This window comes from Acinetobacter junii (genome assembly GCF_018336855.1).
Lineage (GTDB): Bacteria > Pseudomonadota > Gammaproteobacteria > Pseudomonadales > Moraxellaceae > Acinetobacter > Acinetobacter junii.
In genome coordinates this window covers 1,211,100-1,268,770 of sequence record NZ_CP059558.1, presented here as the reverse complement: position 1 = coordinate 1,268,770, position 57,671 = coordinate 1,211,100, and the positions used below count along the sequence as shown (strand labels likewise).

The window sequence follows — 57,671 nt, the reverse complement described above, 5'->3', positions numbered from 1 at the left end:
TTGACAGCTATGCTTCAGTCGACATCCGATTTTTATATATTGTTTGTACCTTTACTCTTGCTTGGGATAGGTATTGGATTAAGTGTTTTATGGTGGAAATTTCGGTATCTCGTTTCAATTTTTTGGTTAGCGCTTTCTCTTGTATGTAATGGAAGTGCCTTACTTATTCAAAGCCTGATTCCAATCGAAAATCTGGTATATCATCATTATTATTTAGCTGTGCTTTATCTAACCACCTATATTGCACTCACCCAGGCCATATTAAGTTTTTTTAACTATCAAGTTTCTATAAGATTTTGCCTAGTTGTTCTGCTAGGCGTAGAAATGAGCTGTCTTTATTTTTCATTTATATATGATTCCATTTATGCGCGAATGCTTAGTGTGGCCCTTGGCACATCACTGATTCTATTACATAAATTTCCATTTATATTGCGTTTATCTCACCATGGCTGGTATGCACGTAGTTTACACATTGTTTTTTCTTTTACCCTGTTAATCTTTGTTTTTCGTAGTATTGGACTCGCTACATTTATCTATAAAGCAGAATATAACCCTATGAATTTTGGGTCTATTTCGCACTGGTTTATATCTCAATTGGCGATTTTAAGTTTTACATTGTTATTTGTCGCTTTGTTATTGATTTTGAATTTTCGTAAAATTCTAGATGCTCAACAGCCTAATCTTCAACACATTAGGACTCAGCAACACATTCAGTTTTCGCATGATTTGCACGATATTGTTGGTAGTACGCTGGTTCGCTCGATAAGTCAATTAACTCACCATACGCACAGTATGAACAATCAACAATTCTTATTGTTATTTGAGCAGTTAAAAACAGATTTATCTAAAGTCACGACCCATGAATCTATAGATACACCTTTTGAGGCTGTGTTATCACCTACACAGTGGTCATTACCTATTCGAGAACGTTTTGAGGTGATTTTTTTGGAGTTGGGGATTTCGTCCATTTGGCAGCTTTCAGAGAACTGGCTTATTCAACCTTCCAATGAAGAGTTGTTGACATTGCAACGTGTCATCGAAGAACTATTTACCAACATCATTAAGCATAGCCGAGCAAAAAAAGTCCGTATTCATCTATATCATTCTAGTATTTATCAATTTATTTTAGATATTGAGGATGACGGCATTGGTTTTGATCCCGAATTTGTGTTTAAGCACAGTCATGGTATAGGTTTACGCAGTATTAAACATCGTTTACAAATCATTAATACTGAAATGCATATCTTTTCAAAAAAAGGAAAAACTGTATTTCAAATTTTAAAGCGAAAATCCCTGTAAATACCTGAATTCAAGGATGTATAACTTTTGATAAATCGATATGATCATAGCAGGACCACCACGATAAGGTCAGTATCATGACAGATCAAATGTTAACTCTACCTGTTCCTGTGCTCATTATTGAAGATGAACCGATTATTCAGGAACGTCTGAAAAACCTGCTGATCTCTATTGGCTATCAATCTCAAAATCTATTTTTTGCAGATACCTTACATCAAGCGTTGACATTGATTAAAAAAGAAAAATTTGAATTTGCTTTAGTCGATTTAGGTTTACCTGATGGAAACGGAACAAAATTTATTGATAAATTTCGACAGCAACATGCTACTGCTCCTATCTTGGTCATTTCTGCATGGAGCACACGAGAAGCCATTCTTAAAGCTATTCAAGCTGGTGCAACAGGCTATTTACTTAAAGAGCGTGATGATTTTGAAGTCAGTTTGTCGATAAAACAATTGCTCAAAGGTGCTACTCCGATTGACCCTTTTATGGCACAACTCATTTTATCAACGGTAATCAAAAAGCCCCAACCTCTAGGCAATTCGACTGAAACACTTACTCAGCGTGAGCTAGAAATTTTGGAATATGTCGTACAGGGCATGAACAATCAGGATATTGCAACAGCATTAGGTCTTTCACGGCATACCATCGAATCACATTTACGCAATATCTATGGCAAACTTGCGGTTAATAGTCGTTCCAAAGCCATCAAAATTGCGCATTCACTCGGTTTATTTTAACGGATGATGCTATGGATAATTATCCTAATCATCAATTTATTCTCTTGATTCCAATTTTCTTAATCGGCTTGAGTTTAATTACTACTTTTTTTTGGACCAAGCAACGTCAATGTTTATCGGTTCTTTGGCTTGGTTTTGCCCTGTTTTCAGCAGGAAGTGTGCTACTTACACAAAGTTTAATTATTCCAACTCATTTTCATCAGTGGTCTATGTTGCTCGGCTTTATGTATGTGTTTACATTTATTGCATTAGTACAATCGATTAGCCTGCGATTGAAGCGACAAATCTCATGGACACTTTGCCTATTCACGCTTGTATTGATGGAAGTAGGTCTATTTTATTATTCCTTTATGGAAAATAATCTCGATAGACGTGTGGTTTTAGTTGGACTTGCTACGGCATTAGTTTTCTCTCATCAATTACCGACAATCTTAAAATTAAAACCACAGCATCCAATTGATCAATGGTTAAGACTTACATTTATTATGGTCTGTACACTGATGATCACTAAAGCAATTTTAAACTTAAAATTTTTATTCAATGCCAATTTTGATCATTATTTTACCCATAACTCTAGTTGGTTTATTTTACAATTTTTTGTGCTCATGTTTTCTATAATTTTTTCAGCACTCATTATCGCCAGTAACGTAAAAGATGTTTTTAAAGTACAACAGTTGGAAATAGAAAATACCAAACTACAAGAACGTTTGCATTTGTCGCAAGACATGCACAACACATTAGGGCATTCCTTAGCCCAGTCGATGAATATAATTTCAAATAGTAAAAAAAACCTAAACAATCAACAAATTTTGTCTATGTTAAAAATATTTCGTGATGATCTACGTCAGGTGATTGACAGTAGTTCTAGCTTAGGAGCGACTCCACCTTCAACACCAATATTATGGGGTGCGCCTCTACGTCATCGATTCAGCCAAATATTAGACGAACTGGGCATTCATTCTGAATGGATCTTTGCAGCAGAATGGTTAACTCCTCCCACACAATTAGAATGCCTAACACTTCAACGAGTAGCAGAAGAAGCTCTGAATAATATTATAAAACATAGCCATGCAACACATGTGATTGTTAAATTGTATTTTTCAGCATCACAACACTTAATTCTAGAAATTGAAGATAACGGCATTGGATTTGATATTGATATCCTTAAAGTAACAAATATTAGTGTGGGTTTAAATAATATGCGGTTACGCACAGAAAAAATTCAAGCACAGATGAATATCAATTCCCAATCAGGTAAGACGCTCATCAGCGTTATTAAGTCAATTTAAGAAGAAGATGAACACATCACTCATGACCACAGATCACAATACCGCGACTCCTCATATTCGTTTGAATATGATCGTTAAAAACGAAGCAAATGCTATTTTAAGATGTTTAGAATCAGTCAAACCCTACATAGATTCTTGGGTTATTGTCGATACAGGCTCTACTGATGGCACACAAACAATTATTCAGAACTATATGCAAGCCATACCCGGTCAGTTATTTGAACGTCCATGGAAAAATTTTGGACATAATCGTACCGAAGCGTTACAACTGGCTCTCACCGACACCTTACCTCATGCAGATTATCTTCTTTTTATTGATGCAGATGAAACATTAATGATTGATCATGGTGTCAGTTTGGGAAATTTGAACGAGTTAGCTTATTACTTTACCTTTTTACACGGGAGCTTAAGTTATCAACGTAATGCTTTGGTTTCTACCAAATTGAACTGGTACTGGAAAGGAGTCCTACACGAGTATTTAGATTCACCTACCCCACACCAATGGCATCAGATTTCAGGAATTTATGTGATTTCACGGCATGATGAAGGAGCACGAGGCAAAGACCCTAAGACTTATCTAAAAGATATTGAACTTTTAAAACAAGGTTTAAATGATGAACCTGACAATTTGCGCTATCAATTTTATTTAGCCCAAAGCTACCGTGATGCTGAACTATTTGAGTTAGCCTATCAAACCTACCACCAACGTGCCCAATCAGGTGGATGGGAAGAAGAACGCTGGGTTGCTCAATTATGGGCAGCACGAATGGCGCAACGCTTAAATTTTCCAGCTGAACAGGTGTTCACCGCTTATTTGCAAACATGGATTGTACGGCAACGACGAGCAGAGCCATTATATGAATTGGCACGCTATTATCGACTGAATAAAATGTATGATTTAGCGTGTTATTTCGCGATGCAAGCGATTGCGATTCCGCAACCTGATGATATTTTATTTGTTGAAGCGGATGTATATCAATGGCGGGCATTAGACGAACTCAGTGTTTCTGCCACCTATTGTCCTGTCTATAAAGAAGCGGGAGATAAAGCCATGTTAAAACTGATTGAACAACAAAAATTTCCAGATTCGCATAAAGATAGAATTATCGAAAATTCAAGACTTTATTTTAAATCATGATTACTATATGTTTGCTTCGTAGGGACACAGCAAACCTACTGTGCTAACACAGTCTATTTTATGTAACTGTAATGAATGTGTCTCCTTGGAATCACCATGATAATCAACACAATGAGGGAAATATGCAAGACCATCTATTGCTTAAACATACAATAAACAAAGTTTCTAGGTCTTTCATACTTAACAGTTTAACTTTTGCGATTGCCGCTATTTCACATTGTGTTTATGCACAAGATGTCGCACCAAACTTAGCGATATCAACAACTGAAAGATCACCTGAAAAAACTACTGCAAATGATCTTTCAAAACTTGAGACGATTGTAGTTAACGTGCGTCGTCGCGCAGAAGAAGAACAAAAAGTCCCTGCAACCGTTACGGTAATTAAAGGCAATGAGCTTGAAGAAGCAAAAATTTATCAAGTACAAGACTTGCAACAGCTCTTAACTAATTTTACCTCCCAGTTTATTCATGCACGACAATCAAGTGTAGCGATTCGAGGTATAGGGAATAATACTTCCAACGAAGGATTGGAAAGCAGTGTCGGTATTTATTTGGATAATGTCTATTTAGGCCTTCCAGGACAAGCTGTTTTTGATCTACTCGATATTGAACAAATTGATTTATTGCGTGGCCCACAAGGCACTCTATTTGGAAAAAATACAACTGCTGGCGTATTGAACATTAGTTCTAAAAAACCCGTATTTCATCCAGAAAAACGAGTCGAGCTTTCCATGGGTGAACGAGGTTACCATCAGGTTAAAGCTATGCTTAATCAGCCAATGTCAGACGATGTCGCCGTTCGTCTTTCAGCCTATACTACTCACGATGATGGTTGGGTGAAAAACACTTATACAGGCAAAGATCTTAATGAGATTAATCGATCTGGCTTACGTGGACAGTTATTATACCAGCCAGATGATCAACTGAGTCTACGTGTGATTGCTGAGCATAATCAAGAAGATTCAAGTACTGGCTCTCTCATTCCCTACAGTTTCGGGCCGTGGAATCCAACTGGGAATGCAAAAAGTTATTTACCTTTTGGTGTGCCAGGTTCCAATGCAACAACTTATGCTGATAGAGTTACGCTGTTGGGGGCAAAAAATATTAAACGTAGTCCTAAGGATTTCGCAGTCGATTTTGATGCTGCTCAGCAATCAAAAATCAAGCAAAGTGCTGTCTCAGCTGAATTAAACTGGCAATTTGAGAATGGTTTAAAATTGACATCTATCACAGCTTGGCGTGACTGGAATTTCAAACCTAAAAATGACCTAGATTTCACACGCCTAAATGGTGTTACTGGTGGTTTTAATGTAGATCAAAACCAGTTTTCACAAGAAGTTCGCCTGACCTCACCTACAAGCCAAATATTCGATTACGTTCTTGGTGCATATTATTATTATCAAGACATTAACAATCACAATTCCTATAAGACAGGCACTCATGCTCTTGCTGCTACTACCTCATTACCCAATAATGCATATCTTTCTGGGTTAGGCCATTCTAAAACAGATAGCTATGCCATTTTTGGGCAATCTACATGGCATGTGATGCCAAAATTTGATTTAACCACAGGTCTTCGATTTACTTCTGAAAGAAAATCGGGTCAAATACAACAGGCGAATATTCAACCCATTATTTACTCAGTTTTAAGTCCCCTCTTTAGGACCTATGATACTGGTCATCTACACAGATCAGATCATAGTTTGGCGGGTTTAATCACTGCAAGTTATCAGTTTAATTCTGACATTCTCAGCTATGTCACTGTATCTACTGGTGAGAAATCAGGTGGATATAACCTAAATAGCGTAGCTACTCCAGCAGCTGTTCTAGGAAATTCAGCCTTAAATGTTAATCCAGAAAAAGTCAGAAATATTGAAATTGGTCTAAAAAACTCGTTGTTAGATAATCGTTTGTTTATCAACATTAATGGATTTTTGACCAAAGTTAAAGATTATCAATCTGTTACCACAATCGCCATTGATAATCAGTACCTTAATTTATTGACAAATGTCGGTGATTTAACCAGTAAAGGTATAGAGTTGGAGTTAAAGGCTCAATTAAATCGCCAGTTTTCAGTGAATTTTAATACAGCTTACACTGATGCTAAGTTTGACTCAGGGACTGCACCCACACCATTTGAAACTTTTAATGGTGTAGGTGGAACTACTGACAGTGGTTATGGGAAAGGTTCGCGAGATATTTCAGGCAATCATGTCAATGGCGCACCACGTTGGACAGCCCATCTTGCACTTCAACATCAACATGAAGTATTTGCAAATGCAGAGCATTATAGTTTAATTAATTATAGTTGGCGTTCAGAGACCTATGCCGATGCCAATAACTCTATATATTCAAAAATACCGAGCTATGGGGTATTAAATCTTGTTTCTGGCTTACGCTTTCCGCAGGGTGATAATACAATTGACGTGTCCATTTGGGCGAAAAACATTCTCGATGAACACTATTTCTTAGGATTGGTTAATTCGGGGAATGGCGGATACACGGCGTCTGCTGCAGAACCACGTACAATTGGCGCTAGTTTAAAGTACAGTTTTTAAAGTTACATCTATCAAGCTATCAATAAAGGCTTATTCATTTACAAAAATGTCAATCGGATAAGCCTTTAATTATAAATACTTTTAGAACTTCATACGGCTTTGTTGCACAAACCTATTCATAACGGCTTCTTCAGCAATATAATTTCCAGATGAAGAAGCCTGCACCTAAAATCTACCGTACAACCAATTGGTCCTCGTATACTCCATCAATTGGTATTTGAGGATAAGGCTCACTACTTTCACCCCAAAAAATTAAACGTCCTTCAAACTCGGGGACTAAGAATTCAATAAATAGATTTAGATCATGCTTATATATCTTAGTTTCTTCAGGCTGTTGGGTATATTTTTTATAACGTTCTTTCCATTTACCCGAGCTATCTCTCTCGTTCAATAAATTGGGTTTACCAGTTACTTTTAAAGTAAGCATGAAATGCTTTATGTAAGCGGGATGATGCTCCATTAAGTTATGAGCAACACTTACCATTTCATTAATATTATTACCTACAGCATAACCAAATTTTGCACTCAAAATTGAGTTAATTACTGTTTTATAGGGTGCATGTAAGAGATATTTAGGAGTACTAATACCCATTAGCTCAAGCTCTTCGCGAATAGAGAACCACTGAAAGTTGAATTGACTATCGGTAAGATAATGAGTTTTTATCCATAACTCAGTAAACTCTGTCAATAATTCAGATTTAGTCTTTGATGGAACTTTAGGTTCAAGATCTATTTGTTCCAGTGACTCAAGGTATTTTTTAACTTTTAGCTTATCTTTTTGATTATTACTTTCTTGTAAATAGTTTCGTTGTAAGCCTAATTTTTGCTTTAGCTTTCGATATTCTGCTTCATAATCAAAAAAGTATATTTGCTTTGTAGACTTATTATGAACCAAACTCTGGAATTCAACTAATTCAGTATTCCACTTATTAATGATCTGATTATTCTGAATTTCAGGCTTCAGATAATGGCACTCTAATGTAAAGACTTTTGTTTTAATAGACTGAGCAACTGTAGAAGCATTCACTACGAAAGCATTTGCATTGTTGTTGTAGTAAATATCTTGGATTGACTGCTTTTTTGCTTTTTCAGTTGGCTCAAAATGATTGAAAATCCATAGTAAACAAGCATTGTTATCCTGATAGAAAATCTTACGATCAATGATTACATTTAAAAAAGTTGTAGAAAGTTGCCCCTCAAAAACAACTAATTGCTTCTTGTAAAATGCTGATACATCTGGTCTCCGCCATTGCTTTAGGTCAATGCTTTTACGAACTTGCTCAATATGAATGTCACTAAAGGACTTATCCACTTGAAGGCTCTTGTAAATATTGTCTTTCAACAATTTATGTTGCTGAGTTTCTTTGGCAATTTGATACTTTAAAACAGTTTTTTCTTCATCTGATAGCTGTTTAATATGCTTTACAGGACACTTGAAGTTTGGATTATTTTCTAGCTCAGGAATATGTCTAAAAAAGAATGTTGCCGAAGCATTGAACTGCATGTGATCTGCACGTCTAGCAAGAGTTACAGGTGATTGACACCAAGAGCAAGTGAAATGAGGATCAGTTTTATCGCGTTGATATCGTTCCCTTATTTGTGTGCGCCATTGGGTAAGCTCCATTTCAGATTGTTGAAAGAATACATCAACATCAATCCACATATTTTGATCTGTATCAATGATATGAACTAACTTCATGTATTCCCTCTAGTTATTATAAAATCAACTCTACTATAATCTCAGTTCAACTGTTCACCAATGGCATTTTGAATAATTTCAATCACTTTTGTACTTTCAAATTGAGTTTTGAAAATAACTTCAACATCATCTCTTACATTCTTAAATAAAAGTTCAGCATGTTTAATCTTGCGCTGCTCTTCTTCAGATAACGTATAACTGGCTTTATCCTTCGTCTCAATTAGTAAATTCAAAGTTTTCTTTCCACTTTCGAATTCAACAATATATGCAAAGTCTGGTGAATAAGTTCCACCACCTGCTATAGGAATACGAATGGAGTTCTTGGGAATCTTAGTGAATACAGATACTTCAGAAACTTTTTCACAGATATTTTCTTTTTCAAGTGGTGAGTCGTAAAATAGCTCATTAAATAAATAATTATCCGCAATATTTAAAGTTTCACTTATCCGACCTAGATTCGCACTTTCAATCTCCTCTAAAGGTTTGCCCTGTTCATCTGTAAACACAGTTGGATGCACAGTATTAGAAACATCAGTTAAACCGATCTGATAACTATGAAAAGATTGCTTAAGTAAATAGTCATTAAATCCACTACGAATTGAGCGAATCGTACTTTGGCTTAAATATTGATTTATATTCAAATGTTTTTCTTTATTTTGTAATAACTCAATAAAAACTTGATACAATGTATTACGATTAACTTTCAGAGAAATTGCTAACTCATGCAAAAACTCGCCGTAATTCATTGTCTGAATTGGTAAAATTTCTTCATGTATAGAACGTTCGATCTGCTGTGAAGCTAAATTATTTTCGATGATTAAAGTATGCTTTTTAGTAAAACTTCCTGACTTTTTAAAGCTATCTAAATTAGCCTCAAAGTAGCCCTTGAGCAAAACATGGAATTGCTTTTCTGAATCAATTTTATATTCCAAGATCACTTTACGGTTAAGGGTTTCCCACAACTCTTTTAGCTCATCATACTTAGCAATACGCATAGTTGCTTTCTGCTTCTTATCTCCAGCATTACGTACTTTATTTGCCTTTAAGCCTTGAGCAAAAACTAAAGGAAACTCCTGTTTTAACTTCACTAAACCGCCTTCCTTGAAATCATTATTTCGTTTAATGCAATCAAGTTCATCTAAGTACTCTAATAGAGCTTCTTCACCGTTAAACTTATTTGAATATTTATCCAAAATTTGAGCAATTAGCTCATCAGTTAGTTTAGCTTCAACAAATGCAACCAGCGATTTACTATTGATATCATCAATCAATTCTTTGACAAAATCTTTTTCAGTAAAATCAACATAATAATGCAATTGAAAGTTTTCATTTTTAACACGCTGCATAAACTCATTTACTGGTAAACGCAAGCCACGACCCACTTCCTGCAACTTACTCGTTTTACCACCACTGGAACGCAATTTACAAATCTGGAATACATTCGGATTGTCCCAACCTTCACGTAGTGTCCATTTTGAAAAAATGAAACGACGGGGATTACTTAAACTGAGTAAAGTTTCTTTATCATGCAAAATTTCTTCAATCTCTTTCTCGATTTTTTCATCCTTCTCTGAGTTATCTTGAGAAAAATATCCACCGTGTGATTGAGAAATATCTTTCAAAGTATTCTCTAAATATTCTCGATAAGCTTGATGTTTTTCAGTTTTCAAAAGCTGAGTAACGTGTTGTCTGATTTCAGCTTCAATAAATAAAGTTAAGGTACCTTTTTCACCGTCTTTACCTCGATAGCTTTCAATATTGTCAATAAAGAATAGGCTTAAAGGTTTAATCCGAGCAGAAAAACGAGTTAGTAAATCCTTTTCCATTTCAAAATGATTCTTTATGGCTTTACGAATCATCTTTTCCTGTAACGTTTCATTGTAGGAATATGGATCAATAACATCCTTTTTTTAAGCTCTAATCCATTAGATAAAACCACGGTAGTTTTATTTAAGTTATCAATGGTTAAACTACCAAAGTTTTGATCAACCTTACTTAAAGATTCATTTTTTAGTAAATGAACATTTTTGGTAACTTTACCTCTTTTGACTTGGAAAATTGCCTCTTCGTTCTTCTTATTACTCGTATCAATCTCTAAGAGTTTGATCAATGTGTCTTTCGCACCCTCAAACTCTTCAATATATGCCACAACTCCTTTGACCAAATCTTGGTTAAAAGCATCTACGGCAGTTAATTGATATATGAGATTATAATAATCATCAATAAAGGTTGCCCCATAACGAAATATAAACTGTCCTCCTAACTTTTGAATATTCCCCCAAGTCTTTTGTGCAGTTGGAAAGCAAGGATTTAGGTTTTTCAGAAATTCCATGCATACTTTCTTCAGATGATGAGAACTATACTTATAATAAAAAGATCAATCGCTTGGCTACCATTCAAGAACATTTCATGATACGACAAGCAATTGACCAAGGTGTGGACGAAGAGCGCCTTGCATCAGCATTAAATATAGATATCAAATCAATTAGATCAAAAATCAATCTTCAAAATGGAATTTGTCCTGAAGTTATTGAATTGTTAAAAGATCGTGAATTATCTCCAAATGTCTTTTCTTTGCTAAAAAAAATGAAGTCCGTAAGACAAATAGAATGTGCAGAACTTATGACAACATTAAACAACTTAACAGTTCCCTATGCGAAAGCTTTATTAATGACAACTCCACCAAATATGCTGGTTGATTCAAAAAAAATATCAAAAAAAACTAGTAACTCTTTTGAGGCTATCAGAAAGATTGAAATCGATTCTGCAAATATGCACCTTCACATAAAACTTCTAGAACAGAACTATGCACAGGATACTTTGAACTCAGTTCTAGCAACGGGTTATTTAAAAAAGTTGTTAGGAAACAATAATATAAAAAATTATTTAGAGAAAAATCACACTGAGATTTTCTCTGAGTTTGAATCAATTTTAAAATCTAATGTATTTTCATAATTGATGAACGGATTTATTCACACCATGATTAAATCTAGCAATCGATACTCTAGACTCTTAATTTAATTATTGAATTTTTGATAAAAAGGCATCAAAAGATGCCATTTTTCAATTAATAGAATCCTTAGATTTTGCTAGTGACCAGACCAAATTAAATAATGATCATATTAGCCACTCATGTGAGTCAAATTGTCATTGCCTTTACTTAATCACTTTAATAATTTGGGACAGGATTTTTTTAAGCACGTATTTTGTTGAATTAATTCAAAACCGTCTTTCCCATGTGTTGTATTTTATAGTGTTATTTGATTATGCAACTAAACACAAGACTATGAATTAATTTAGCAATAATAAATTGGGATAATAAAACCATGGATAAAAACGAATTAAATTCTGTTTTGAATCATCCCTTCATAGATGTTGAAGAACTACGTAGACAATGGGGAGTGTCAGATCCTTGGCATTCAACAGGTAAATTCGAGCCATTACAAGTATTTGCTGGTAAGTTTTTGTATCGCAACACCCTATACAATGAAAGTCGACTATATGGATTTAAACTTCACCATCATCAAATTGACGGTTTTAAACTACATTGGTTAAGTAATAAAAAAAAAATGAAATCTAAGGGTTCAATACTCTTAATTCATGGACTAAGTGCTGATAAATCTCATTGGGTTCGATTCGCTCGTTACCTCGCAAAAGACTATCACGTTATCATTCCAGATTTACCTGCTCATGGTCAGACGGGTTATTTATTAGATGCTGATTATAGTGTGGAGAGACAGGCTCAACGCATGATAGACTTATTGGACTATCTAGGTATAGACCAAGTCAATTTACTAGGAAACTCAATGGGAGGTTTTATAAGTATTTGTATGGCTCATAAGTGGGCTAATAGAATAGCTAGTTTAGGACTTTTAAATTCAGCGGGGTTAAAACCCAGAACACATAGTGAACTAGAAGCTGCTTTTCATGGAGGTAAAAATCCATTTATTATTAAGTCAGTTTCAGACTTCAATAACTTATTGTCATTAGCTACCTCAAAGCAGCAATGGATGCCATACTCTGTTAGATTAATGCTTGCAAAGCAATTAGCTGATCGACGAGAACGATTATTTAGATTATCTTTACAAGTAATGCAAGAAATAAGTGAATTTAATTGCATTGAAAAAAGTAAAGATGCTTTTAAAATGCCCACACTTGTAATTTGGGGCGAGGAAGACAAATTACTTGATGTTGATATGTTAGATCATTTTATTGAACTTATTCCACATGCTCATTTCGTTAAATTACCAAATATTGGACATATGCCAATGCTTGAATGTCCAAAGATAGCTGCTCAACATTATAAAAAATTTACGGATACCTTATTTGCTACCAAATCATAATCAACTTTATAGTCGCTTGGCTTTATTGCACAAAGCTATTCTTGAAGGCTTCTTCAGTAATATAATTTCCAGATGAAGAAGTCTGCCCCTAAAATCTACCGTACCACCAATTGGTCCTCTTATAACCAAGCTTTAATCAAGCGAGGAAATATTTCAATCTGGTTTGATCCTAAGACCCAATGGTATGCACAGCCACAAGGCAAACACGGATGAAATCAAACTTATTCCGATACAGCGATTCAATGCTGTTTAATGATCAAATCTCTATTCCGTCTTTCTTTACGTATGGTCACTGGCTTTGTTCAAAGTCTCATTAAACTCTGTAATTTGAATTGGACAGCACCAGATTACTCCACCCTCTGTAGACGACAAAAGAATATTGATATTACGATAAGCTATCAGAAAAGTCGTGATGGGTTACACCTACTCGTCGACTCTACAGGGTTAAAATTTTTAGGTAAAGGCGAATGGAAGCGTAAGAAACATCAGCCTGAATATCGTCTCCAATGGCGCAAACTTCATATTGGTATAGATGCTAAGACCCTTCAAATACGAGCAGTTCAGCTCACAACAAACAATGTGAGTGATTCACAGATGCTTGGTGATTTGCTTAAACAAATTCCGTTGGATGAACGAATTGATTTAGTCTATATAGATGGTGCTTATGACACAAAGCACTGCCGACAAGTCATTTTAGATCAAGATGCACATGCAGTCATTCCACCTAGGAAGAATGCAAAGCTTTGGGAAGATAAGAAATTGATATCTTTAGAGAGGAATAAATTATTAAAGACAGTCAAACGGCTAGTTAGGTCACTTTGAAAAAAATGGTCTGGTTATCATCGTCGAAGTTTAGTGGAAACCAAAATGCATTGCATCAAATTATTAAGCGATAAATTAACAGCAAGGAGTTTTCCTAGTCAGGTGAATGAGATTCATGCACGTGTAGCAGTTTTGAATAAATTCACAGAATTAGGTCTCCCTCATTCCCAAGTTGTCACTTGAATTTAGCTCAATTAGGGTAGCTTTGTCTTTCAAACCTTTGTGCAATATAACCCAATGATGTGAAACTAAGTAGTAATACTAAAAATAAAATTTGACGTTTCATTTTTCTTCCCTTTGCAAAAATAGGCTAAGGTATAATTCAATAAAATTATAGGATCTGAGAAAAGAATTGATACTCTCAGATTTATGGTTAGAGAGTATCTAATGTTTAAGTAATAAATCTTTTTACTTAATCTTCATTTAAAAAGGTCATCGTCACAAATGTACGGTTATTAGCCCCCCTACTCCAGAAATTGAAAAATGCAGCATCTTTTCCACCATCTGGTCTATTTACTGAACCTCCAGCCCATGAAAATGAAACGGTATTTCCACTTTTAGGACGAATATCATCTGAACCACGGCTACTGACACCAGCACTGATATAATCAAAAATATACCCTTTTGCAGCTGGACGTACGAAATTGACAGTAACTCGTGTTCCATTACTTAGCTGTTTAGGATCACTTGGCGATATACTAGTTACTGAAGCGAACCAGTTATTTTTATTACTTCCTGCTGTGCTATTCGATACAGGAATTGCCATTAAATTCATGGTATAAGGCTTTAAAATATTTCGACCTTGCTCATCAAGTAAAGTGGTGATGCCATTTTCTCCACGTGGAGTAAAAGTAAATTCACTATCAGGTTTGACTAATCCAAAATTAATGCATGGTGATCCTTCTGCTTGTTGATTACATTCACTTAACCAACTTGTAACTTCTACACTGCCATCATCTTTAGTAATTCCCCAGCCTATATATCCACCAACTGGTCTTAAAGTAATTGGACGGTTCAAAGCTGGATGTGTTACCTCAATGGATTTAACTTCTGAAGGTGCATCACTTACACCGATTTCTAATTGTCGTGTAAAAACTTCTTTTGGATTTCCATTTTTATCTGTAGAGATGTGATATTTTTTAGCTGTCAGTGTTCTTGTATTAACAGATTCCAGTACTTGATCAATATAACGTTGATTTCCTTTGTTTTGCCAAAATGTACCTTCTTTAACGAAAACAAAATCTTCATAGCCATAAACAACATTATTATTTGCAATTTGGACTCGTACAGTAAGCTCATTATCATCATTTGCACTCACTAGACGTGGTGCCTGCAATTTAAGTCCCTTATTTTCTGGGTTACTTAAAATATCATCAAAAAATTCATCCAAACTTTGTCCGGCCTGAAGGAATTGATCATCGGCAGCAAAATAACTTTTAATCTGTCCAGTCTGAGGCAAACTATTCTCAAAATGGGATGAGAATAGTGCTAATCGGGCGGAAATACTTTTTAGAGCAGTACCAACCTCTTTAATTTGGCGCAATGGTATAGGTAAAGGGGTGTTATCTGTTGGATTAGAAATATCATCGAATACTTTATTGTTATTAATAACATCCTTGATGACTGCTGTTTGTGTCTCTGAGTCAATAATTACCTGAATTGCATCAAGTAATTCATCCATACCAGTATGATCAGCTACAAATTGAGCACGAGCAAAATCAATATCAATTGGTAAATTTATTTGCTCAAGTACTGCTTGTAAACGATTCGCAAGTACATTATTTGCTGCTGAAAGCTGTCCATCAATCCCTGATTGTTTAACATACTCTTTATATTCACAATTATCAGATTTAAAACCAGCCGCGTTCGCTACAATCAGGTCAGTGTAAGGTGTGATATTTATCGTTCCATTAATATCGCTATGTAATGCAATAGAACAAAAGGTCTGTAATACACCCGAAGCATATCCTTCTGCTTTAAGTATAAATGGAGCTTGCATACCATTTACATCTACAATGTATTCACCCCTTTCACTTATCTCAACAGTCTTAACTTCATTTTTAGCATCAATGATAGTAACTTGACCAATTAATGGTGCACCTGCTGCTACTGTGCCAGAAATATGATTTTGTGTTGGAGAAGGATCAGGATTGTTGGTTGTGTCTTTGGATTGAGTATCATTATCATTGCACCCCACCATTAGAAATGCACTTACCACAGCTGTGTAAAGAACAGAATTTTTCATACTATTTCCATTAGCTATTAATTTTAACTATTATGCTAATGAAGTCACATAAAATAGGCATGTCCTCATTTGAGGATACTTTTTATAATTTTCTGCTTTATGAGATAATTTCTTCTGACTAGGATGCGATGCTATAAGCAATTAAACAATGCATTAATTCTGCTTGTGATCTACATTGCATTTTGATAAAGATATTTTTCAAATAAGTACGTATTGAACTACGTGTTAGTCCCATTTGTTGTTCTATTTGTTTTAAATTTTTTCCATTCACAAACAAATAACATAGCTCTAATTCTCGTTTTGTTAACTTATATTTTTCCTTTATATCTTCATTTAGTAACTGATAGTGAGCTGATCTCTTATCTTTCGTTAATTTGCCTGCATTTTTCTCAAAACCAAGCATCACGAGCGGACGAATACCAAAAAATGACATTTCCTTTTCAGAAACCAACAGACTCGATGTGAATTTTAAATCCGAATTTGATATTGAAAATAGAGTATCTTTACAAGAGTTTAACTGTTGTTGGTTATAACGGAACATTTCTTCAATTTTATATAAATGATCTGATAATTTAACTTGATCATCTCTATGTAGAATTAATTTATTATCTTTAGATTGTATATGATGATTGTCTTTTAGCAGTTGATCAGCGGCCTCATTGTAATGGACTATTTGACCAGACAAATTCAACAAAATGATTGGTTGGCTAAGCTTATCGATTAAATTATATCCAACAATATTTTCTACAGAAAACTCAAATAACTCGCGTTTAACTAACATGATACGTTTCAAATGCGGCATAAGACGATCTAAGAATGCCAACTCTTCAGAATTTAGAGGCTTACGTTGTTCAGAAGTACTAATACTCCAAAATACGCATAACTTTTCATCCCAAAGGAATTCATGGGTAGCAACATATCTTAAATCAATCGGTAATAAGATTTTTTGATATAGATCAGACTTTTGAACGAATTCGTCTGTAACATGTGTATGACATTGATACCACCCTTTTCGATTTGGATCTAAAAACTTGCCCCATCGAGGATCTGCTTCTATGGGATATCGTAAATAATCTAATTCCGCAGCTGCATAATTCTCTAATGGAAAAATGCCCACTCCATTACTATAAGATAGAACATTATAAGTGAAATCTATGGCTTGAATATGTACATACGATACATCTAAGATATCTAAAAGCCTCTTTGAAAAATTGAACCAGCCATGTTTCTCTAAAGTGATATTATAGATGAGGTCACAGAGTTCATTATAGTAATTATCAAGTAATTCCATTTCTTTTATATATCAATATCATCAAGGACTTACATTATTATTTTCTATTCTTATTTTCAAGCACAAAGTAAGTAGATTTAGCTGATGAATTTATACTCAAGTTACTCTAAATTAAGTTTGAGTTGTTTTATCTATAATGACAATTAAAGAAAAATTCACATTTACTAGGCATTCAATACAAATTAGCTAAATAGCCTAGCTGCCATGTTATCTAACAGTTGCTTTCTTGATTTCGAATCTGGCATCACTTGGCTCATAAGCTGATAAAATCGCTCACAATGATTATGTTCAGCTAAATGACAAAGTTCGTGCAGTATCACATAATCAATACATTGAGTAGGTACTTTAACCATATAATGTTGATATCAAATAATTTTAGATTTATTTTGTCTTTGCTTTCTGTACTGTTGCTTTCTTCTTCTAGAGTTATGCTTTCAGCTCTTTGCAACTTTATAGACATAAGCTGGCAGATCATCCCTTTCATCAGGCAAGCCCGTACCTCGTGCAACACGAAGTTTTAAAGGATAGTTCTTATATTCAATCAAATGAAGAAAATAAAAACTACGCTCTTGACGTGTGCTGAACTTTTTATGATACACATTTCTCAGATGAGGGTATCGTTCTCGTATACCGTCATTAGGATGAGTATTTTTAGGTTGTAGGTACTGAAATTTCAGCTTTTTCATATTGCCTCCTAGGTCACATTACCTAGAAGGGGTCCTCTGCGTAGTAGTTCATTGTTTTAAACCTTTAATTTATCGTTGATCCATTGTTTTTAACGAATTCTCTAAGCTGCCAACCCTTCTCTTTATTTAAAATAATAACTGATGGTCGTATCTTTATGATCTCCCCAGCCTGTCGAGATATCCGTCAATTCAACACCATTTTTCTGGTAACTTTTTACTCGGTATAAATAAGTACGTGGTGGAGAAATATCATTGGTTCGTACTTTCTCAATCAGAATGAAAGTCTTGTCATCTAACCATTTTACTCTTAATGGTAATGGATCTTGGCATTGCCCTATTTCTGCATACATTGCGGCATCTTTTCCATTCTTGGAAAAGGACAGGCCTGCACATTCTACATCGGGTAAATCTAAGACTAGTCGTTTACCAACTAAACTTTCTTTTACGCCTGCAAGAGCCAAGTTTGAAAGACTTAAACATAATCCTGCAAATATTAATTTTTTCATTTGAATAGACTCTTAATTTAGTTGTTAAAACACATTGTCAATAAAGCCACACTGTAAGATGTGTTGTGATGGATTTATTGGATTGTCATAAAGGCTAATAAAAGCAATCATGTCATTTGGATCAGATACATCTCTTTTATAGGGCTGGCTATAGATATAAATTTGTTTAGGGATATAGACCTTTTGATTGTGGAAAACCTCTCCATCAAAGACCTTTAAATGTGGATATTGTTGGAAGACTTTGTGGGTCTTGCTTCTGTTTTGATCATCATGCATCGAAGCTTTATCCCACTGCTGTTTAAAGCTTTTCAATTGTTGTCCGCTATAGTGACTAAATTGAATCTTTAATCCATCCTCGATCTTTTGTTTGGTGCTATTAATGTCATCAGCACGATAGATCGCAGTTCTTGCCCCTGCAACACTGACGTGTACTAAGGTTTCAATCCTTTTGATGGGATTGCTTTTGCTGTTGGGTAAATAAACTTCTGTTTCGGGACAATCTTCACAGAAATTTTCATCATCAGGATCATTGATGACGCTGCTCTTTTGTTTGCGGTACTGCTGTTGAAATTGTTGCTGTAATGAGGTGATTCCAGATGGCCATTTCATTTCGTTGCCCATCAAGGCTAAGTGGTTACTCAAGGATTGTTCTTTCTTGGCCCAATCCAGACAAGTTAAGCCCTGCTCTAAGGTGAATGGCTTAGATGTAGACAGGGGTTGAGCCGTCACAGTCTGCATGATCAACAAGGTCATACTGCTGATCAATAGTGATTTAAATCTAAATTTCATTTTAATCATCCTCGCATCTCCTACGGGCTTTGGCTGCCCGCAAGAAGTGCTCGTGTAAAATACTTATTTATTTTTAATCGTTTAACATCAGTTATTGATACTGATCCGCTGATAGTAGCTGACGGATTTCACTGGCCATTTGTGGACTACGCCATGGAAATAGGACTTTTAGGCTGTAATTCGGTTTGAATGGATCTCGTGTGCCAATATTGACTTGAAACTCTCGTTTCATTGGTGTGCGATGAACTTGTTGATTGACATGTGTTCCCATCATTGGATTGCTGATCACAGTGGTCGTGGTTCTAAAGTTATCTTCGACTAAGTTGTAGTGTCCAACGGAAGTGATGTAATCAAAGGGATATTTGACGAGGCGTTGATCTGGCTGATCAAACAGAATAATGGTTTTATCTTGGCTATTAATCCAAACACCACGGTTTTGGTAGTTAAAAGTTTCTCCTTGACGCTTCAGTTGTTCAGTCATCCCGTCAAAGTAGGTATTTCCATATTCATAAAGGTAGTAAAGGATCACAAACCAGAACAGGTCAAAGCCAAAGAAGATGTAACCGAAAGCACCAAAAGAGAAGATTTTGGCAACGATGAGAAAGATCACGATGGGTAAGACCACACATTTTATAAAGAGCTTGGATTTTTGTGGACGGTGTTCAATGGGTATGATTTTGGGTTTGCTTAATTCAGTCATGGTTGTTTCCCGCATGTTCAATGCAATGCACAATCACCAGCAGATATAAAAAGGTTTATTTTATAGGCGTGACTTAGCCATCCACCGTTGGATTGTTCTTGTAAAAATGTTGTTTGAATACAGACGAATAATAAAAATTAGCCGTATCGCCCTCGTTGCAAAGCACAACAAGGTTGAACATGGGGTGAGTCGCAAATTAGAAAAAATTGGTACAGCATGAGAAGCTCCTTGAATCTTAAGAAGTTCTGCCATATCACTGTCAAATAATGGTGGCAGAACAAAAGAGGGTTGACAGACTGGGATCCAAGGAACCAGCACACCCGAAGGTGTCCCCCTTCTGTCCTACCATAAAGATAAAAAGGGGGACGAGAAGGTCCACAAAAAATAGGCAGGCTATTCTCTGTGCTGGATCAACGGTCTGTCAAAACCGACTGGCAATGTAGGCCAGCGAGCCCATATTAATTTTATCCTGCGCTTTAGTCAATTTTACAAAGCGCTAAAATCTAGACAATTAGATTCGCCTCATATAATCGCATTAAGTCTTTGATTTTTCCCATAAGGTCAAATTCGTCCGATCGATCGGCTCATTTTACTTTGATGGATGAGGTTAAAATGGACTGTTGTTCTCTATTAAAATAAAACAATAAAATAAAGAATTAAATCAGGCGCGGCTCAGCTTTTTCATTCGAAGCATTGAGATGAATCAATGCCTAATGAGCTGTTAATGAGAAGATTGAAATTTGCAAAGGCTGATTTAAAGCGAGCAAACTGAAGTTCCCTCTTCTTCAGTTATATGCTGTAAATAAGATAGAATAAATAATCAGCAAAGCTAAGCGGGCGGATTGAATGAACTCTGTTAGTACAGCAACGTTTTTAGCAGAAGCCGTATTTAAAACTGCGAATTTACTCGGTCTTAGTAATACTCAACTGGCTGCTGTGATGGGTCTCGATCTCGCGTCGATGAACCAAATTGAATTCTCAGCTGTATTAGAACCCACATCTGCACATAGTGAAGCTGGATTATTGCTGATACGACTTTATCAAAGTTTATCAGCACTCACGGGCGATGATTCTGAATGGATTGATTATTTTATGAATGCATTCAATACCGCAACCGATGGTGTCCCGATTCAGCAAATTCAAACTAGAAAAGGCTTAGAGAAAGTCTTAACAGTTGTTGAAGCCCTGAACAATCGATAATTTATTCATTTCATTCTTTTAGAGAATCACCTTAGATTTGATGATTTCTTATTTTTTACAGAATCATTGAGAGCTAAAAATTAAATATTAGTCTATACAGCCGTCCGCAAGCACTGTTCAAAACAATATTCCCAGCCGTCAGAAATTAGAAATATCTCCAGCAGAATCAATTAATTAATTAATGTTAAGATATGTAAAAAGATCCAATGCCCGCGTTGACAGCTTAAGCGATACCCAGTTAATCTAGAATCACACAGCAAAATCTGTGTACGGGCGTGAAAACCTGATACAATCTAGGTGCAAATTAATGTCGCACTCGCGGCTATTTTCTTGCCTACTGTTTAGCAGTCGTTATGGCAGCTTGCAGGGCAACCGTAAGGTTGGCTGATCCTAGATTCAGTATTGTCACCCCTGTTTAGCTGCCACCATCATTGTGACAAGTGATGGCGGTAGGTGTTAAAACTTATCTAGGACAACTGCTATGAACGCAATTCTTCATGGTGCAAACTCTTGCACACCCCAAAAACAAGTCTCACAACTGATTGTTGAACTTGGCAAAACTATTTCAAATCCTCAACGTCAAACTTTAGCAAATCTTTATATTGCTGTTGACACCGCAAACTCCTTACTCAAAGAACTTGAACAAGCAAATCAAATCATTCGTGAATGTATGCATGAAATGAATGATGAACAAATTCTTAAAGTTGCAAAGCTCAATCAAAATAACAATTTATCGTCGCTCTGGGCATTTCGTACACATCAACGTCACAAGATGATTGAACGTGCACAACGTGTTCTACGTGGGGCGAATCATGTCCAAGACCAATAAGAATAATCACCTCCTAATTTCTGGAGACTATCCTCTGATTGCTTCGCCAACGCTTGCAAAAGCGTTTGGCGTGGCTGCCGCCAATTTTTTACAGAAGCTGCATTACTTTTTAGAAAATAACGAAGGAAAAACCTTTAATGGAAAAAAGTATTGGTTCCATAGTTATGAACAGTGGCAAACCACGCTCGGTGTATATAGCATCTCAACGATTAAAAGAATTGTGGCCAAATTAAAACAGGCTGGAATTTTAATGATTGAAAAGTTGGCACAGAATAAATGGCTGCAAACCAATTTCTATACGATTAACTATAAGAAACTCAAACAAATCATCAAAGTCGACAGTCAACCAGATCATCAGGCTAAAGTGAAATCACCCATTTCTGCTCCAGTCGCTGCACCAAGATTACAAAAGTCAGCACCAGCACATACTGTTCAACCGAGTGCACTAATCAATTCGATTCAACAGGCATTTCAAAACATCAAGGTTAGATCAAATACATTTGCACCAACATTAAATGTGGCAAAGGAATCCCGTATACGCCCCGACTTTGTCACGCGTGAATCTTATTCAGTAAAAGGATTAAGCCAACCACTCCACACTGCGGCATCCAAGGAAATATTAAATAATATGGATATGGACTACCGCTGCTTTTATCAAGCACTGAGGCAACAACGGGTAGATATTGATTATGATGATCAGCGCATTCAACAACTGTTAAAGTATCAGAAGCGAATTCTTCAACATATTGTATATATCAAACAAAATTTTGCAGGGCATGAGCGTTATCAATGGCACACGCTTGAACAGCTACAAATGGAAAATTATTTAAAGAAATAGGTCAAATTGCGCTAAGACCAATTCAGTTGATCCGTCCATAGAAAATATATAGACAGATCAACTGATTAAATAAAGACTGAAGAAGGAATAATATATTCCATTGAGCTTGCTTGTGAGCAGTCATCATCTTTGGTTTATTAATGAGGATATATTAGAAGTCAAAATTAAAGTTTTTAGATTGATCAAGTTGGGGGCTATTCTGATTTTCCTGTTCACGTTTTTTAGCCAGCGCTAGCTCATAGTCATTTTTATAAAGTTCATACAGATTATTTTGACGAATTTCCCGAATGTTCTTTCTATATTCTGCTACCTTGTCTTGATCTTCTTGATCAGCACTATATAGTAACGACCTCGGTATTTGTGGGACATCTTTTAAATGGGTTCCATGTTTTTTATTATAATCTTTATTAGATAAGCACGATACTGCACTGCTCACTTCGATTTCAATACCATGAATTTCTATAATTTTTGTGGGTGCATATTTTTCTAAAAATTCATTTATTATTTTTTCAGTTTGTGTTCGGTAGTGAAATAATATATTACGACCAAATCCAAGCACATCAGCCGTGATTTTTAATGCACCTCCTTTTTCAGGATTTTTTTGACGATATTGCTTAAAGAACTGCTCTGGGGAACGTTCAATATTATCCAACATACTTTTTTCTGAAAATAATAAATGTAAATGTGGCTGTTTTGACTGTCCATCGAGCGCAGCCACATGATTATGAATTGCGATTGTTGATGGCATTTTATATTGACCACAAAACTCATGCATTAATCTTTCGGATAATTCTATACGGCGATTTTTATCCAGCTCTTTGGGTAAAGCAACTGTAATATGGCATGATGTCCTCCCTCCTTTTCTTTCATATTGATCAGCTGCATACCAAAACTTTTCAGGATGATTTTCAGTCCAAATAGGCATATTATAAGATGCACTATATTCAAGTTCTTCAATGTCACTTTTGTGCTTTGAAAAATATAAAGTACGCGTAATATAGTGATATGCACTTTTTGAGAGTCGATACTTTGAATCACCATCACTCAATTTTATTTGACCATCACCTTTAACGTTGTGACTTAAATGAAAATAATACATTTTTACTTCCGATACTAATTTAACTGGAATTTCGGATCCTACAAAATTTTAAAAATTCATGATTCGTTTCGTGAAGAAAAATAAAAAAAATATTTTTCAATTAAAACGCATGAGCAATACCACGCCCACAATTTCAATTTCTATTATAAAAACAATAATTTAGTTGTGCTTTTTTTATATGTAGAAACAGTAAATTTAAAACATGAGTAACGCATAAATTATATAATAATCAATTACTTAAAACCAAAAGTTCTGCGCAGCACGAGGAGAAGTGTCTTTTAAAGAGAGCGAAGCGAAATTTAAAAGACACGGAAACGAGATATAAAAAATCTTTTTTGCATTCGCAAAAAAGATTTTTTATCTGCCCCACCATTAACAGCCATAAATTAACAGTTAAAACTAACAGAAGAGTAGTTTTTTTTGAAAAACTCAACATATGACGATTTTTTTTAAGACTCTGTGATATACCAACATTTTCTTAAATAAAGATGGTTTTAAAAATGGCTAGAGCTAGATTAACAGTAGATGAAATTATTTTAAGTGTTGAAACATACTTAAAACAAATAGCAAGACGTACTCATTCAGATGAGTCAATACTACAATTGATTCGATCAAAAACTGCAAATCAATTTACAGAAGAAGACATTAAAAATTTGAGGAATAAATATCATAAAGTTTTAGAATTAAATAGATTAGAAGAAGTAATGGACACTATCTGCTCAATCAAAAAGAGTGATCGCTCTGATATTGAAAAGGACATTGTTGATTTTAGTGGATATGAAGACCCTTTCTCTCAGACTGATGAAAGAAGAAAAATCGCATTAAAAATGCTAAGAAACTACAATCGAAGAGTTCCTAATTCAATAAAACAAAAAGCACATAATGAAATCAAAAATTCACTTCAAAGTCCTTACAGACAAGAAAAAAAGAAGATAAAAGATCGAAAGCAAGAGAATCATGAGAAATTTTTTCTTGGAAGTGTGCTTATATCATTTTTTAAATCACAAAATATTGAAATGAATTATCTTGAGAATACACTTAAAATGATAGAGCTTTATCAAACTAAAGATTATTTTAGAAAAGAATTGTTTTCAAAGTCTGAAATTGAACAATTTAAATTTTCAGAGCAAGGTAGGAGCTTTAATATTAAGAAAAATATTATTTTGTCTGACCCAAAAAATCCTTTTTATAACAAATCCATAGATTAAAAGAAAAAGTAGTATACGTTAGCTCATTTAAAATAAATGAGCTAAGTAGCTAACGTTGTTATAATCTATAACTAACAAAAGATTATTTACTGATATAATAAAAAAATAAGTATTTTTTTTATTTTTTAAACATATCTCATCTTTTTTTTAATTAATTTGTTAAAGTCAATTTCCGATTAGTTGTATTGCTGACCCTCTGCAACTATTTTTAAATCTATTTTCTAATTGGAAATAATATGGGAATTCTAAACAAATATGTCATAGTTATTGAATCTGATGCACCTCCACAAGTTTTTCTAAACGACACTATTCCAAAAGTCGGGAAAGTCATTGAACTTAAAACAGAACAACTACCCAAACGTGTAGATGCAGCGTGGTTACAAGAAAGATTCAGTATCTCGCGGAAAACACTTATTGAAAAATTACGAATCTTTAATAAGGGTACTGATACCAAACATCTTTACGATCCGACAGAAGTCATACCAATTTTAGAGAATCTTAATGTCACCAGCAGACGTGGTGCACATCGAAAAAAATAAGGGAGCAATTGCTCCCTTATTTTTTTTAAAATGCATTCATCATTTTAGCAATGTCAGAAGCAGTCGGATTATAGTAAGTATTAATCAGAGTTTTAATATCCCTATGTCCTGTAACTTTAGCCAAGATTTCCACAGGTAATTTGCGTTTATTAACAAATCGAGTAATAGCTTCATGCCGTGTATCATGAAAGTGAATTACATTATTCAATTCTGTTTTCCCAATTGCCCTTTGCCAAATTAATCTAAATGAATTGGAATTATGGGGTATCAATTTTTCTCTATCCATGTAAGGGATAAGGTTTAGAAGATCACGGGCTTCTTTAGATAAGGGAACATCACGAGCATCACCATTTTTTGTGATTGGCAAATGTATGTAGTCAGCATAGATATTGTTACACGTAATCCCTAGAATCTCCCCTTTTCTCATAGCAGTTTCAATCGCAAAAAGAAAAGTCCATGCAACATACTGTCTTGGTGTTTGTGGCTTTGTTCCAAGTTTATAATTAAGCGCCTTAAGTATGATTTCAATTTCACTATGACTTATTAGTCGATTACGGGCGGGAGGCTTAGTTGGCTTAGTGACCTGTGCGAATGGATTGTCTTCAATCAAGAAAAGTTCATTTTTGGCGTAATTAAAAACTGATGTGTATAAACACATTTGTCGATGTACTGTCCCAGGTGCGACTTTCTCTAAACGTTTATCTCGCCATTTTTTTACGTCAATAGGTTTAATTTCATAAATTGACTTTTCAGCAAGTTCACCAAAATAATTTTTAAATGTTTCTCTTTTTATTTGTTGCTTTATGAAGGATTTACCTCTTTTCTTATATCCAACTTCATCATAATATTTCTGACAAAGGACAAAGAATGAAAAATATGGTTTTTGCATCTGAGTTTTTTTAGGATCATACTCAGCTTTCATTTCAAGTAAACGAATAGCAGCCCATTGTTCACACTCTCGTGCAGTATCACGTGTGACACTGTCTCTAAGATTTTTATAGCGTACTTGAATACGCCAAGCATTGCCGCGCTTCACTGGTTTTTGCATAAATCCACCTTGGTGTCGTAGCAGCACCAAACACAAAACCCAAGTGTAAACTTGGGGGCGTTTTGGTGCTAAAACGGAAATAATAAGGTGTTTTTGACGCAGATTTTGACGATTTTAAACCATCAAGCTGACCAATTTAGCATTAAAAACTCTTAAATTACCTTAATTTTAGCGACTTAACTAATTGATAATTAAGTATAAAATTTTGGTAGGTATATCCAGACTCGAACTGGAGACCTCTACGATGTCAACGTAGCGCTCTAACCAACTGAGCTATACACCTAGAATGAAAAGCATGATATTCATTTTTTATAAGCTTCACAAGTTTTTTTGAACCTGTTTTAGTGTAATCGCACAGTCTTTAAGCAAACGCTTAAAGAGCTTGAGATTATTTTCATCCTTTTGTTCCTTAAAAATAATTTTTTGATATAGCACAATAAGTTGTTCAAATGATTGATGACCATTAGCCTGTTCAGATAAACGATGAATCCACATCTGAAATGTCTCAGAATGTCTTTTTCGCAAGTGAATGGGCAACTTTTTCTGAAACTTTTGTATTTCACGCTCGTAAGACGTTTGTTTGGATCTTTGCACCCACCAATAATAAGCCGCATACAAAATTAGAATTGATCCAAATCCTCCGATTAAAATAATCACATAGGCATAACTTGAATTTAATCCTAAACGTGATAACCAATTTTTTTGCTTTTCTACGTCATATCCAACGACTTTACTCTGCCATTGATAACTTAAATAATCACTCCAAATTCGCATGTTTTTTAGCATTTTAAACTGCTGTAAACGCCAAGCTTCTGATTGCTGATCACCCCAGACTGTTTCGTCTTGGGCTAAATAATTTTGCATGCCTGTGTCAATTCTTTGCGGCGCAATCATCGCTGTTGGATCAATTCTTTGCCATTTACCATTTATATAAACTTCACTCCATGCATGTGCATCTAATTGTCTTACTTCCCAACTCTGATTATCAGGTCCTAGTTGCCCCCCTTGATAACCTGTTATCACACGGGCAGGAATACCTGCATAACGCATTAACATTACAAAACTAGATGCATAGTGCTCACAAAACCCTTTACGACTTGAAAATAAAAACTGGTCTATGCGGTTTCCACCCAAAGTTCCGGGAGTTAATGTGTATACAAAACCATTTTTTCGATACCAAGCTAAGACACTTCGGATATATTGGTTCGGTTGATGCTGGCTTTGATTAAATAATGTTTCTGCGAGTTTCTGTGCTTTTGGATCTAATCCTTCAATATACCGAGTGTTTATTTCTATTTGTATTGGATTCAAAACTTCTGATTGGGCAGATATTCTGCCTAACCACAACATTTGTATTGGTTGATTTCGCTTTATCAATTTTGATGGGCGAATACTATCATCCTGATAAACCTGTAAATATCGTTCTTGAGGAACTGAATATTCAAGTCCCATGATCCAATTGGATTGTTCATCAGCTGATAAATATTGGTATTTAACTTGTTTTTGAGTAGCGTAATTCACTCGCTTCAAACTTTGATTTGAATAATGACTGGTCCAAGTTGAACCATCATACATATCCAATACCAATGCTCTCCAATATAAATCATTTCGACTCGGCAACTGATTCATATTTGCCACAATACGAAATGCTAGAGCTGATGATTGCGACAGCTCCGCAATATCACCTGGAGACATACGATCACTAATCCCCGTCGTCGCACGATCTTGTTGAATTGGAATCGCCCACAATGGGGGTAACCGCGGGAAGAAAATAAATAATAAAATAAAAAATGGGGTCGCTACTGCTACAAATTTAAATATCTGCTTTAAATCACGTCTGAACTGGTTTGATGCTGTTTTTTGCTGAAAAAGTGCGGTTTGAATGCGATATAACCCAACCATACACATGATAAATACAGAAAATACGATTAGCGCCATCCAGAATGCTTGACTATGCAATAACAGACTAGCACTGACAAATAATGCGAAGTTAAATACAACCAATAGATCTCGAGTATTTTTAACTTCCATTGTCTTTGCAATTAAACAGGTACAAAGAAATGCAACTCCAGCTTCCACACCAAATAAGCTTCGGTATTGTAGAAAGATCAAGGCAATAGAAACTATCGTAAATGGAACAAGAATCCAATTCGAAAACGCTGTGATTTGATTCTTTAAGTATCCCCAAACCAAAACCAACAATACGACAGCCCATAGACCACTCAAAGTAAATGGAATAAACGGGATTTGTCCAATTAGTATTAAGACTAGCGCAACTAAAATACAGAAATAAATTTGTTTATTCATCATCAAGCCTGCGCCAGCAAAAGTTTAGCCTTGATTAACTGTGATTGACCTTGTCCACTTTCTAATCGTGCATGAGGCAATATCACAGCATAGTCATCTCCCAATAGTTCGCATTGCTCAATTAAACCCATCATAAAACTCAGTTTTTGTTCATGCCCTTGTGCAGGTATTTGTTGATAATCTATTTCTAAATATTGATGATTGGCTTGAGTTTCGAACATTTTAATAAAAAATCCTTGTCCTCTTGCAACCTGTTTCCAAGCTACATTTTGATAGGAATCACCATGTTGAAATGCTCTTAGCTCTTTAAACTCATCTAAGCTGTCTTGAGCATTGGTAGGTTGGCTTTTATGTTCTTTTTGCCAATCGTGAGCTTTGGGAGCAATCCACACCTTATACTTAGGATATAAATAAGTCCATGCACGCACTAAACCGAATGGGTAAGTAGAATAAATTTTTATGGGTGAAAAATCGTATTGTCCTCGAGCATTTGGGTAAAATGGCAACTCAAAAATTTGTTGAGTATGCTCAAAACAGAAAAAATGTTCTTTGTCTTCACTAATAATTCTGAGATATCGAGTAAAAATACTTTTTTGTTTAAACATTATTTTTAGTGTAAATGAGTTATCCACTTGCCCTATCTCAGGAAAGACAAGCTCTATATCCAGCCGATGTAACTGCTTAAAAGTAAGATAAAAACTAATCCATAAAATTGCACTAATTAAAAAACAAAAACCTAGAATTAAGTTATTTGCGTAGTTAATGCCTGCAATAAACGTAATCAAAATTAACACAAGATATAAAAAACCTTGCCTATATAAAAAGATCAAAATATCTTTTTGTGTAAGTCGTTTCTTTTCATCAATTTGGAATCGTTTTGCAATCCAGTTTTGTAGTGGATGCTTGAATAATTTTTGCATATCCCACTCTCAACTAGAATGCCTCTACCGATTCTAAAATTTTTCTTACTTCATTTTCACCCAAACTGAGACGATGTGAAACTACAGATATAAACACCATCTGCACATCATCTGTAGTTACAAAAGCTCGTCCTTCTACTAATGCATAAGCTTGGGATGCAGCTTTTAATGCCAATACTCCACGTGTTGATAAACCATGACGCTGCTTACGTGTTTCAGCGGCTAAATCTAAAATATAGTTAAGTACAGCATCACTTAAAAAAACTTGTTTAGCGAGTTCACGTAAATGCAAAATATCCGCTTGATTAAATACAGAATCCAATTGATGAATAAGAAGCTGACGTGAACTTTGTTGAAGTAAAAGTTTTTCAGCTTGACGAGATGGATAACCCAAAGATAAACGCATTAAAAAACGATCTAGCTGAGACTCAGGCAAAGCATAGGTTCCACTTTGAAAAAGTGGGTTTTGCGTAGCCAGTACCCAAAAAGGTTGAGGTAATTCATAGTGAATACCATCAACTGTAACAGCCCCTTCTTCCATTGCTTCGAGCAACGCGCTTTGCGTTTTAGGGCTACAACGATTAATTTCATCCGCAAGTAAAATTTGAGTAAAGACAGGTCCTTTTTTAAATTCAAAAATATGTTCTTTTTGATTAAAAATATTGATGCCAATCACATCACTCGCCAGCATATCATTGGTAAATTGGATTCGTTGAAAATGCAGTCCCGCCAAACGAGCTAAAGCACTGGCTAATGTTGTTTTACCCAAGCCTGGTAAATCTTCAAATAGCACATGACCGCCAGCCAACAAACAAGTCAATGCAAGTTTAGTTTGTTGTGGTTTATCTAAGATCAGCTCATTCACTTGAATAAGGAAACTTTCTATTTTATGGCTAAAGCTTTTAATATCTTGTTCTAGTTGCTGATTTTGTACTTTTTTTTCTTGAACAGAAGCTTTTTCCATGCCCCACATAATTCTATCCCCAAAATAAAACAGTGTATGCCTCAACATACACTGTTTTGATTTTTTTTCAAAGAAATCAAACGACTTCTAGCAAGGACATTTTTTCATATTCCCGCCTGATGATGGGTAACGCGCATCTACACAGTGACGATAAAAAGTCTTCGCATCCATCGGTGTCAAATCTGGATGATGCTGTTGCATATGTCTGAGATAGTTTTCGTAATCTGGTACTCCAACCATTAAACGAAAACTTTTTTGCAAGTTTTGCCACAGAAGTGCGATACGAGACCAATTTCTTGGTGAGAAAATCAGGTGTTTTTGCGACATAATCGTGAATTTAATAATCTTCACGATTACAGAACCACCTTCTTTCGCAATTTTGAAATCCATGCTTACTCTCCCTTCACGCTATTCGCAGCCATCGGTACATCTGAATAAACAGCAGGTGCCTCATTCACTGTAGGTGTTGAACTTGCTAATGCTTTTCGAATTGCTCCAATAGATGCAATTACCATTACGATAGCAACAATCATAAAGAATCCACACAACACTGCGTTGATTTGATTGGACATCACAATTGTTTGCATCTCTGCTACTGTTTTCGCCGGAGCGAGTAGCTCCCCACGTGCAATCGCATCAGAAAAACGGTTCGCTTGAGCAAGGAAACCAATCTTTGGATTCTCATGGAAGATTTTTTGCCAACCTGCAGTCATAGAAGTAATAAATAAGAAAACTGTTGGGACGATAGTGACCCATACATATTTCTCTTTCTTCATCTTGAATAAAATTACCGTACCCAAGATTAATGCCATTGATGCAAGAATTTGGTTACCAATACCAAAGAGTGGCCATAACGAATTAATACCACCTAGAGGATCAACGACACCTTGATAAACGAAGAAGCCCCAGCCAGCAACCGCAACAAAAGTTCCAACTAAGTTTCCAAAAAAAGAGCTAGATTGTTTAACCGCAGGTACAACAATCCCGACCGTATCTTGCACCATAAAACGACAAGCACGTGTTCCTGCATCAACCGCTGTCAAAATAAATAATGCTTCAAACAGGATCGCGAAGTGATACCAAAAAGCCATCATTGAACGACTATTGAAAATTTCAGAAATGATATGAGCCATACCAATCGCAAAAGTTGGAGCACCACCTGTGCGAGATAAAATGGAGCTCTCACCCACTTCTTGTGCGAGTACAGTTAACATTTCTGGTGTAACGATGAAACCTAAATTACGAACAGCTTCAGCAGCCGTATCAACCGTTGTACCTAACACTGCTGCAGGAGCATTAATCGCAAAATAGATTCCTGGATCAAGCACAGTCGCACAAATCATTGCCATAATGCCGACAAAAGATTCCATCAACATTCCACCGTAACCGATCATACGAATATTTACTTCGTTATCGACAAGCTTAGGCGTTGTACCAGAAGAAACTAATGCATGGAAACCAGAAATGGCACCACAAGCAATCGTAATAAATAAAAATGGAAATAATGTCCCTGCGAAAACAGGTCCTGTACCATCTATAAAATGCGTTACCGCAGGCATTTTCAAATCAGGCATTGCAAAGACAATACCGATCGCCAAGCCAGCAATTACACCAATTTTAAGAAATGTTGATAAATAATCACGTGGTGCTAACAGTAGCCAAACAGGTAAGACTGATGCAATAAAACCATAAATGATTAATGCCCATGTCAATTGCGTTCCACTTAAGGTAAATAACTGTCCCCAATACGGATCTTTTGCGACATCACCACCAAACACAATCGCGGCCATCATTAAGACGAAACCAATGATGGAGACTTCTGCAATTTTACCTGGACGCAGATAACGCATGTACACTCCCATAAACAATGCAATAGGAATCGTTGCAGCAATACTGAATACACCCCAAGGGCTATGAGCTAATGCTTTGACCACAACCAATGCAAGTACTGCTAGAATAATCACCATCACGCCCAATGTACCTAGCATGACGATAACACCAGCAAATGTACCCAATTCCTGCTTTGCCATTTCACCCAGTGAACGACCATCACGACGTGTGGAGATAAACAGCACAAGAAAATCTTGAACTGCACCTGCAATCACAACACCGACGAGCAACCAAATTGTTCCTGGTAAATAACCCATCTGAGCCGCTAGAATTGGTCCCACTAAAGGACCAGCACCAGCAATCGCCGCAAAATGATGCCCAAATAATACGTATTTATTGGTAGGAACATAATCCAAACCATCGTTTAAACGATGAGCTGGGGTTAATCGCCTTGGGTTTAATTCAAAAACCTTGTTTGCGATAAATAAACTGTAGAACCGATATGCAATGCTATATACACAGACAGCAGCGAGAACCAACCAAACTGCATTTACATGCTCACCGCGACTCACCGCCAATATCCCAAAAGAAATTGCCCCGATAATGGCAACTAAACTCCATAGAATCTTAGAGGAAAGCGATGTTTTTGCTTGTGTTATCTCCATTCAAAACCTCTCAAATATTTCACTTTTGGTGATTTGGATTTCCATTCCTATATTTTCTTTAGAAAATATCTTCGTGAGTTTATCGTTTATTAAAATAGTTTTATCTAATACTTTGGCATAAAAAAAGGGATGATTCTTTATCATCCCTTCGATAATCGTATACTTTGTGTTTAACGATTACGCACGCTCTAGGTAGTCACCAGTACGAGTATCTACACGAACGCTTTCTTCTTGCTGAACGAATAATGGAACACGTACCACAGCACCTGTTTCAAGTTTCGCTGGCTTACCTCCGCCGCCAGAAGTGTCACCACGTACACCTGGATCAGTCTCAACGATTTTGAGCACAACAAAGTTTGGTGGGCTTACAGTTAAAGGTACACCATTAAATAACATGATTGTACATTTTTCATTTGAATCATCTTTTAACCATTTTGCAGCGTCGCCCATTGCTGTTTTATCAGCAGCGATTTGCTCAAAAGTTACTGGATCCATAAAGTTCCACATTTCGCCATCGTTGTAGAGGTATTCCATTTCTACTTCTACGATATCAGCAGCTTCTAAAGAATCACCTGATTTGAATGTTTTTTCTAATACTTTACCAGAGCGAAGGTTACGTAATTTTACGCGGTTAAACGCCTGACCCTTACCTGGTTTTACATATTCATTTTCCATGATTGAACATGGGTTACCATCCAGCATGACCTTAAGGCCAGCTTTAAAATCATTTGTAGAATAATAGGCCATGAAAGGCGCACTCCAACTTAAAACTCAAATCTATTAATGCTAGACTAGGCCAATAGCCTTTAGGCTAACACTATTTTAACGTATGGCATGATAAACTATTTACATCAAGAGAAAAACTGGCAATCACAACTCAGTGATCTAATTACTGATCCTTTAGAGTTGTTAAATCTGCTTGAGTTATCCACTGAACAGTTATTATCAGGGGCAATCCTTGCCTCTGAACAGTTCAAATTACGTGTTCCACGCGCATTCGTCGGAAAAATGAGCATTGGAGATCCTTTTGATCCCTTATTGCTACAAGTTTTACCCCATCATTTAGAACTTGAAGACCATCCAGAATTTGTTACTGACCCACTTGGTGAAGAAGCAGCTAATCAAATGGCTGGAGTTCTACATAAATATCAATCACGTTTTTTACTGACTTTAACGGGTGCATGTGCGATTCATTGTCGTTATTGTTTCCGTCGCCATTTCCCCTATCAAGAAAACCTACCCAAAAATGATGATTGGATTAATATCAAACAGTATATTGAGCAAAATCCTAAAATTAATGAAGTAATTTTGAGTGGCGGAGATCCTCTAACTTTATCAAATCGAAAATTAGCACTTTGGTTGGAACGTCTAGCATCTCTCCCTCAGATTAAGATTCTGAGAATTCATTCACGTGTTCCCGTCGTTATTCCAAATCGAATCGATGAAGAGCTGATTTCTATATTAAAAAACAGTAGGCTACGCATTGTAGTAGTGATACACTCAAATCACGCAGCTGAACTTGACGACTTTACTTGTTCAAAGTTATTACAGTTATCAGAACACCATATTACAGTGCTAAATCAAGCAGTTTTACTCAAAGGTGTGAATGATTCTGCAGAAATTTTGAATAATTTAAGTTTGCGTTTATTTGACGCGCGTGTAATGCCTTATTATCTTCATGTATTGGATAAAGTAAAAGGCGCTCAACATTTTGATTTAAGGTCTTCAGAGATAGATCATATATATACTGATGTTTTAGCGAGTTTACCTGGATATCTTGTCCCTAAACTCGTAAGGGAAATTGCGGGCGAAAAAAATAAAACACCGCTTTTTGGGGTTCAAACGTTCTGAGATTGATTACAATGATGGATAATGCATTTTCGGATATTTTTCAAATTCCCACTGTTTTAAGAAGGGATAAACTCAGTTTTTGTGATTCAAACACTAAAAGCTTGAACGAATGGATTTCAACACTTGCCATAATGCAATTGGGTGATACCTCTAAAGCATTATTCTCAGCTTTACTTGAGCTAAGTGAATTAGAATGCTCAGAAACTTTGCGTTTTGATTTAATACAGACACTACACCCCACCATCGAAAATGTTTTAGGTAGTCTAGAAAAGAATTTTTTTAATCAAGGTGTCATCACCTCTGATCGTAATGAACACATTATAGAACTAGCAATGCTTTTGCGTTGTTACTTCGCAGCGATTTATATCAATATTGTTCGCCGAAGTAGCGATCAACTTGAGCATCAAAAATTCTCTTTTTTTGCATTAAATCAAAAGAAAAATCTCCAGACTGCAATAACCTTAGCGACTTTCCAAGCATTGCAACAACTCACTCAACTCCTGTATCAGCAACATATGCTTTATAGTGAACCTGTTGCAGGACAATGGCTCATTGCTCACCAATTGTATGATGCAGCTGTAACTCATAAATATCATCTCACTACTTTGGAACAACCAGCAGGCAAACCAAGTCTCAATAATGTTGCTCAAGCATACGCTCAACTTATTTTGCTGGATATCTTTAACACCAATCAAATTCGCCAATCTGAAATTCAAGCTTTATTCCAATGCAGCTTTGACTGGGCGAAAATGCTGCAACTATTACCAAAGGAAACTGAGTTAACCAAATATGTAGTTGATACCAGTAAAGATCACCCACCTATTTATAATAAGAAACAGAGTTCGGGATTTAATCCAAATATTTTCATCAGCACCAATAGTCTTTTAGATCATGTCACTGCAACACTTCACAAAAATGCAGAATATATTTCTAAAAATGAAAAAATCTATTTAACACCTGCGCTGAAGTTCCATGTTCAAACGATTCTTGGCACCACTGCAGAACGACGTCACGAGCGTTATGAGTACTCTGCGCAGTTGCATATTTGTTTTGGATTACTCACCGCTCATTTCTATCTATCTAAAGCAAAGAACTTCGCTGAAACTCTTCAACTTGAACATGGCTATGGATTACAAAGCGAATCTCGATTTTTGTCATCGTGGGATAAAAAAGAATCTTCTGACAATCAAGAATCTTCCATCCAACGTTTAAGCCGTGAAAGTAAAGCAGTTTACCAAGCAGACATTCTTGATATTAGTGTAAATGGATATCGTATTAAATGGACGACTGAAGCACCTAAAAACCTTCGGACTGGCGAATATATATTGGTGAAAGAAACCTCACATGGTCATTGGCGAGGAGGTGTTATTCGCTGGCTTAAACAATCCAGTGAAAAAAGCCTTGAACTCGGTTTAGAGGTTTTAGCACAAGATATTTTCCCATGTGCAGTACGTATTCAATCTGACCGCCACGTGAGTAATTACCACCCTGCACTTATTTTAAAAAATCAGAATCTGGATGAAACAAAAACAACAATCATATTGCCAGGTTCGCAAATTTTCAGAGAACAGCAAGCTGTTCATTTACGATTGGGGAAAGAGGAAGTAAAAGTGTACTTATTAACAGCACAGTTAATTACCCAAAGTTTTGTCCAGTTTGATTTCGAATTGCTCAATGAAGAAGATGAACCTAGTCTTCAAAAATTTATGGCACAAAAGAATATGGATACAAATGATCAAGATTTATGGGAAGCATTGAAGTGAGAAATTCTTTACTCTCTAAAAAGTTAAAACGTACTGAAACACGCTTATTAATTATTGATGATAACCAACTTCGTTATAATCAAATTTTGCAATTATTTTCTGCACAAGAACATCAAGTCCAAGCTTGTCTATTGGATGATTTTAAAACATTTGAAAAGCAACTGAATCTACCTTGGGATATGGTGATTTTCGGTCGAGCTTATGATTTAAAAATCGAACAAACTCTCTCTTTGATTCAAGCATCATCACAACCTAATTTGCCCGTTTTATTGCTTGAACCAGAAGACTTCGATGCGCAACAGTATCAAAACTATATTCATAAAGGCATCTATGATGTTCTTAGTTTAAAATCCCCTGATCATTTTTATATCAGCATCATTCGTGCATTATCATATAGCCGATTGGTGCAAGCTGAACATCGTCTATTGAATGAATTAGAAGCCGCACAAACACAAGCACAATCTTTAGTTGCAGAAACTCATAAAGCGGTCGCAGTATTACAAGAAGGAATTCATTTCAGTGCCAACAAAGAGTATGCGACTCTTTTTGGTTTCGAGAATGAAGATGATTTGATTGGTTTACCATTACTAGATGTTTTACAACCTGAAGATTTGGCTCAATTTAAACTACGCTTCAAGAAGATTTCTCAAGGTCAATTTGAACATGCTCGCTTTGAGATCAAAACACTCAATTCAAATGTAAAAAACAATCCATTACATGTAGAGTTTTTACCATCTGGAAATGATGATGAAATTCAACTCAATATCGAATGTCCTTCTCAAGCCACACAAAAATCCGAACCAACTACAGTCGCGCCTACTGTAACGATTGCTCCAGCAGAAAAACTTTCAAGTTTAAATTCATCTTTACAACAAATTAATCGCCATCTTAACAATCATCCTGCAAATGTAAATGCCTTAGTTTTATTTGGCTTAAATCATTGTCCAAATGAAGTTTTTCAATCTGATTGGCGTGGAACAAAGTCTTATTTTTCTAATATTCAAAATTTCATTAAAGAACAAGTCAACGCCCCAATTCATCAAATTGAAACAGCACTGTATGCAGGCTTAATCCAAGCTGAATCCAAAGAAGTATTAAACTCATTATTGATTGGTTTAAATGGTCTACAAAAACCTCAACTTCTTGTAACAGATAATCACACCTTTCCACTCCAATTAAAATTAGGATATTGTGAGTTAAATCAACCAATTTCAAATGAAACTGCTTTTGAACAATTACTCTCAAAAGCTTTTGCTACACCACTTCCTGTTTTCAATAGTCAAAAGATAGATGCCGATATAGGTCTTACAACCGAACATATTCAAACCTCTGTTAAATTAACCTTATTACAAGAGTTAAAACAGAAACTAGATGCAGGATCGATCCAATTAAAATATCAACAACTATATGATAAGCAGGATCAACATACTCATACCTATGAGGTTACAGCAGGATTTATTCATGATAATCAATGGATTGATTTAAGTGATCTAGCCGATTTAAAAGATGATCCTGAGTTATCTGTACAACTTGACCGCTGGATTCTTGTAGAAGCGTGTAAACAACTACACAACTTTATTACCCAATATCCAAAAGCTAAACTAATCGTTAATTTGAACCATCACATTCTAATTAATGATAAAAAATTACCTGAATTGGTCGCAAAACTTCTTACGATTATTGGAAGCAAACAAGCTCATCCGCTTATTGTCCAATTCTCAGAGCATAGTCTGCAACAAAATCTGTCTCAAGCTCAGCAGCAAGTCGCTCTGCTGCGTCAATACGGTGCTGAAATTTCAATACGCAATTTTGGTGATTCACTTTATAGCGAATCTATTCTTACGCAAATTGATACCCAATATTTATGCCTACATAGCAAACTTTCCAAGATGTTAGCTAGCGAGAAAGACATGGCAAAACTGCAGGAAAAAATTCTGAATTTCATCGGTATGAAATCTGTAGAAATTTTACTGACTGATTTAAATGATATGAATTTATTCGCAAATGCTTGGAATGTTGAAGCGCGCTTCTTACAAGGCAACTACTTCCAAAAGAAACTTGATCGCTTAACTGACGTACAAGATCAATAGAAATCTACTAGCCTCTCCTTTTACAAAGGAGAGGCTTTAGAGACAACAAAAAACGGGCATATTGCCCGTTTTTTGTTTTTCTTGATATTAACGTTTGATAGAACGTGACATACCAGAGAAACGTTGTTTGAACTTGTCGATACGACCACCAGTATCTACATTCTTTTGTTTACCAGTATAGAATGGGTGGCAAGCTGAACATACGTCAAGATAAAGAGTTTCTTTACCAAGTGCAGAACGAGTTTCGATTACGTTACCGCATGAGCAAGTAGCAACTAATTTTTCGTATTTAGGGTGAATATCGGCGCGCATGGTCGATGCTCCTATTTAGTAAGAAAGGCTTAAGCTGTTATCGCAATTGATCACTCTCAAGATGAGGAAAGCAGAGTTTTAATACTCGCAGATCAATACCACAACAGACCATTTCTTTTGACTCACCGAGACATCTTAGGTCAGAGCAAAGCCAACAAGTGGGGAGTATTATACACATTTCCAATAAATTTAAAATATGTAAATACTCACGAAGACATTGAAAAACTAACTTAATTATTTTGGAGACTAGTTTGTCTTATAAGGCCATTAAAAAGTAGTCCATCCACCATCGGTAGCCCAAGTTGCACCTGTAATGTTTGAAGCTTCATCTGATAGTAAAAATAAAATAACACTAGCTTGTTCTGCAGGTGTAGACATTCTATGTTTGGAATCAGCAAACATTAAAAGACTTTGAGTTTTCAACATCGCCGTATTAGGCATTTTTGCCAACTCAGGATTTTTTGCTCGTTCTTTTTGTAACGTAGCTACTTTTTTAAAGGCTGCATCTGTCATTGCGGTTTCGGTAGCGGCCATATTTACTGAATTTACTCTTATCCCATAAGGTGCATAATCAATTGCAGCATTTTTAGTGAGACCAGTAACCGCATGCTTACTTGCCACATATGCTGGATTTCCCGCTAAACCCGTCAACCCAGCGATAGAACCAATATTTACAATCGCTCCACCTTTATTTTGTTTCACCATTTGCTTTAATTCAGAACGTAATGAACAAAACATTCCAGTTGCATTAACTGCTAAAGTTTGGTTCCAATATTCATCTGTAGCTTCGTGTATTGGGGCAAATAGTTCTTTTTTTTGCTTTTCAACATTTACCACAGCATCAGGTGGTACTGCATCCATAACTCCTGCTGCATTTAACACCCCGTCTAGTTGCCCATATTTCTTAATCGTTTCTTCAACCATCAAATTACATGCTGGTGTTTTACTTATATCAGCTTGTACAAAAATTGCATTCCCTCCCATTTTTTGGATTTCATCAACAGTATCTTGTCCTTCCTTAACCAATACATCAGCAATTACAATATTTGCACCCTCTTTCGATGCACGAATTGCGGATGCCTTTCCAATTCCCCTCGCACCGCCAGTAATTAACAAAGTTTTTCCTTTAAAACGATCTTTTGTAAAGTATTGGTCTGAAATTGGTTGCACATCTATCGCATAGACATTGGTGACAAGGGCTGAACATAACAACGCTGAGCTAAGTGCAAATCCTACTTTTACCTTTTTCTTAAACATCAAAATTTCCTCAACAATGATACTAAATTGATTAAAATGCGTATCGAACAAAAAGCATAGAACTCCACCAATCTTTGACCCCATCACCTAATGCATTTTTTACCGCATCGCTAGGTTGGGTATAGGCCAATTGACCGTGAACATATAAATTTCTTGAATAATAATATTTTGCAGAAACATTAAACTCTCTACCATAATCCTTAGAATGGATGAATGACAAAGCTGGATTGCCGCCTAAGTTTAATTTTGAATCCGCTCTAAACAACCAAAACTGCGGCACAACTTCTACTTTTGGGTGAGGTTTGAACCGCAACTGAACACGATGTGTTTTTAAATTAGAGTTTTGAACAATCTTAAAGTGATTCACACCTTGAACCCATTGTTCGCCATTCCCTCCTGAAAATAATGGATCCCATCTTTCATATTGTTGTGTATTTGGATCATCACCTGAGAAACTTGCATAACGATAACCTAATGAAGGAGACATCGTTAAATCTGACCATTGATAAGCCAGCTCATAACTAGATGCCTGTGCACGCATTTTGAAATCTTCATGAGACTGTTGTGCATATTCTGTTGCAAAAAGCCAAGATGACTTGCCATTAATTGAAGGTTGCCATCTAAAACGCCCATCTATTACACGTAAACCATCACGAGTTTGACTTGAACCATTTGGCAAATAATATGTAGAAGTTGAATGAGGAACTGTTAAATAACTCATCCCAAAATCTATAACATTAAAAATATTAGTTTGAATGTTTACCCCTTGAATCTTTGTTTCTGAATCAATAACGGGTAATTCATCTGGATCTAAATAAAATATTTCAAATTTTGTTTTGTTATATTGCAACTGAGACTGAAAAACCAAATCACTAGCCCAACGAGCATTTGATTGTAATGCTGCACGATCAGAACCATTTGAGGCAGTATTAATAATCAATAAACCATCACCTAAACTAAATTTTTGACGCCCTATCGAAGTATTAGAAACGATTCTATTTCCAGATGTTGTGGTTCTACCTGTTACAATTCCAACATATGCATCTTCAACAGCAAAATGATTTCGAGTTTGATCAGTAAACAACTCCTGCCCTGTAGAGAGAGTACCTATCGTACTTAAACCTCCATAAGTAAAAGTATTCGAATTTAAAGGATACATTCCATATAAACCTGCATGAAAAAAAGCTTCAAGCCAATCATCATAACCATCACCTGCTGGATTTCCATCAACCAATGGATTTCCATTCAACATCTTACCAGGCTGAGCATACCAAGCATTATTATTAGCATAATACATACTTAATAACTCTAATTTGGCTTTGAGGTATTTACCATTACTGTCATATAGCAAAGGCAAAGTTTTTTTATTTTTATCAATTAAATAACCTTTTGGCGTAAGTGATTGCTTATCATTTAATGTTGCTTTTAATGTGAGATTTAAGCCTCCTCCCATGCTAGTTTCTGCATCATACGATAGGCTGTCTAAGCTAAGTGTATTTCTAACTCTAGTTGTTATGAAATCTAATCTTTCTGCTGAAACAATCTCACCAGGAAAAATTGCAATATCCTTCCGAATCTGATCCATAATTCTTTGATTTAGAGTTTGATCTTGAGTCGGATTAATTAGACTTACATTTATGGTATCAACTCTAATATTACCGCTTTCTTCATAAGGAAATGTATTTGCTAATGTCACAGTCGGTATGAACGAACATGCCATATAAATTGCTATTAACGGAGATACTCTTCTTACTTTTTTTATCATTGTATTAATCTTTGATATTGATGAACATTAGCTAAATTAGACATGTCTAATCACTTGATTATAAATATTACATACCTACCAATTAATCTCAATCGAAGATTAATTGGTCGATACATACTTTTTTCACCATATATCGAATACTGACTATTGAAATTTGATAAATTCAAAAGAACTTATGTTGGATTATTTTTTGACCAATAATTCGCAATTACCCCACAGACCATCAACTGAATTTGATGAAAAATCATGATGGGTAATACAATCATTCCTAAAGGCTGCCCAATAAAAAGAATTTGAGCCATTGGAACACCACTCGCTAAAGTTTTTTTAGAACTACAAAAGAAAATCGTAATTTGATCCGCCTGATTGAATCCCAACCATTTAGGTAAATACAATGCAAGTAACATTACTATGGTAAGTAAAACTGAACATGCCAGTGTTAAATAAATCAATGTAATTCCGCTTACTTGTTGCCATAGACCAGCGACAACTGCGCTACTAAATGCGCCATAAACAACCATGAGGATTGAACCCTGATCAAAAACCTTTACAACGCTCGGAAATTTACGCATTTGTGGGAAAATAAATGGTCTTAATAATTGACCTAATATAAATGGCACAAGCAGCAATAATGTAATTTGTACAATTGATTTTGTCGGGTCAAAATCATGTTGACTTTGCCCTAAGATAAAATAGCTGACCAAAATCGGTGTGATAAACATGCCTATAATATTAGAAAAAGAAGCACTGCACACTGCACCCGCTACATTCCCTTTAGCCATAGACGTAAATGCAATCGAAGACTGAACCGTGGAAGGTAAGAAACACATAAACAAAAAGCCCCAATATAACTGTTGCCCCAATACTGGTTCTAAAACAGGTCTCGACAAAAGCCCAATCAATGGGAAAATCAAAAAAGTAAAAATAAAGACTAAAGCATGCATTCTCCAATGCAACATTCCCTCTATGACAGCTTCACGTGATAATTTTGCACCATGTAAAAAGAAAAGAACGGCTATTGCGACTGTCGTTAAAATATTAAAATAAAAAGCAAACTGACCTGATATAGGTAACAATGTGGCTAATAAGACCATGAGTACCAATAAAATCGTAAAGCGATCTAGTGCTAATAACTTCAACATAATTCTTTCCCTGACCTACCCTCAAAATAATAAAAAAGCCCAATATGATATTGTTGACCATTTGATCAAACCATCATACTGAGCTCTATAAATAAAGCTAGTTTTTAAATAATTAGACCTCAGTCTAACGCATTAAAACTAATTATTTCTTGCATTCTGATCTTGTTGAATAAGTTCAACTTTGTAGCCATCTGGATCTTCAACAAAAGCAATGACCGTCACACCACCTTTCATAGGCCCAGCTTCACGGACGACCTTACCGCCACGAGCTTTAATCTCTTCACATGCTTTATAAGCATCATCAACACCAATTGCGATATGACCATAAGCATTGCCTAAATCATAACTAGATGTATCCCAATTATGAGTTAATTCAAGCACCGTATTGTTCTGCTCATCACCGTAACCCACAAATGCGAGTGTAAAACGTCCTTCTTCGTAATCACGTTTGCGAAGTAATTGCATACCAAGCACTTCAGTATAGAACTTGAGAGATTGTTCTAAATTACCTACTCGTAGCATTGTATGTAACATGCGCATAGTTATTCACCTGTCTGTTGTGTTGTTTGGTTTCGTTCATGATCACGTAATAATTTCGCAACCCAAACCACTAAAATTAGAATCGGAATACCGATTAAAGTCGTCATTAAAAAGAAATTTGGATAACCAATATTACTCACGATTGTTCCTGAATAACCACCCAATAGTTTTGGCGTTAATGTCATTAAAGAACTAAAAATTGCGTATTGAACCGCTGTAAATGAAACACTGGTTAAACTCGATAAAAAAGCAATGAATGCTGCACCAGCCAATCCAGATGCTAAATTATCCATAATAATCGCCAAATATAACCATAAGGTACTGTAGCTTTTAATGACTTTACCAGAAAGTTCAACTGAGCTTTTTTGATCTGGTTGGATTACTTGCACTGGTTGAACATCCATATCTAAAGCGGACTGTGGATGTGTTGCTGTATCAATAAAATAAGGTCTACTTGTAGCTAATTCAGTTTGGTTGTTGTTTTTAAAATTAACTGAAGCTTTAACTAACTTCGTTGGAGAGTTTAATAAAACCTTCCCATCAACTGCTCCAGTGAATATTCCATGAGGATCAACTTTAGCAACAATTTCTTTATCGTCAACCATAATGACAACTGGACGCTCTGTGTCTAATGTATCAACATTTACGCCAGCAAGCTGACCTTTAATAACTAAACTTTGCTTTAAGTCATTTGAGCTAAGTTGATCATTACCACTCATTGGTAATAATTGAATCTGAGGCTTTTGAGATGCAATCAGATATGGAACTGTTAATTGAAACTTTGAGTCCGCTTCTTGCTGATATTGACTAGTGACTTGGATATCTTTTGCTTTTAATAACTGTTCACTTGATACAGATAATTTCCAATACCCCACCTCATCCGTATCTACTTTATAGTGCTTATCTGCGATTTGTACCTCAACCTGAGCTAAAGGTTTGCCTGAGTTTACCAAGCCGATAAAAATCAAATTGGTAGAACTGGCTAAAACAGCACCAACAAACATTAACTTCATAATGTTCATTCGCTGTGCCAACAAGCCTCCAAGAAAGCCACCGACAAGGCTAAATAAAACACCATATATTTTTACTGCTTCAGCAATTTGCTCTTTAGTAAAATTCAAGTCCTGATAAAAAACATTTGAAATGACGCCAGCAATAATGTCTGAAATTCTAAAAAAACCAATAAGTAGTAATAATACTAAAGCGAGTTTCAGACCATAGCGTTTGAAGAAATCAAGAATCGGCGCAACCCATGTTTCTTTCGCCATCTGCTGATTTACGACACCAGCTTTTACTAACCCAGAACCAACCAATAAAGCGACTGCTGTTGCGGTCAAAAAGCGAAGCGCTTCTAAACCAAATAAAGCTGCGGTATCTTTAATCTCAGCCGAAGTGGTGATGTAATTTGTGAGATTACCTGAATAGATATAGCTCACGACAAAACTTGCAACAGCAACAAAAAATACCAATACCAAACGATAATAATCTGTCTTTTTATAATCTTTATAAATTCGATTTACTTGTGGTTCACGAATACTTAGAGTAGTGATGATCCCGACACTCATGACTGCTGCCATGGCTAAGTAAGTATACTTCCAAGCTTCGTAGATATAATTCCCCTTGGCAGTTCCTAAGTAAGCCGCAAGAAATAATGCACCAGCACCAGCAACAATCATTCCGATGCGATAACCTGCATTGTATGTCGATGCTAAGACAGTTTGCATTTCTGTTTCAGCTAACTCGATACGATAGGCATCAATCACAATATCTTGCGTAGCTGCGGAAAAGCCAAGTAATACTGCCCCAACCGCCATTTGAATAATATAACTTTGACCAAGAGCTGGGTCTGAAAATGCCATGATACAAATCGCACATATAATTAAACACTGTGCAATTAATAGCCATGCTCGACGTCGCCCTAATGTGCGTGTTAGAAATGGGACAGGCAACTCATCAATTAATGGTGCCCAAACAAATTTAAAAGAATAGCCTAATGCAGCCCAACTAAAAAAAGTTACTGCGCTTTTTTCAATTCCTGCCTCACCTAGCCATAAAGATAAGCTAGAAAAAATGAGTAAAATCGGTATCCCCGCTGAGAAACCTAAAAATAACATAATCAAAGCACGGCGATCTAAAAATGCTTTAAATGCAGATGCCCAACCTGTGGTTTGTGTTGTCATTGGTTATTATTTTCCATGAACATGCCTGAATGTGCCTATTCAATCGTTTCTTGTGTTCGCTTGCAAGTTGCTTTGTGCAACCATTGTTTTGTTTTGTCGATAAAAAACACAAGTTCGCTTGATCTTTAGACCTAAAACTGTATACCTTTAACAGAAGCTATAAATACTTCTAAACATTTGCGAAATCTAACCAAATTGACACCAAATGTTAAATGATGAATCACACCATTTATGTTTATTCGCAAGTCATGAGATATGTTTAGATGCATCTATAGTTCTAATTTCAATTATCGTTTATTTGTTGGATATCAATAGTGACCCAAAAACTTGATCAAATGACTGCAACCGCACTTTCTTTAACACCAACAAACACAACTACAGCAAATTTAAATACCTTTCCAAGCGCTTTTGACCAGACGGATATACAAGAAACATTAAAAAGAACCTCGCTAGCTTCGGAACAACTCACTCATGTTCCAGACCTAGTCAAAATTCCGAATTCGACGAAACGAATCAAACCGCTCAACAATTTTTTAGGGCAAGATCGAGCTCGTGCCTCTGTTGAAGCTGGCATCTCTCTGCCTTATTCAGGTTACAATATTTTTGCTGTCGGGACTGCTGGACTTGGCAAACGAACGATGATCAAACGTTTACTGCAACAGCATGCCAAAACGATGCCAACGCCTGATGATTGGGTGTATGTAAATAATTTTAAAAACCCTAGACAACCTATCGCACTACGCTTCCCTGCTGGACAAGGCGTAAAGTTTCAAGCAGCACTTCAACAAACTTGGCAAACCATTCTTAAACAATTAGAACGTCGCTTTAGTGCAGAGACCTATCACAATCGAATTGAACGTATTCGTCAAGACACGGGTGATGTACAACAACAAGCACTGTCCGAATTAACCAAAGAAGGCGCAGAACTCGACTTAAAACTCATTTCAAGAAATGACAAGCATGTTTTCGTGCCGATGCAATTAATCGACAATGAATATCAAGAATTAACACAGCATGATATTGATGCTTTAAGCCAAAAAGAACGTTCTGAACTAAGCTCTAATATCCGCTACATGGAGAAAAAGTTAGAGCGTTTAGGCTTACATCTAGGCGATCTTGAAGACGATGCTCGAGATAAAGTTTCACTTTTAAATAGAGATATCGCAGCACAAGTTGTTCTACCTCGCATGGAGCAAATTTTAAATAAAAATAAAGACGTTAAAGGTTTAGAAGAATATTTAAAGCATTATGCCGAAGATGTTATAGAAAACGTTGAACTGATCTTAGAACAAGAGGAAGATGATTTCACGCCTGCTTTGTTCAATCGCGTTCCTTCAAGATATCAAGCCAATGTCATTATTGCCAATAAACCGAATAGTGGTGCTCCTGTTATTTTTGAAGACTTCCCAACGCATTACAACTTACTTGGACATGTCGAGCAACTCACTCACAACGGCACAATTACCACAGATTTTACATTAATTCGTCCAGGCTCATTACACCATGCAAATGGTGGTTTCCTTATGCTTGAAGCTGAGCAATTGCTAGAACAACCCTACGCTTGGCAAGGTTTAAAACGCGCATTAAAGTCAGGCCAACTCAAACTATCGTCTTTGGAACATATGCTGACATTGACAGGTAGCATTTCGATTGAACCTGCCGCTGTTCCACTAGATATTAAAGTCGTCTTACTGGCTGAACCTGAAATTTATTATGAAATTTTAGAAGTAGAACCAGAGCTTGGAAGTGTATTTAAAATTCGTGCTGATTTTACAGATACATTACAACGTAATGACAGCAATGAACAAGCATATATGCAGCTTATTGCTGATTATGTTCAAGCCGATAAACTTTTACCTTTTGATCGTTCTGCCCTCGCTGCACTGTTAACTGACTCTAGTCGTCAAGCTGAAGATCAAAGCTCTTTGTCACTGCATGCTTCGACACTGGGTGATTTGATTCGTGAAGCACATCATCACGCTTTTAAGAGTGGTGATAAAATCGTAACAGATCAACACGTCAATCAAGCATTACATCATCGCCAATACCGTTTGGGTTATTTACGAGAGCTTTATTGGCAAGACTTATCACGAGGTACTCAATTAATTGAGACTTCGGGGCATCGCTTAGGTCAAATTAATGCCCTATCTGTTATTCATTATGCTGATGTTGAGTTTGGTCTTCCATCTCGTTTAACAGCTTCAGTATATCAAGGTGGTGGAGATATTCTTGATATTGAGCGAAGTGTAGAACTTGGTGGTTCTCTACACGCAAAAGGCGTGCTCCTTATGGCTAGTTTCCTTAAAGCTCATTTCGGTCGTGAACAGATCCTACACTTCTCTGCTGCTCTTGCATTCGAACAAAGTTATGGACAAGTTGATGGTGACAGCGCAACAGTTGCTGAACTTTCTGCTTTAATTTCAGCTATTTGTCAAATTCCAATTGATCAATCTTGGGCTATCACAGGCTCTATGAACCAACTTGGACAAGTACAACCTATCGGCGGCGTAAATGCCAAAATTGAAGGTTTTTATGATGCTTGTAAATTACAGGGATTAACAGGAAAGCAAGGGGTTATTATCCCTCGTCAAAACATGCAACATCTAATGCTACGCCAAGACGTTATTGATGCTGTTAATAGTGGTCAATTCCATGTTCATGCAATTGATACGATTGACCAAGCTTTAGAAATCCTGATGGCACGTCCTGTTGGAACACTCGATAAAAAAGGTCGATATAGCAAAAACTCAATCTATGCTGCTGTGATGGAGCAACTTGAGTATTGGCAAGCGATTGAAGATGGTGAAGCTGTTGAAGATGATGAACCAAAGAAAAAGAAAAAGCGTAAAAAAACCAAAAAAGATGAAGTAGATTCAAAAGCAGCTGAAGAATCAACCGCACAAGCGAAAAACTTAAAATCGCTGCGTAAACACAAGAAAAAATAATATGAAAAAAAGCCATGTTCTGATGAGAACATGGCTTTTTTATTTAGGCTACGCCCTGCAAGGAACGCCCACCAGGAAGCTGAGCAAAATATTGTTTTAAGGCATCTATACAGCGATGGACTTTCATTGGATATTGTTCACGTTTCGAGGTCAACGCATGTAAGGTATATGCTGGCATATTCCAATCTGGTAATACCTCAACTAAAGACCCATTCACTAACTCTTTTTGGATATCCATATATAAAATACGCGCGATCCCATGCCCTTGCTGGCACAATGATTTTGCAACAAACACGTTATTTGTACTTAAGCGTGTTTTCATATCGATATTTACCACTTCCCCACTTAAACCATGACGAAATGAGAAATGCTGATAATTTTGCATTAAAGTCACTGGTAACAATTCATGATGACGTAAATCTTCTGGTCTCGAAATCGGAGGAGCTTGATTTAGATAACTTGGTGAAGCAACGAGTACCTGATCAACTCGAGCTAATGGCACTGCTGTTAACTGATGATCATCGATTTTTAGGCTCATGCGGATTGCAATATCAATTCGCTCTTCAATTAAATCAATATAACGATGATCGGCTTCAAAATGGATTGCAAGTGCTTTATGTGCAGACATCCAGTGAGAAAGTGCTGGAATAACATGAAGCGCACCGAGTTCTGGTGTCGTTGCAATACGTAAGTCACCGACTAAATCATCGCGCAATTCATTGATGCGAATTTTGCCACGCTCTGCTGCTGCAAGCATTTCTTGACAGCTTAAAAAGAATGCTTGACCCGCTTCTGTAAGGCTTAATTTTCGTGTAGAACGATGAAGCAAAGTCACATCCATATCTTGTTCTAAAGAACGGATTTGTTGACTGACTGCGCTTGTTGTAATTCCCAGTTCTCTAGCAGCACCGCTAAATGAACTTTTTTCAACAACGCACGCAAAAACCCCCATTGCACGCAACTGATCTAGCATAGACTTCCCTCTCAAATTATTAATATGCTTATTGTTCTAATTAAAGCAATCAATATGAGTATACAGAGAAGTCTACTCCTAGACTAGAGATTCTTAACAATTTGTTGAAAGTTTGTTAAACAAATAATGATGTATATTTAGTTAGGTAAAACAGTGGTTGGATTAACAGGTTTACCATCTAATCTAACTTGGAATTCCAGCATGACTCTAGTCGCTCCTGTAGAACCCATTTCAGCAATCTTTTGACCAGCCGTCACATTGTCACCGCTTTTCACCAACATTTTACTGTTATGTGCATAAGCAGTAATGTAACCATCAATGTGCTTAATCAGAACCAAGTTGCCGTATTCTTTTAGACCATCCGCTGCATATACAACTTGACCATTTGCTGCTGCATAGACTGGGTCACCCTCATTTCCACCATAACGGGTTCCTTTAACATTACTTGCCAAATTAAAACCTTGAATCACAGGACCGTTGCTAGGTTTTACCCAGCGTAAACCCGATGCTAAAGTTGAAGCAGTTGGTGGATTGACAGGTGTTGGCGTAATAACAGGTGTTTTTGGTACAACTGGCTGTTGAGTCGGTAAATTAATCGTTTGACGTTGGATAGGAGTTGCTTGAGTGATCGCCTGCGTCGACGTAGTACGCTGACTGACTGAGCCTTTAAGTCTTAGTGACTGATTCACATAAATTCGATACGGAGCTGCAATATCATTCAGTGCAGCAATATCTAAGTAGTTCAAACCATAGCGGTTTGCGATCCCACTCAGTGTATCCCCTGAACGCACTGTATAATAATTAGGTGCATTCACGTAGCGTGCGCCACCTTTGTATTGTGGTTTAGATGCACACCCCGTCACAATTACTGTCGTTGCTACTGATAAAGACAATAGGATTGTTTTAATCATTTTCTTTGTTAGAAAAATCGAGACTTGGTTTGAATGCATCTTCACCCTCATCGAAACCTGAATTATATTTGCGCCTAAGAGTATCAAAAAAGTGAAAAAAAACGAGTTCTCACTTTCTATATTCACAAAGTTATAACATAGCAACCGCTAACCATTAACAAGAACATGTAAATTATCTAAAATCGCGTAGTTCGTTGCATCCATTTGAATTGGAGTAACACTGACATAACCATTCGACACTGCAAAAAAATCTGATTGAATATTGCTAGAAACAGCCTGAGGGTCAGTTACTGCCTCTCCAGCTAATCCAATCCAATAAACTTGTCTTCCTCGGGGGTCAACATGGCTACTTACAGGTTTAGATTGCGCTCTTCGGCCTTGATACGTCACTTTTGTACCTTGGATTTGAGCAACATCTGGAATATTAATATTAAAAATATGACGAGGTGGTAAAATAGGTAATCCATTTGCAATAAAGTCATGGACCCATTGTGCTGCTTGCGCATAATGCTGAGGGTGTTCATATGATCGAACATTTGAACCTGCCAAAGAAACAGCAATCGCAGGATGTTTCATTAACCGTCCTTCAAATGCAGCTCCTACCGTACCTGAGTACAATACATCATCACCAAGATTTGCACCGCTATTGATACCACTCACAACCAGATCAAATTCAAAATCAAATAGACCATTCATTGACAAATAAACACAGTCCGCAGGCGTTCCATTCACTGCCCAGACGTCTTCAGAGATTTGAACTGGTCGCAAAGGACGATCTAATGTCAAAGCACTAGAATAACCACTCCGCTCACTTTCAGGTGCAACCACAACCACTCGACCTAATGGCTTTAAGGCCTGCGCTAAAGCTTGTAGCCCCGGGGCAAAAACACCATCATCATTTGCAATTAAAATATTCACTAAATTCCAGTCTCTTCAAACATTACTAGGGAGTTTTTTCAATTGAATTATTCATTGAATTATATATATTTATAACTTCTTAGTATTAGAAATTTACATTGCCATGAGACATTTATCTAATTTTATTCGATTTTTTGGGGTGAGTTTCACACTTGTAGCAACATCTGTAGCATTTGCTGACGAAGCGGTTTCAGTCAAAGAAGCAGATGCATTAATCAAAGATGATATTGCAAATGCACAAGTACTTATCGAAATGTGTCCAAACCTCATCGGTAAGAATACTAAATTTGACCAAAACATCAAAAAGATGGTCGGTTCATATTTAAGTAACTACTCGGACAAGACTGCATCTATAGACAGCTTACAAAAAGATGCTGAATTTCAAAGTCTGCTCAAAGATGCACGTTCTGCTGCAACAGAAGTTGAGAAATCAGAACAGAAATCAGTATGTGAAGATGTCCTTAATTTCGAAGAATAAGTTTTGATATAGGTAAATGTGGTTTTATTTCTCAGATTTAAGATCACATTTTCTCCATTGTTTCTACAGCAAAGATACAAATTTCAATCTCAGTTATGCTATAAGTTATTCAAATTCTTTAAGTCTTGTTTTTGAGTTTGATTTCTTATGACTAAAAATGTTTTAAAAACACTGGGTTTATCATTTCTCTTAGCGTCTACTGCATTTTCTGCAACCACTTATGCAGCAGAAAAAAAATCAGAAACCGAAAAAATTGAAGTTACTCCGACCTCAGAAAATGTCACTCAACAAGAGTTAGCTGCAATTTATGTGCTTTCTGAAATTTGCCCTCCATTAATCGGCAAAGATCTTAAGTTTAATAAAGCCTACGACAATCTTGTTAAAGCCTATTTAGATAATGATCCAAAAGCTGTTGATGTACTCAATAAGCGCGCAAAAAGTAAAGATTTTCAGGCTGCTTTGACAGAAGCACGTAATGATGCAAAAGCCGCATCTGATGAAGATAATCGTCAAATTTGCGACGATGTTCGAAATTATTATTCTAAGTAACCGATTCGTTACAATACTGTGTTAAAAAGCCGACTTCCCCCATAGAAGTCGGCTTTGCTTTGTCCTAAAATGCTAGGCTCTTCTGCTTCACACAAGATATTGGAACGATCTAGAATGAATCAAAAAAGCGCTCTTGCTGCATTATTACTTTTGCCAAGCTTTTCATATGCAGCAACTGTCCTATCTGCTCCACCAGAACTAAATAATAAATCCTATGTATTAATGGATTATGAGACAGGACAGATTCTCGCTGCAAAAAATGAAAATGAAAAACTTGCACCTGCTTCAATGACTAAAATGATGACAAGCTACATCATTGAGCAGAAACTTTTGAAGGGGGAATTGACTGAAAACGAACAAGTACGCATGAATGAATCTGCGTGGTGCCGTGGAAGTAGTACAGAATCATGTATGTATGTACCGCTTAATGGAACAGCAACTGTTCTAGAAATGCTTCGCGGTATTATCATCCAATCAGGTAATGATGCTTCTAAAGCAATGGCTGAACATATTGCGGGCAATGAAGGTACATTCGCCCACATGATGAACCAAGAAGCTAAACGCGTTGGAATGGTAAATACACACTTTATCAACTCAACAGGTATGCCTGCTGATGGTCATTACTCAACTGCAAAAGATATGGCAGTTCTTGCTCAGCATATTATTAAAGACAGCTCAAAGTATTACCCAATTTACTCTGAAAAAGAATTTACATTTAACGGTATCAAACAAGGTAACCGTAATGCCCTTCTCTACACAGACCCAAGTGTAGATGGTTTAAAAACAGGTCATACTGAAGAAGCTGGTTATTGCTTAACAACATCAAGCAAACGTGGTCCTATGCGTTTGATTTCTGTGATTTTTGGTACACCAAGCATGAATGAACGTGCGAGCCAAACTCGTACATTATTGGCTTGGGGTTTTGCAAACTTTGAAACTGCTAATGTTCAACCAGCAAATCAAGTTTTAGCAAAAGCAAAAGTATGGTTTGGTAAAGAAGATGAAGTTCAAATCGGTTTGGCTGAAAACTTCAACGTAACTATGCCTAAAGGTCAAGCAGATAAAATCAAAACTCAAATCGTCGTTCAACCAAAACTGAATGCACCTTTGGCTAAAGGTCAAGTTGTAGGGAAATTAGTTGCGAGTCTTGATGGAAAAGTGATTGCTGAAAAACCACTAGTTGCATTAAAACCTGTTGAAGAAGCAGGCTTCTTTGCTCGTATGATCGACCATATCAAACAGTTCCTTAGCAACTTATTCTAATTCTCAGAATAAACAAGCTAATCAAGCATTCATGCTATTTAGTATGAATGCTTTTTTATTTTATAATTCATGCAAATTATTTATTGTATTTTCTCATGGCTAAAAATATTCGCCCTTATTTAGATCATTACCCTGATATTGATACGAGTTGTTATATTGATGTAATGTCAGTAGTCATCGGGGATGTCAAGTTAGCTGAGAATGTTTCAGTTTGGCCTTTTGCCGTTATTCGCGGTGATGTCAATTCGATTCAGATTGGTAGAAATAGTAATGTACAAGATCATTGTATGTTACATGTCAGTCATAAAAATCAATCCAAACCAAATGGTTCACCTTTAGTAATTGGTGATGATGTGACTGTAGGTCATCATGTGACCTTACATGGTTGTACTATTGGCAATCGTGTCTTGATCGGTATTAATACAGTTGTTTTAGATGACGTGATTATTGAAGATGATGTCATGATTGGTGCTGGTAGTTTAGTGCCGCCACGTAAAGTCTTAAAAAGTGGTTATTTGTATGTGGGTAGCCCAGTCCAGCAAGTCCGCCCTCTCACAGATAAAGAAAAAGCATTTTTACCTTATTCAGCACAAAACTATGTGAAAGTGAAGAATGATTATAAACAAAACTAATTTATTAATTCTGTTTATAATATTAACGAAAACTACGGACGATTATGAATAAAACAACAATATATTTGGGTTTATCTATATTAACGATTAATATCTTAACCGCATGCTCTCACTATAAATCTGATAGTGAAATCATGAGTACCGATTCTCATTATGCAACAACTGAAGCAGCTTCATTGAGTTTCATAGCAAGTGATTTAAAGCATCATCAAGTTTTTACTAATAATTTGAATAAATGCCCAGCCTATACATCTCCATCTCAACAAACTCCTCTATCAAATTCATACAGAGATATAATATCTACTTGTGAAAACAATAAATTTAAATGCTATCAATCTTGTGTGGAAAGTGATGCTGTGGCCTGTTATTTAGTGGCGTTATCATTACAAGAAGCAAATTATAAACTTCCAGCCGAACAAGTATTTCAAAGAAGTTGTGAGTTAGGCATCGCCTCTGGTTGTACCAATAGGGCTGCTGGAATGTTGGACTACAAAAAACACTTAACCACTGAACAAAAGAAGTGTATTTTTTCAACATTTGAGAAAACTTGTGACTGGCGCGATCCTTGGGGGTGCACCATGTTTGCAGACCAATTAATTTCTGAGGAAAATACTGAACCTAATTATAAAAAAGCTTTAAATGTTCTCAATTATAGTTGTAAATATGGTGATACTGATCCAGCATGCCAATCGGCAAAGAAACTACGAAAATTTATTAATAGTAAAATTAAACCTGATTAAAGCAGTTAGTGGCTAAATCTATGATTCAGCCACCATAGCCAAAAACTCTCAAATTTTGTAGAATACGTTTTTTAAAATCATGGTGCTTTCTATGACCGCTTGGACACCTCATGTCACAGTCGCCACTGTAGTTGAAAAAGACGGACGTTTTCTGTTTGTTGAAGAACACAGCGAAGGCTTTGTACATACCGTGTTTAATCAACCTGCTGGTCATGTCGAATGCGGTGAAACGATTATTGAAGCAGCGATCCGTGAAACCTTAGAAGAAACAGGTCATCATGTAGAAATAGATCATTTGCTTGGTATCTATACCTATACCCCTCCCATGTTTCCAGATCGCACATATTATCGTTTTTGCTTCTTGGCACATGTCACCTCGGTTGAGGGAAATGCACAACTAGATATCGATATTGTCGGTGCAGTTTGGATGAGTTTAGAAGAGCTGCAAGAATCCGCTCGTGCGCGAAGCCCATTAGTTTTAAAAGTAATTGAAGATGCCCTCGCTGGTAAGAAATATCCTTTATCGCTTATTTATGAGCACCCTTTCTCTCCCTCATTAACTTCTCATTTGGATGCTTAATTAGATGCAACAACGTGTCATCGTCGGTATGTCTGGTGGTGTAGACTCCTCTGTTTCTGCCGCGCTTTTACTTCAACAAGGATATCAAGTTGAAGGTCTTTTCATGAAAAACTGGGAAGAAGATGATGGTACGGAATACTGCACAGCCCTTGAAGATTTAGCAGATGCGCAAGCCGTTGCAGACAAGATTGGAATTAAACTGCACACCGCAAACTTTGCCATGGAATATTGGGATCGTGTGTTTGAGCATTTCTTAGCTGAATACGCAGCAGGTCGTACTCCAAACCCAGATATTCTATGTAATAAAGAGATTAAGTTCCGTGCGTTCCTCGACCATGCTATGACTTTGGGTGCAGATTTTATTGCAACAGGTCATTATGCGCGTCGTGGTGTAAGCACACAAAACTCTCGTGGTGAAACCTATGCACCATTACTACGTGGTGTAGATAATAACAAAGATCAAACTTATTTTTTACACGCTGTTCATGGTCGTGAAATCAATAAGACGCTGTTCCCTGTCGGTGAAATTGAAAAGCCTGAAGTTCGTCGCATTGCTGAACAACTTGATTTAGCAACAGCGAAGAAAAAGGACTCAACTGGTATTTGCTTTATTGGTGAACGTCGATTTACAGACTTCCTCAAACAATATCTTCCTGCTCAAGCTGGAAAAATTGTCTTAGACAACGGCAAAGAAGTTGGTGAACATCACGGCTTAATGTACTATACGCTCGGACAACGCGGTGGCATCGGTATCGGTGGTATGAAAGGTGCGCAAGAAGGTGCATGGTTCGTACTTCACAAAGACATTGCAAACAATCGTCTCGTCATTGGACAAGGTCATGAGCATCCACTTATGCAAAGTAAACAGCTTTGGAGTGAAGCGATTGATTGGGTTGCGGGTGAACAAGAAATCCCAACTACGGGTTTCCGATGCACAGCAAAAACTCGTTATCGTCAGCCTGACCAAGCGTGTACAATTTATCGTGACGAACATACAGAAAATGGTATTCGAGTTGAGTTTGATGAACCACAACGTGCTGTAACTCCAGGGCAAAGTGTGGTGTTTTACTCAGGAGAGGTATGCTTAGGCGGTGGTGTCATTCACCATACTGATGCACCTCAACCAGATTTTATTTAAGGATATTGGAATCGAAGCATGGCGGAGTTACCCTTTCAGCACACCCAAGCGTTGAATGTAAGACAAAACCGTGCTTTAGCATTGGCTGCTGT

At 36.3% G+C, this 57,671-nt stretch carries 51 protein-coding genes, 1 tRNA gene and 1 pseudogene (1 of these 53 only partly in view); 25 read left to right on the top strand and 28 right to left on the bottom strand.

The annotated features are described in order from the left end of the window. Positions 1-372 precede the first annotated feature (372 nt). The 5 genes from H2677_RS06065 to H2677_RS06045 all read left to right on the top strand — a co-directional run bounded on the left by H2677_RS06065 (position 373) and on the right by H2677_RS06045 (position 7,024). Positions 373-1,299, top strand: coding sequence for a sensor histidine kinase (locus H2677_RS06065; RefSeq protein ID WP_212639373.1), 927 nt, complete (start codon positions 373-375; stop codon positions 1,297-1,299). A gap of 77 nt (positions 1,300-1,376) precedes the next feature. Beyond that, positions 1,377-2,039, top strand: coding sequence for a response regulator transcription factor (locus H2677_RS06060; RefSeq protein WP_212639372.1), 663 nt, complete (start codon positions 1,377-1,379; stop codon positions 2,037-2,039). Between the two features lie 11 nt (positions 2,040-2,050). Beyond that, positions 2,051-3,328 (top strand): sensor histidine kinase, encoded by a 1,278-nt coding sequence (locus tag H2677_RS06055; RefSeq protein WP_212639371.1) that lies wholly within the window; start codon positions 2,051-2,053, stop codon positions 3,326-3,328. Positions 3,329-3,335: 7 nt separating this feature from the next. Next, on the top strand, positions 3,336-4,466 hold the full coding sequence (locus H2677_RS06050) for a tetratricopeptide repeat-containing glycosyltransferase (protein ID WP_228301667.1): 1,131 nt from the start codon (positions 3,336-3,338) through the stop codon (positions 4,464-4,466). Between the two features lie 71 nt (positions 4,467-4,537). Continuing rightward, positions 4,538-7,024, top strand: a complete 2,487-nt coding sequence (locus tag H2677_RS06045) for a TonB-dependent receptor (protein ID WP_228301666.1) — start codon at positions 4,538-4,540, stop codon at positions 7,022-7,024. Between the two features lie 172 nt (positions 7,025-7,196). On the opposite strand, the gene H2677_RS06040 is transcribed toward H2677_RS06045, so the two are convergent. From H2677_RS06040 to H2677_RS16000, 3 genes are read right to left on the bottom strand one after another with little or no spacing between them, the layout of a single operon-like run. Further along, positions 7,197-8,723, bottom strand: coding sequence for a DUF6035 family protein (locus tag H2677_RS06040; RefSeq protein WP_212639370.1), 1,527 nt, complete (start codon positions 8,721-8,723; stop codon positions 7,197-7,199). 41 nt (positions 8,724-8,764) lie between these two features. Then, positions 8,765-10,582: a type III restriction-modification system endonuclease gene (locus H2677_RS06035; protein ID WP_235702181.1), complete on the bottom strand. Its 1,818-nt coding sequence runs from the start codon at positions 10,580-10,582 to the stop codon at positions 8,765-8,767. Continuing rightward, entirely contained in the window at positions 10,579-11,055 is a 477-nt protein-coding gene (locus tag H2677_RS16000) for a hypothetical protein (protein ID WP_228301665.1), read from the bottom strand. Before H2677_RS16000 ends, H2677_RS06035 begins: the two co-directional genes overlap by 4 nt. 53 nt (positions 11,056-11,108) lie before the next feature. Between H2677_RS16000 and H2677_RS06030 the strand changes: the two genes are divergently transcribed. The 3 genes and pseudogenes from H2677_RS06030 to H2677_RS06020 all read left to right on the top strand — a co-directional run bounded on the left by H2677_RS06030 (position 11,109) and on the right by H2677_RS06020 (position 14,071). Then, positions 11,109-11,678, top strand: a complete 570-nt coding sequence (locus H2677_RS06030; RefSeq protein ID WP_235702180.1) for a plasmid partitioning protein RepB C-terminal domain-containing protein — start codon at positions 11,109-11,111, stop codon at positions 11,676-11,678. A gap of 371 nt (positions 11,679-12,049) precedes the next feature. Further along, on the top strand, positions 12,050-13,066 hold the full coding sequence (locus H2677_RS06025; protein ID WP_212639368.1) for an alpha/beta fold hydrolase: 1,017 nt from the start codon (positions 12,050-12,052) through the stop codon (positions 13,064-13,066). A gap of 72 nt (positions 13,067-13,138) precedes the next feature. Continuing rightward, positions 13,139-14,071: pseudogene (locus H2677_RS06020) on the top strand (IS5 family transposase). A 229-nt stretch (positions 14,072-14,300) separates the two neighbouring features. Here the strand turns inward: H2677_RS06020 and H2677_RS06015 are convergent. The 7 genes from H2677_RS06015 to H2677_RS05985 form a co-directional block, all read right to left on the bottom strand. Next, positions 14,301-16,133: a hypothetical protein gene (locus H2677_RS06015; protein WP_212639367.1), complete on the bottom strand. Its 1,833-nt coding sequence runs from the start codon at positions 16,131-16,133 to the stop codon at positions 14,301-14,303. Positions 16,134-16,251: 118 nt separating this feature from the next. Continuing rightward, positions 16,252-17,424, bottom strand: a complete 1,173-nt coding sequence (locus H2677_RS06010; RefSeq protein WP_212639366.1) for a helix-turn-helix transcriptional regulator — start codon at positions 17,422-17,424, stop codon at positions 16,252-16,254. A gap of 182 nt (positions 17,425-17,606) precedes the next feature. Next, the gene (locus H2677_RS06005; protein ID WP_212639365.1) at positions 17,607-17,777 is read right to left on the bottom strand and encodes a M48 metallopeptidase family protein; all 171 of its coding nucleotides are present in this window, start codon (positions 17,775-17,777) and stop codon (positions 17,607-17,609) included. 81 nt (positions 17,778-17,858) lie between these two features. Next, a complete protein-coding gene (locus tag H2677_RS06000; protein WP_212639364.1) occupies positions 17,859-18,110 on the bottom strand; it encodes a hypothetical protein in 252 nt (83 codons plus the stop codon). A gap of 122 nt (positions 18,111-18,232) precedes the next feature. Further along, positions 18,233-18,616 (bottom strand): hypothetical protein, encoded by a 384-nt coding sequence (locus H2677_RS05995; protein WP_212639363.1) that lies wholly within the window; start codon positions 18,614-18,616, stop codon positions 18,233-18,235. Between the two features lie 24 nt (positions 18,617-18,640). Next, positions 18,641-19,405, bottom strand: coding sequence for a hypothetical protein (locus tag H2677_RS05990; RefSeq protein ID WP_212639362.1), 765 nt, complete (start codon positions 19,403-19,405; stop codon positions 18,641-18,643). A 91-nt stretch (positions 19,406-19,496) separates the two neighbouring features. Then, complete coding sequence (locus H2677_RS05985) at positions 19,497-20,105, bottom strand: sortase family protein (protein ID WP_004912918.1); 609 nt, start codon at positions 20,103-20,105, stop codon at positions 19,497-19,499. A gap of 846 nt (positions 20,106-20,951) precedes the next feature. On the opposite strand from H2677_RS05985, the gene H2677_RS05980 reads away from it, so the two are divergent. From H2677_RS05980 to H2677_RS05970, 3 genes are all read left to right on the top strand, one after another. Beyond that, on the top strand, positions 20,952-21,305 hold the full coding sequence (locus tag H2677_RS05980) for an antitoxin Xre/MbcA/ParS toxin-binding domain-containing protein (protein WP_126132390.1): 354 nt from the start codon (positions 20,952-20,954) through the stop codon (positions 21,303-21,305). Positions 21,306-21,786: 481 nt separating this feature from the next. Then, positions 21,787-22,134: a hypothetical protein gene (locus H2677_RS05975; protein ID WP_212639361.1), complete on the top strand. Its 348-nt coding sequence runs from the start codon at positions 21,787-21,789 to the stop codon at positions 22,132-22,134. Beyond that, positions 22,118-22,972, top strand: coding sequence for a hypothetical protein (locus tag H2677_RS05970; RefSeq protein WP_212639360.1), 855 nt, complete (start codon positions 22,118-22,120; stop codon positions 22,970-22,972). The genes H2677_RS05975 and H2677_RS05970 overlap by 17 nt, the downstream gene beginning before the upstream one ends. 151 nt (positions 22,973-23,123) lie before the next feature. Here the strand turns inward: H2677_RS05970 and H2677_RS05965 are convergent, their stop codons facing one another. Next, positions 23,124-24,071 (bottom strand): MobA/MobL family protein, encoded by a 948-nt coding sequence (locus H2677_RS05965; protein WP_212639359.1) that lies wholly within the window; start codon positions 24,069-24,071, stop codon positions 23,124-23,126. A 500-nt stretch (positions 24,072-24,571) separates the two neighbouring features. On the opposite strand from H2677_RS05965, the gene H2677_RS05960 reads away from it, so the two are divergent. Further along, entirely contained in the window at positions 24,572-25,279 is a 708-nt protein-coding gene (locus H2677_RS05960; RefSeq protein ID WP_212639358.1) for a hypothetical protein, read from the top strand. Between the two features lie 236 nt (positions 25,280-25,515). Further along, positions 25,516-25,818 carry a hypothetical protein gene (locus H2677_RS05955; RefSeq protein WP_023012316.1) on the top strand — a complete coding sequence of 101 codons (303 nt, stop codon included), beginning with the start codon at positions 25,516-25,518 and terminating at the stop codon, positions 25,816-25,818. 25 nt (positions 25,819-25,843) lie between these two features. Here H2677_RS05955 and H2677_RS05950 read toward each other — a convergent pair whose 3' ends face one another. The 8 genes from H2677_RS05950 to efp all read right to left on the bottom strand — a co-directional run bounded on the left by H2677_RS05950 (position 25,844) and on the right by efp (position 34,299). Continuing rightward, entirely contained in the window at positions 25,844-26,866 is a 1,023-nt protein-coding gene (locus tag H2677_RS05950; protein WP_212639357.1) for a tyrosine-type recombinase/integrase, read from the bottom strand. 206 nt (positions 26,867-27,072) lie between these two features. After that, positions 27,073-27,149: transfer RNA gene (locus tag H2677_RS05945), tRNA-Val, on the bottom strand. A 35-nt stretch (positions 27,150-27,184) separates the two neighbouring features. Beyond that, positions 27,185-29,173 carry a transglutaminase family protein gene (locus tag H2677_RS05940; protein ID WP_212639582.1) on the bottom strand — a complete coding sequence of 663 codons (1,989 nt, stop codon included), beginning with the start codon at positions 29,171-29,173 and terminating at the stop codon, positions 27,185-27,187. 2 nt (positions 29,174-29,175) lie between these two features. After that, positions 29,176-30,093, bottom strand: coding sequence for a DUF58 domain-containing protein (locus H2677_RS05935; RefSeq protein WP_099948426.1), 918 nt, complete (start codon positions 30,091-30,093; stop codon positions 29,176-29,178). Between the two features lie 13 nt (positions 30,094-30,106). Continuing rightward, positions 30,107-31,066: an AAA family ATPase gene (locus H2677_RS05930; protein ID WP_212639356.1), complete on the bottom strand. Its 960-nt coding sequence runs from the start codon at positions 31,064-31,066 to the stop codon at positions 30,107-30,109. Between the two features lie 78 nt (positions 31,067-31,144). Continuing rightward, positions 31,145-31,447: a YbdD/YjiX family protein gene (locus H2677_RS05925; RefSeq protein ID WP_126132172.1), complete on the bottom strand. Its 303-nt coding sequence runs from the start codon at positions 31,445-31,447 to the stop codon at positions 31,145-31,147. A gap of 2 nt (positions 31,448-31,449) precedes the next feature. After that, the gene (locus H2677_RS05920) at positions 31,450-33,552 is read right to left on the bottom strand and encodes a carbon starvation CstA family protein (protein ID WP_212639355.1); all 2,103 of its coding nucleotides are present in this window, start codon (positions 33,550-33,552) and stop codon (positions 31,450-31,452) included. Between the two features lie 177 nt (positions 33,553-33,729). Continuing rightward, entirely contained in the window at positions 33,730-34,299 is a 570-nt protein-coding gene (gene efp, locus H2677_RS05915) for an elongation factor P (protein ID WP_004913097.1), read from the bottom strand. A gap of 87 nt (positions 34,300-34,386) precedes the next feature. Here efp and epmB point away from each other — a divergent pair, with 87 nt between their 5' ends. From epmB to H2677_RS05900, 3 genes are read left to right on the top strand one after another with little or no spacing between them, the layout of a single operon-like run. Then, complete coding sequence (epmB, locus tag H2677_RS05910; protein WP_212639354.1) at positions 34,387-35,403, top strand: EF-P beta-lysylation protein EpmB; 1,017 nt, start codon at positions 34,387-34,389, stop codon at positions 35,401-35,403. Between the two features lie 11 nt (positions 35,404-35,414). After that, positions 35,415-37,166: a GTPase gene (locus H2677_RS05905; protein ID WP_212639353.1), complete on the top strand. Its 1,752-nt coding sequence runs from the start codon at positions 35,415-35,417 to the stop codon at positions 37,164-37,166. Further along, on the top strand, positions 37,148-39,256 hold the full coding sequence (locus H2677_RS05900; RefSeq protein WP_212639352.1) for an EAL domain-containing protein: 2,109 nt from the start codon (positions 37,148-37,150) through the stop codon (positions 39,254-39,256). The genes H2677_RS05905 and H2677_RS05900 overlap by 19 nt, the downstream gene beginning before the upstream one ends. Positions 39,257-39,343: 87 nt before the next feature. Here the strand turns inward: H2677_RS05900 and rpmE are convergent, their stop codons facing one another. The 6 genes from rpmE to H2677_RS05870 all read right to left on the bottom strand — a co-directional run bounded on the left by rpmE (position 39,344) and on the right by H2677_RS05870 (position 46,452). Next, positions 39,344-39,568, bottom strand: coding sequence for a 50S ribosomal protein L31 (gene rpmE, locus H2677_RS05895; protein WP_004662919.1), 225 nt, complete (start codon positions 39,566-39,568; stop codon positions 39,344-39,346). Between the two features lie 267 nt (positions 39,569-39,835). Beyond that, positions 39,836-40,825, bottom strand: coding sequence for an SDR family NAD(P)-dependent oxidoreductase (locus H2677_RS05890; protein ID WP_212639351.1), 990 nt, complete (start codon positions 40,823-40,825; stop codon positions 39,836-39,838). Between the two features lie 31 nt (positions 40,826-40,856). After that, positions 40,857-42,545: an alginate export family protein gene (locus H2677_RS05885; RefSeq protein WP_212639350.1), complete on the bottom strand. Its 1,689-nt coding sequence runs from the start codon at positions 42,543-42,545 to the stop codon at positions 40,857-40,859. Positions 42,546-42,763: 218 nt separating this feature from the next. Further along, on the bottom strand, positions 42,764-43,732 hold the full coding sequence (locus H2677_RS05880) for a bile acid:sodium symporter family protein (protein ID WP_212639349.1): 969 nt from the start codon (positions 43,730-43,732) through the stop codon (positions 42,764-42,766). A gap of 138 nt (positions 43,733-43,870) precedes the next feature. After that, positions 43,871-44,272, bottom strand: coding sequence for a lactoylglutathione lyase (gloA, locus tag H2677_RS05875; protein ID WP_004913115.1), 402 nt, complete (start codon positions 44,270-44,272; stop codon positions 43,871-43,873). 2 nt (positions 44,273-44,274) lie between these two features. Further along, the gene (locus H2677_RS05870) at positions 44,275-46,452 is read right to left on the bottom strand and encodes an AmpG family muropeptide MFS transporter (RefSeq protein WP_212639348.1); all 2,178 of its coding nucleotides are present in this window, start codon (positions 46,450-46,452) and stop codon (positions 44,275-44,277) included. A 314-nt stretch (positions 46,453-46,766) separates the two neighbouring features. On the opposite strand from H2677_RS05870, the gene H2677_RS05865 reads away from it, so the two are divergent. Next, positions 46,767-49,397 carry a Lon protease family protein gene (locus H2677_RS05865; RefSeq protein ID WP_005402832.1) on the top strand — a complete coding sequence of 877 codons (2,631 nt, stop codon included), beginning with the start codon at positions 46,767-46,769 and terminating at the stop codon, positions 49,395-49,397. A 43-nt stretch (positions 49,398-49,440) separates the two neighbouring features. On the opposite strand, the gene H2677_RS05860 is transcribed toward H2677_RS05865, so the two are convergent. The 3 genes from H2677_RS05860 to surE all read right to left on the bottom strand — a co-directional run bounded on the left by H2677_RS05860 (position 49,441) and on the right by surE (position 52,199). After that, positions 49,441-50,370 (bottom strand): LysR family transcriptional regulator, encoded by a 930-nt coding sequence (locus tag H2677_RS05860; protein ID WP_004953334.1) that lies wholly within the window; start codon positions 50,368-50,370, stop codon positions 49,441-49,443. A gap of 137 nt (positions 50,371-50,507) precedes the next feature. Continuing rightward, positions 50,508-51,320 (bottom strand): peptidoglycan DD-metalloendopeptidase family protein, encoded by an 813-nt coding sequence (locus H2677_RS05855; protein WP_212639347.1) that lies wholly within the window; start codon positions 51,318-51,320, stop codon positions 50,508-50,510. Between the two features lie 108 nt (positions 51,321-51,428). After that, positions 51,429-52,199 (bottom strand): 5'/3'-nucleotidase SurE, encoded by a 771-nt coding sequence (gene surE, locus H2677_RS05850; protein ID WP_004913134.1) that lies wholly within the window; start codon positions 52,197-52,199, stop codon positions 51,429-51,431. 103 nt (positions 52,200-52,302) lie between these two features. On the opposite strand from surE, the gene H2677_RS05845 reads away from it, so the two are divergent. The 8 genes from H2677_RS05845 to hflD form a co-directional block, all read left to right on the top strand. Continuing rightward, the gene (locus H2677_RS05845) at positions 52,303-52,677 is read left to right on the top strand and encodes an MCR_0457 family protein (protein ID WP_212639346.1); all 375 of its coding nucleotides are present in this window, start codon (positions 52,303-52,305) and stop codon (positions 52,675-52,677) included. Positions 52,678-52,824: 147 nt separating this feature from the next. Continuing rightward, positions 52,825-53,226: an MCR_0457 family protein gene (locus tag H2677_RS05840; RefSeq protein ID WP_004959481.1), complete on the top strand. Its 402-nt coding sequence runs from the start codon at positions 52,825-52,827 to the stop codon at positions 53,224-53,226. Positions 53,227-53,340: 114 nt separating this feature from the next. Beyond that, complete coding sequence (gene dacC, locus H2677_RS05835; RefSeq protein WP_004913142.1) at positions 53,341-54,489, top strand: D-alanyl-D-alanine carboxypeptidase PBP5/6; 1,149 nt, start codon at positions 53,341-53,343, stop codon at positions 54,487-54,489. 95 nt (positions 54,490-54,584) lie between these two features. After that, the gene (locus H2677_RS05830; RefSeq protein WP_212639345.1) at positions 54,585-55,121 is read left to right on the top strand and encodes a gamma carbonic anhydrase family protein; all 537 of its coding nucleotides are present in this window, start codon (positions 54,585-54,587) and stop codon (positions 55,119-55,121) included. A gap of 44 nt (positions 55,122-55,165) precedes the next feature. Further along, positions 55,166-55,861 (top strand): SEL1-like repeat protein, encoded by a 696-nt coding sequence (locus H2677_RS05825; RefSeq protein ID WP_099948416.1) that lies wholly within the window; start codon positions 55,166-55,168, stop codon positions 55,859-55,861. A gap of 91 nt (positions 55,862-55,952) precedes the next feature. After that, the gene (locus H2677_RS05820; protein WP_212639344.1) at positions 55,953-56,441 is read left to right on the top strand and encodes an NUDIX hydrolase; all 489 of its coding nucleotides are present in this window, start codon (positions 55,953-55,955) and stop codon (positions 56,439-56,441) included. 4 nt (positions 56,442-56,445) lie between these two features. Next, a complete protein-coding gene (mnmA, locus tag H2677_RS05815) occupies positions 56,446-57,579 on the top strand; it encodes a tRNA 2-thiouridine(34) synthase MnmA (protein ID WP_004913150.1) in 1,134 nt (377 codons plus the stop codon). An 18-nt stretch (positions 57,580-57,597) separates the two neighbouring features. Then, a protein-coding gene (gene hflD / locus H2677_RS05810; RefSeq protein WP_004913152.1) for a high frequency lysogenization protein HflD crosses the window boundary here: on the top strand, positions 57,598-57,671 show its 5' end (the start). 658 nt of this gene lie beyond the right edge of the window; 74 of the gene's 732 nt are visible here — the first part of the coding sequence; its start codon is at positions 57,598-57,600; its stop codon lies off the right edge, out of view.

Excerpts from the sequence above, each read along its gene's own strand:
- H2677_RS05845 (WP_212639346.1), top strand. The coding sequence starts at position 52,303 with ATGAGACATTTATCTAATTTTATTCGATTTTTTGGGGTGAGTTTCACA.
- H2677_RS05930 (WP_212639356.1), bottom strand. The coding sequence starts at position 31,066 with ATGTGGGGCATGGAAAAAGCTTCTGTTCAAGAAAAAAAAGTACAAAAT.
- H2677_RS05920 (WP_212639355.1), bottom strand. The coding sequence starts at position 33,552 with ATGGAGATAACACAAGCAAAAACATCGCTTTCCTCTAAGATTCTATGG.
- H2677_RS05940 (WP_212639582.1), bottom strand. The coding sequence starts at position 29,173 with ATGAATAAACAAATTTATTTCTGTATTTTAGTTGCGCTAGTCTTAATA.
- H2677_RS05880 (WP_212639349.1), bottom strand. The coding sequence starts at position 43,732 with ATGTTGAAGTTATTAGCACTAGATCGCTTTACGATTTTATTGGTACTC.
- H2677_RS05890 (WP_212639351.1), bottom strand. The coding sequence starts at position 40,825 with ATGTTTAAGAAAAAGGTAAAAGTAGGATTTGCACTTAGCTCAGCGTTG.
- H2677_RS05855 (WP_212639347.1), bottom strand. The coding sequence starts at position 51,320 with ATGCATTCAAACCAAGTCTCGATTTTTCTAACAAAGAAAATGATTAAA.
- H2677_RS06060 (WP_212639372.1), top strand. The coding sequence starts at position 1,377 with ATGACAGATCAAATGTTAACTCTACCTGTTCCTGTGCTCATTATTGAA.
- rpmE (WP_004662919.1), bottom strand. The coding sequence starts at position 39,568 with ATGCGCGCCGATATTCACCCTAAATACGAAAAATTAGTTGCTACTTGC.
- H2677_RS05960 (WP_212639358.1), top strand. The coding sequence starts at position 24,572 with ATGGCTAGAGCTAGATTAACAGTAGATGAAATTATTTTAAGTGTTGAA.
- H2677_RS05935 (WP_099948426.1), bottom strand. The coding sequence starts at position 30,093 with ATGCAAAAATTATTCAAGCATCCACTACAAAACTGGATTGCAAAACGA.
- H2677_RS06035 (WP_235702181.1), bottom strand. The coding sequence starts at position 10,582 with ATGATTCGTAAAGCCATAAAGAATCATTTTGAAATGGAAAAGGATTTA.
- H2677_RS05990 (WP_212639362.1), bottom strand. The coding sequence starts at position 19,405 with ATGAAATTTAGATTTAAATCACTATTGATCAGCAGTATGACCTTGTTG.
- H2677_RS06025 (WP_212639368.1), top strand. The coding sequence starts at position 12,050 with ATGGATAAAAACGAATTAAATTCTGTTTTGAATCATCCCTTCATAGAT.
- H2677_RS05980 (WP_126132390.1), top strand. The coding sequence starts at position 20,952 with ATGAACTCTGTTAGTACAGCAACGTTTTTAGCAGAAGCCGTATTTAAA.
- H2677_RS05985 (WP_004912918.1), bottom strand. The coding sequence starts at position 20,105 with ATGACTGAATTAAGCAAACCCAAAATCATACCCATTGAACACCGTCCA.
- H2677_RS06040 (WP_212639370.1), bottom strand. The coding sequence starts at position 8,723 with ATGAAGTTAGTTCATATCATTGATACAGATCAAAATATGTGGATTGAT.
- H2677_RS05950 (WP_212639357.1), bottom strand. The coding sequence starts at position 26,866 with ATGCAAAAACCAGTGAAGCGCGGCAATGCTTGGCGTATTCAAGTACGC.
- H2677_RS05830 (WP_212639345.1), top strand. The coding sequence starts at position 54,585 with ATGGCTAAAAATATTCGCCCTTATTTAGATCATTACCCTGATATTGAT.
- H2677_RS05840 (WP_004959481.1), top strand. The coding sequence starts at position 52,825 with ATGACTAAAAATGTTTTAAAAACACTGGGTTTATCATTTCTCTTAGCG.
- H2677_RS05955 (WP_023012316.1), top strand. The coding sequence starts at position 25,516 with ATGGGAATTCTAAACAAATATGTCATAGTTATTGAATCTGATGCACCT.
- H2677_RS06000 (WP_212639364.1), bottom strand. The coding sequence starts at position 18,110 with ATGAAAAAGCTGAAATTTCAGTACCTACAACCTAAAAATACTCATCCT.
- H2677_RS05820 (WP_212639344.1), top strand. The coding sequence starts at position 55,953 with ATGACCGCTTGGACACCTCATGTCACAGTCGCCACTGTAGTTGAAAAA.
- H2677_RS06055 (WP_212639371.1), top strand. The coding sequence starts at position 2,051 with ATGGATAATTATCCTAATCATCAATTTATTCTCTTGATTCCAATTTTC.
- H2677_RS05965 (WP_212639359.1), bottom strand. The coding sequence starts at position 24,071 with ATGTATTATTTTCATTTAAGTCACAACGTTAAAGGTGATGGTCAAATA.
- H2677_RS05900 (WP_212639352.1), top strand. The coding sequence starts at position 37,148 with ATGGGAAGCATTGAAGTGAGAAATTCTTTACTCTCTAAAAAGTTAAAA.
- H2677_RS06015 (WP_212639367.1), bottom strand. The coding sequence starts at position 16,133 with ATGAAAAATTCTGTTCTTTACACAGCTGTGGTAAGTGCATTTCTAATG.
- H2677_RS05860 (WP_004953334.1), bottom strand. The coding sequence starts at position 50,370 with ATGCTAGATCAGTTGCGTGCAATGGGGGTTTTTGCGTGCGTTGTTGAA.
- H2677_RS06065 (WP_212639373.1), top strand. The coding sequence starts at position 373 with ATGCTTAGTGTGGCCCTTGGCACATCACTGATTCTATTACATAAATTT.
- H2677_RS05870 (WP_212639348.1), bottom strand. The coding sequence starts at position 46,452 with ATGACAACACAAACCACAGGTTGGGCATCTGCATTTAAAGCATTTTTA.
- H2677_RS06005 (WP_212639365.1), bottom strand. The coding sequence starts at position 17,777 with ATGGTTAAAGTACCTACTCAATGTATTGATTATGTGATACTGCACGAA.
- H2677_RS05885 (WP_212639350.1), bottom strand. The coding sequence starts at position 42,545 with ATGGCATGTTCGTTCATACCGACTGTGACATTAGCAAATACATTTCCT.
- H2677_RS06045 (WP_228301666.1), top strand. The coding sequence starts at position 4,538 with ATGAATGTGTCTCCTTGGAATCACCATGATAATCAACACAATGAGGGA.
- H2677_RS06050 (WP_228301667.1), top strand. The coding sequence starts at position 3,336 with ATGAACACATCACTCATGACCACAGATCACAATACCGCGACTCCTCAT.
- mnmA (WP_004913150.1), top strand. The coding sequence starts at position 56,446 with ATGCAACAACGTGTCATCGTCGGTATGTCTGGTGGTGTAGACTCCTCT.
- gloA (WP_004913115.1), bottom strand. The coding sequence starts at position 44,272 with ATGCGCATGTTACATACAATGCTACGAGTAGGTAATTTAGAACAATCT.
- H2677_RS16000 (WP_228301665.1), bottom strand. The coding sequence starts at position 11,055 with ATGGAATTTCTGAAAAACCTAAATCCTTGCTTTCCAACTGCACAAAAG.
- H2677_RS05825 (WP_099948416.1), top strand. The coding sequence starts at position 55,166 with ATGAATAAAACAACAATATATTTGGGTTTATCTATATTAACGATTAAT.
- H2677_RS05970 (WP_212639360.1), top strand. The coding sequence starts at position 22,118 with ATGTCCAAGACCAATAAGAATAATCACCTCCTAATTTCTGGAGACTAT.
- H2677_RS05905 (WP_212639353.1), top strand. The coding sequence starts at position 35,415 with ATGATGGATAATGCATTTTCGGATATTTTTCAAATTCCCACTGTTTTA.
- H2677_RS06010 (WP_212639366.1), bottom strand. The coding sequence starts at position 17,424 with ATGGAATTACTTGATAATTACTATAATGAACTCTGTGACCTCATCTAT.
- H2677_RS05995 (WP_212639363.1), bottom strand. The coding sequence starts at position 18,616 with ATGAAAAAATTAATATTTGCAGGATTATGTTTAAGTCTTTCAAACTTG.
- H2677_RS05925 (WP_126132172.1), bottom strand. The coding sequence starts at position 31,447 with ATGGATTTCAAAATTGCGAAAGAAGGTGGTTCTGTAATCGTGAAGATT.
- H2677_RS05975 (WP_212639361.1), top strand. The coding sequence starts at position 21,787 with ATGAACGCAATTCTTCATGGTGCAAACTCTTGCACACCCCAAAAACAA.
- dacC (WP_004913142.1), top strand. The coding sequence starts at position 53,341 with ATGAATCAAAAAAGCGCTCTTGCTGCATTATTACTTTTGCCAAGCTTT.
- epmB (WP_212639354.1), top strand. The coding sequence starts at position 34,387 with ATGATAAACTATTTACATCAAGAGAAAAACTGGCAATCACAACTCAGT.
- efp (WP_004913097.1), bottom strand. The coding sequence starts at position 34,299 with ATGGCCTATTATTCTACAAATGATTTTAAAGCTGGCCTTAAGGTCATG.